At 72.9% G+C, this 57,671-nt stretch carries 34 protein-coding genes and 1 pseudogene (1 of these 35 running past the window's edge); 11 read left to right on the top strand and 24 right to left on the bottom strand.

The annotated features are described in order from the left end of the window. From ACZ6O2_RS26300 to ACZ6O2_RS26280, 5 genes are all read right to left on the bottom strand, one after another. Window positions 1-99: the beginning of a glycerophosphodiester phosphodiesterase gene (locus ACZ6O2_RS26300; RefSeq protein ID WP_466024705.1), read on the bottom strand. Its footprint begins 1,791 nt before the window's first position; the window shows 99 of its 1,890 coding nt (coding positions 1-99); its start codon is at window positions 97-99; its stop codon lies off the left edge, out of view. A 242-nt stretch (window positions 100-341) separates the two neighbouring features. Beyond that, on the bottom strand, window positions 342-2,489 hold the full coding sequence (locus ACZ6O2_RS26295) for a 2-oxo acid dehydrogenase subunit E2 (protein WP_466024704.1): 2,148 nt from the start codon (window positions 2,487-2,489) through the stop codon (window positions 342-344). A 14-nt stretch (window positions 2,490-2,503) separates the two neighbouring features. Beyond that, window positions 2,504-3,409 carry a thiamine pyrophosphate-dependent dehydrogenase E1 component subunit alpha gene (locus ACZ6O2_RS26290; RefSeq protein ID WP_466024703.1) on the bottom strand — a complete coding sequence of 302 codons (906 nt, stop codon included), beginning with the start codon at window positions 3,407-3,409 and terminating at the stop codon, window positions 2,504-2,506. Further along, complete coding sequence (locus tag ACZ6O2_RS26285) at window positions 3,406-3,639, bottom strand: acyl carrier protein (protein WP_350710113.1); 234 nt, start codon at window positions 3,637-3,639, stop codon at window positions 3,406-3,408. Before ACZ6O2_RS26285 ends, ACZ6O2_RS26290 begins: the two co-directional genes overlap by 4 nt. A 71-nt stretch (window positions 3,640-3,710) precedes the next feature. Beyond that, window positions 3,711-4,736 (bottom strand): 3-oxoacyl-ACP synthase III family protein, encoded by a 1,026-nt coding sequence (locus ACZ6O2_RS26280; protein ID WP_466024702.1) that lies wholly within the window; start codon window positions 4,734-4,736, stop codon window positions 3,711-3,713. Window positions 4,737-4,859: 123 nt separating this feature from the next. Between ACZ6O2_RS26280 and ACZ6O2_RS26275 the strand changes: the two genes are divergently transcribed. Continuing rightward, window positions 4,860-7,094, top strand: coding sequence for a lantibiotic dehydratase (locus tag ACZ6O2_RS26275; RefSeq protein WP_466024711.1), 2,235 nt, complete (start codon window positions 4,860-4,862; stop codon window positions 7,092-7,094). Here ACZ6O2_RS26275 and ACZ6O2_RS26270 read toward each other — a convergent pair. From ACZ6O2_RS26270 to ACZ6O2_RS26205, 14 genes are all read right to left on the bottom strand, one after another. Further along, on the bottom strand, window positions 7,056-12,392 hold the full coding sequence (locus tag ACZ6O2_RS26270) for a non-ribosomal peptide synthetase/MFS transporter (protein WP_466024701.1): 5,337 nt from the start codon (window positions 12,390-12,392) through the stop codon (window positions 7,056-7,058). The genes ACZ6O2_RS26275 and ACZ6O2_RS26270 overlap by 39 nt on opposite strands. Then, window positions 12,389-16,753, bottom strand: a complete 4,365-nt coding sequence (locus tag ACZ6O2_RS26265; protein WP_466024700.1) for a type I polyketide synthase — start codon at window positions 16,751-16,753, stop codon at window positions 12,389-12,391. The genes ACZ6O2_RS26270 and ACZ6O2_RS26265 overlap by 4 nt, the downstream gene beginning before the upstream one ends. Next, complete coding sequence (locus tag ACZ6O2_RS26260) at window positions 16,750-19,065, bottom strand: lantibiotic dehydratase (protein ID WP_466024699.1); 2,316 nt, start codon at window positions 19,063-19,065, stop codon at window positions 16,750-16,752. The genes ACZ6O2_RS26265 and ACZ6O2_RS26260 overlap by 4 nt, the downstream gene beginning before the upstream one ends. Beyond that, window positions 19,062-22,565 (bottom strand): amino acid adenylation domain-containing protein, encoded by a 3,504-nt coding sequence (locus ACZ6O2_RS26255; protein ID WP_466024698.1) that lies wholly within the window; start codon window positions 22,563-22,565, stop codon window positions 19,062-19,064. Before ACZ6O2_RS26255 ends, ACZ6O2_RS26260 begins: the two co-directional genes overlap by 4 nt. Beyond that, entirely contained in the window at window positions 22,562-24,238 is a 1,677-nt protein-coding gene (locus ACZ6O2_RS26250) for a beta-ketoacyl synthase N-terminal-like domain-containing protein (RefSeq protein ID WP_466024697.1), read from the bottom strand. The genes ACZ6O2_RS26255 and ACZ6O2_RS26250 overlap by 4 nt, the downstream gene beginning before the upstream one ends. Beyond that, window positions 24,235-26,610: a non-ribosomal peptide synthetase gene (locus tag ACZ6O2_RS26245; RefSeq protein ID WP_466024696.1), complete on the bottom strand. Its 2,376-nt coding sequence runs from the start codon at window positions 26,608-26,610 to the stop codon at window positions 24,235-24,237. Before ACZ6O2_RS26245 ends, ACZ6O2_RS26250 begins: the two co-directional genes overlap by 4 nt. Continuing rightward, a complete protein-coding gene (locus ACZ6O2_RS26240) occupies window positions 26,607-27,965 on the bottom strand; it encodes a DUF6002 family protein (protein WP_466024695.1) in 1,359 nt (452 codons plus the stop codon). Before ACZ6O2_RS26240 ends, ACZ6O2_RS26245 begins: the two co-directional genes overlap by 4 nt. After that, a complete protein-coding gene (locus ACZ6O2_RS26235; protein WP_466024694.1) occupies window positions 27,956-29,125 on the bottom strand; it encodes a potassium transporter TrkA in 1,170 nt (389 codons plus the stop codon). Before ACZ6O2_RS26235 ends, ACZ6O2_RS26240 begins: the two co-directional genes overlap by 10 nt. After that, window positions 29,106-31,739 (bottom strand): amino acid adenylation domain-containing protein, encoded by a 2,634-nt coding sequence (locus ACZ6O2_RS26230; RefSeq protein ID WP_466024693.1) that lies wholly within the window; start codon window positions 31,737-31,739, stop codon window positions 29,106-29,108. Before ACZ6O2_RS26230 ends, ACZ6O2_RS26235 begins: the two co-directional genes overlap by 20 nt. After that, complete coding sequence (locus ACZ6O2_RS26225; RefSeq protein WP_466024692.1) at window positions 31,736-32,743, bottom strand: class I SAM-dependent methyltransferase; 1,008 nt, start codon at window positions 32,741-32,743, stop codon at window positions 31,736-31,738. Before ACZ6O2_RS26225 ends, ACZ6O2_RS26230 begins: the two co-directional genes overlap by 4 nt. A 144-nt stretch (window positions 32,744-32,887) precedes the next feature. Continuing rightward, window positions 32,888-33,679 (bottom strand): thioesterase II family protein, encoded by a 792-nt coding sequence (locus tag ACZ6O2_RS26220; protein WP_466024691.1) that lies wholly within the window; start codon window positions 33,677-33,679, stop codon window positions 32,888-32,890. Between the two features lie 75 nt (window positions 33,680-33,754). Further along, window positions 33,755-33,988 carry a hypothetical protein gene (locus ACZ6O2_RS26215; RefSeq protein WP_466024690.1) on the bottom strand — a complete coding sequence of 78 codons (234 nt, stop codon included), beginning with the start codon at window positions 33,986-33,988 and terminating at the stop codon, window positions 33,755-33,757. Between the two features lie 318 nt (window positions 33,989-34,306). Further along, the gene (locus ACZ6O2_RS26210) at window positions 34,307-35,443 is read right to left on the bottom strand and encodes a hypothetical protein (RefSeq protein ID WP_466024689.1); all 1,137 of its coding nucleotides are present in this window, start codon (window positions 35,441-35,443) and stop codon (window positions 34,307-34,309) included. Between the two features lie 24 nt (window positions 35,444-35,467). After that, window positions 35,468-35,779 carry a hypothetical protein gene (locus tag ACZ6O2_RS26205; protein WP_466024688.1) on the bottom strand — a complete coding sequence of 104 codons (312 nt, stop codon included), beginning with the start codon at window positions 35,777-35,779 and terminating at the stop codon, window positions 35,468-35,470. Window positions 35,780-36,081: 302 nt separating this feature from the next. On the opposite strand from ACZ6O2_RS26205, the gene ACZ6O2_RS26200 reads away from it, so the two are divergent. Then, window positions 36,082-36,576, top strand: coding sequence for a DUF6933 domain-containing protein (locus ACZ6O2_RS26200; RefSeq protein ID WP_466024687.1), 495 nt, complete (start codon window positions 36,082-36,084; stop codon window positions 36,574-36,576). 337 nt (window positions 36,577-36,913) lie between these two features. Here ACZ6O2_RS26200 and ACZ6O2_RS26195 read toward each other — a convergent pair whose 3' ends face one another. The 4 genes and pseudogenes from ACZ6O2_RS26195 to ACZ6O2_RS26180 all read right to left on the bottom strand — a co-directional run bounded on the left by ACZ6O2_RS26195 (window position 36,914) and on the right by ACZ6O2_RS26180 (window position 39,541). Then, window positions 36,914-38,602 carry a SulP family inorganic anion transporter gene (locus tag ACZ6O2_RS26195; RefSeq protein WP_350710079.1) on the bottom strand — a complete coding sequence of 563 codons (1,689 nt, stop codon included), beginning with the start codon at window positions 38,600-38,602 and terminating at the stop codon, window positions 36,914-36,916. After that, the gene (locus ACZ6O2_RS26190) at window positions 38,599-38,937 is read right to left on the bottom strand and encodes an ArsR/SmtB family transcription factor (RefSeq protein ID WP_350710077.1); all 339 of its coding nucleotides are present in this window, start codon (window positions 38,935-38,937) and stop codon (window positions 38,599-38,601) included. Before ACZ6O2_RS26190 ends, ACZ6O2_RS26195 begins: the two co-directional genes overlap by 4 nt. 166 nt (window positions 38,938-39,103) lie before the next feature. Continuing rightward, window positions 39,104-39,385: pseudogene (locus ACZ6O2_RS26185) on the bottom strand (IS110 family transposase); the annotation flags it as partial. Between the two features lie 12 nt (window positions 39,386-39,397). Then, window positions 39,398-39,541, bottom strand: coding sequence for a hypothetical protein (locus ACZ6O2_RS26180; protein WP_466024686.1), 144 nt, complete (start codon window positions 39,539-39,541; stop codon window positions 39,398-39,400). Between the two features lie 136 nt (window positions 39,542-39,677). Between ACZ6O2_RS26180 and ACZ6O2_RS26175 the strand changes: the two genes are divergently transcribed. The 9 genes from ACZ6O2_RS26175 (at window position 39,678) to ACZ6O2_RS26135 (ending at window position 55,549) form a co-directional block, all read left to right on the top strand. Next, window positions 39,678-39,986 carry a transposase gene (locus ACZ6O2_RS26175; RefSeq protein WP_466024685.1) on the top strand — a complete coding sequence of 103 codons (309 nt, stop codon included), beginning with the start codon at window positions 39,678-39,680 and terminating at the stop codon, window positions 39,984-39,986. A gap of 298 nt (window positions 39,987-40,284) precedes the next feature. Then, the gene (locus tag ACZ6O2_RS26170; protein WP_466024684.1) at window positions 40,285-40,713 is read left to right on the top strand and encodes a DDE-type integrase/transposase/recombinase; all 429 of its coding nucleotides are present in this window, start codon (window positions 40,285-40,287) and stop codon (window positions 40,711-40,713) included. Between the two features lie 800 nt (window positions 40,714-41,513). After that, a complete protein-coding gene (locus tag ACZ6O2_RS26165; RefSeq protein ID WP_466024683.1) occupies window positions 41,514-42,845 on the top strand; it encodes an SWIM zinc finger family protein in 1,332 nt (443 codons plus the stop codon). A gap of 6 nt (window positions 42,846-42,851) precedes the next feature. Then, entirely contained in the window at window positions 42,852-45,539 is a 2,688-nt protein-coding gene (locus ACZ6O2_RS26160) for a DUF6493 family protein (RefSeq protein WP_466024682.1), read from the top strand. A 755-nt stretch (window positions 45,540-46,294) separates the two neighbouring features. After that, window positions 46,295-47,098 carry a hypothetical protein gene (locus ACZ6O2_RS26155; RefSeq protein ID WP_466024681.1) on the top strand — a complete coding sequence of 268 codons (804 nt, stop codon included), beginning with the start codon at window positions 46,295-46,297 and terminating at the stop codon, window positions 47,096-47,098. A gap of 204 nt (window positions 47,099-47,302) precedes the next feature. Continuing rightward, window positions 47,303-48,907 carry a TIGR02677 family protein gene (locus tag ACZ6O2_RS26150; protein WP_466024680.1) on the top strand — a complete coding sequence of 535 codons (1,605 nt, stop codon included), beginning with the start codon at window positions 47,303-47,305 and terminating at the stop codon, window positions 48,905-48,907. Further along, entirely contained in the window at window positions 48,904-50,151 is a 1,248-nt protein-coding gene (locus ACZ6O2_RS26145; protein WP_466024679.1) for a TIGR02678 family protein, read from the top strand. The genes ACZ6O2_RS26150 and ACZ6O2_RS26145 overlap by 4 nt, the downstream gene beginning before the upstream one ends. Then, window positions 50,148-54,284 carry a TIGR02680 family protein gene (locus ACZ6O2_RS26140; protein ID WP_466024678.1) on the top strand — a complete coding sequence of 1,379 codons (4,137 nt, stop codon included), beginning with the start codon at window positions 50,148-50,150 and terminating at the stop codon, window positions 54,282-54,284. Before ACZ6O2_RS26145 ends, ACZ6O2_RS26140 begins: the two co-directional genes overlap by 4 nt. Further along, a complete protein-coding gene (locus ACZ6O2_RS26135; protein ID WP_466024677.1) occupies window positions 54,281-55,549 on the top strand; it encodes a TIGR02679 family protein in 1,269 nt (422 codons plus the stop codon). The genes ACZ6O2_RS26140 and ACZ6O2_RS26135 overlap by 4 nt, the downstream gene beginning before the upstream one ends. Before the next feature lie 446 nt (window positions 55,550-55,995). Here ACZ6O2_RS26135 and ACZ6O2_RS26130 read toward each other — a convergent pair whose 3' ends face one another. Further along, the gene (locus ACZ6O2_RS26130; RefSeq protein ID WP_466024676.1) at window positions 55,996-57,270 is read right to left on the bottom strand and encodes an SdrD B-like domain-containing protein; all 1,275 of its coding nucleotides are present in this window, start codon (window positions 57,268-57,270) and stop codon (window positions 55,996-55,998) included. Window positions 57,271-57,671 lie beyond the last annotated feature (401 nt).

Raw genomic sequence — 57,671 nt, 5'->3', positions numbered from 1 at the left:
CAGCACGGCGAGCACGCCGGTCGACAGCGTCAGGACGGCGAGCGCGGCGACCGTGCGGCTCGGGTTCCCGGGTGGGAGGTGGGCAGGGCGAGGTGTCATGACCCGGACCGTAGGAACGCCACCGGAACGCCCGACCAACCCGGCGTGGCGGCAGCGCCAACGTCACCTCTCCAACGTGCGACGTATGACGGGCTCCTCCCTGACTTGGTCGACCTCTGATTCGAACGGCGGGGACTTGCACGTCGCGTCGGGCGAGATCGCCGGCGCATGGCGCGCACCTGCGGGAGCCCGTCGCCGGACAGCCGCGTATCCGGTGATGATGCTCGTGTGGGGCTCCACGGTCACCGTTGCAGGGCGACGCTCAGCGCGGCCAGGTACGCCCCGGCCTGCGCCCCGTTGACCAGCCGGTGGTCGTAGGCCAGCCCGAGGTCCGCCATCATCCGCTCGCGCACCTCACCTCCGACGTCCAGCACGACCTCGCGGTGCACGTCGGGCACCGACAGGGCACAGGTGACACCGGGCGGGATGATCGGCTGGGCGTAGATCACGCCGGGGGTGTTGTTGAGCGCGACGAGGAAGTTCATCCCGGCCATGTCGTCCTCGCGTAGCCGGTTGCGCAGCGCCTTCATCCGCAGCTCGACCACGGCGTCGGCGAGGTCGCCCAGGTCCAGCTTCGCCGCGTCGCGGATCACCGGCAGGAACAGCCCGGTGCCGACGTCCACGGTGAGCCCGACCGACGGCTGTGCCGCGTCGATGACCCGGCCGTTCCCGGTGAGCTGGGCGTAGAGGGCCGGGAACTGCTCGTGCAACCTGGCCACGGCAGCGATGACGATCTCGGTCAGGCTGACATCGGCGCCGGTCTCGTCGGCGGCCCGGCGCGCGTACGCGAGGGCGGCGGTCACGTCGACCCGCACGGCGGTGAAGGCAACCGGGATCTCCCGGTGTGAGGTCGCCACCACGTCGGCGATGCGGCGTTGCGGCGGTGGCAGCGGCCGCCCCGGCAGCGCCGGTTGCGTCACCACGGACGGCTCGGCGACCGGGGGCGTCGCAGCAGGGACGGCACCGGCGGACAGGATGTAGCCGATGGTCGAGCCCGGGACGCAGTCGGCCCCGGCGGCGAGGTCCTGGCGCAGCACGCCCGCGTGCGTCGCTGCCAGCTCCTCGACCGCCTTGGAGGTTTCGACCGCGGCGATCGACTGTCCGGTCTCGACAGTGGCGCCGGCCGGGACCAGCCACTCCAGCAGCACATAGCTGTCGTCGTTGTTGTTGAGCTTGGGTACGCTCACCGCGACGCCCTGCTCCGCCGCCCGCGCCTGGCGCAGCCTGGTCAGCGGCGAACCGCTGCGGGGAGCCGGAGCTGCACCAGCGCGTGGCGGCTCCGCGGCCGCCTCGTCAGCGAGCACGACAGCCGGCGCCACCTGCGCCACCACCGTGCCGGGCGTTTCCCAGGGCGACGCAGCCCGATCGCGACTCGCCGCTCCCGACGCGGCAGACTCGCCAGTGGAGTGGTGCATGATCCGTTCCAGGATCGTGTCCGCGCTGAGCAGGACCGCCCGTTCCAGGTGCGGTGCCGACGGGATGATGCTGGCGGCCGAGCTGACAAGCTCGATCGGCCGACGCAGCAGCGGCCACGCGGCGGCGTAGAGCCGGGTGGCGACCTCGCTCCCCCAGGTGCCGCCAGCCGTGCTCTCCTCGGCGATGATCACGCCGTCCGCACCGTCGAGCCGGCCGAGCACGCCGTCGACATCGAAGGGGTAGAGCCGGGCTGGGACCAGCACCTCGACGTTGCGCCCCTGCTCCCACGCCTTCCGGGCGGCGGCGATCGCCCGGTTGGCGACCCCGCCGGGGGCGATGACCAGCGTCGGCGCGGCGGCGGCAGCCGGGTCGTAGACGCGGGCCCAGTTGCGGTCCGCGCCCAGCAGCTCGAAGGCGAGGCGGTCGTCGACGCGGTTGTCCACGTACCTCGGCTGGGTGTAAAGGATCTTGTCCTCGAACAGCATGGACGGTTCGCCGCGGCGCAGCGCGGCGGCGAGCACGTCGGCCGCGTCGTGCAGCGGCGACAGCTCGAAGAGCGCGAGGTGTGGGATGCCGATGAAGTGCTTCTGCACGCTCTGGCTGTGCGTCGGGCCGTAGCCACGCCCACCGCCGACGGGGCAGCGGATCACGACCCGCATCGGGGTGTGCTCGCCGTACATGGCGACGGATTTCGTGAGGAAGTTGATGATCTGGTCGAAGGCGAGGCCGACGAAGTCGGCGAACATGATCTCGACGATGACCGTGTCACCGCAGAGCGCCAGGCCACCCGCCACACCGGTGATGCCGTTCTCGCTCAGCGGTGTCGACAGCACCCGGTCCGGGTAGGCCGTCGACAGGCCCTGGGTGACCTTGAAGGCGCCGCCGTAAGGGTCGACGACATCCTCGCCCAGCAGCCAGGCCCGTTCGTCGGCGGCGAACAGCTCGTGCAGGGCACGGTTGAGGTTCTGACTCATTCGTTCGGCGCGCGTCACCCCACGCCTCCGCCCACCAGGGGCCGGGCCAGCGCCGCGGCCGAGATCTCCGCGACCCGCTGCCGGGCCTGCGCGTCGGCGGCCGAAAACTGCGGCGGGTACGCGGCCGCGTACCGCTTCAGCCAGTCGAGGTGGCGCAGCCGGCGAATCTCGTCGGCCGGGCGGGAGTCGTCGCCCTTGCTGTGCGGGCCGAGCCGGACCGTGTGCTGCACCAGCACGTGCGGCTGCCGGGTGGCGCGGACCCGCTCGATGTGCGGCGCGGCGGCGGCACGTACCTCGTTGAGGTCCAGCGAATCCGACTCGCTGAAGGTGATTCCGAACCCGGCGACCCGGCCGCCGATGGTCCCGGCCAGCTGCTCGGTGGTCGGGGTGGACTGGGCGATCCGGTTGTGCTCGACCACGACCAGCAGCGGCACCCGCCACAGCTGCGCCATGTTGAGCGCCTCGTAGACCGCGCCTTCGCCCCAGGTGCCGTCACCGATGTAGGTCACCACGATCGCGTCCTGCCCGGTGCGGTTGAGGTGCAGCCCCACGCCGACGGCGGCGGGCAGGCTCTCCCCCTGCACGCCGGTGGACAGGAACCGTTCCCGGCGTAGGTGCTGGCTGCCACCGCGTCCATGGCACACCCCGCCCTCCCGGCCGAGCAGTTCCGCCAGCAGGCCGTCCGGGTCAGCGCAGTGGGCCAGGTAGTGCCCGTGCCCCCGGTGGTTGCTGAACACGAAGTCCCGGGTCAGCAGCGGGGCCAGCGCGACCGGGATGTATTCCTGGCCGAGGCAGGTGTGCGTGGTGCCGCTGAGGTGGCCGTCCGCGTACAGGCGGAGCAGTTCCTCCTCGAAGTGGCGGATGAACAGCCCGGTGCCGAGGTCGGCGTCGCTGAGCGGAGACGGCGCGGCGGACGTCATTCGTCGACGCCCCGCTGCGCGAGCAGTTCGCGCAGGTCCGCCACCGACCGAACGGCCCGGATCTCCCGTGGCGTGATGGCGATGCCGTACGCGTCCTCGACCGCTGCGACGATTTGGAGGTGGCGCAGGCTCACCCAGGCCGCTGTGGTCGCGGGACCGGTCTGCGCGTCGACCTGCTCGACCGGCAACGCCAGCACGTCGGCGACGACCCGCACCAGGCGACTGGACATCCAGTGTCCCTCCAGAGTGGATACCAGGCGGCAGCGGTGGCGCGCTGTCAGACCGATCGGGCGATCGATGCTTATACCTCGACGATGGTACAGGCCCAGTGCATGCCCCGGCCCAGCGAAGTCAGCGCGACCCGGTCGCCCTCGCGGAGTTCGCCGGCGGCGAGCAGGCGGCTCAGCCCGAACAACTGGTCCGCCGCACCGAGATGCCCGTGCTCGGCCGCCAGTTCCCGGTTGGTACGCGCCAGCGGGACCCCGTGCGCCTGCGCCAGAGACGCCATGGACCGCTCGTTGTCGCTGACGAGGATCAGGCGCGCCAGGTCGGCGACCTTGACGTCCGCCCGCTCGCAGGCCCGCTCGGTGACCCGCACGGCCCGCTCGTCGAGGTCCCGGGCGAACTGCTCGAACTGCTCGGCGTCGTAGTCGAAGAACTCCATCACGTTCCACACGTCGCGTACTGCGGGCGGCTCGGCACCAGGGCCGAAGGGTGCCGCCGCGCCGCCCACGTCGAGCCGGTGGAACGCGGCGTAGCGGCCGTCGGTGGCGGCCTCCGTGGCGAGCCAGCGCAGCCGGGAATGCCCGCGCCGGGCCACCGTGGCGACGGCGCCGTCGGAGAAGACCATCGGCTGCGTGTCCATCCGGTTCCAGTACGCCTCACAGGTCCGGTTCGCGGCCACCACCAGGGCGTTGGCGTACTGCGGGTGGGTGGCGAACTTGCCCGCGACGGTGTCGAAGCTGAGCACTCCCGTCGTGCACGCCTGAGTGAGCAGTACCGCTTCGGCGTTGACCGCGCCGAGCCGGTGCGCCAGGTCGGCGGCGGCGTCCCAGTAGAGGTATTCGGTGAGGTCGGTGATGGCCAGCACCAGCAGGTCCACCTGCACGGCGGGGAGCGTGGCGGCGTCGAGGGCCTGACGGGCGGCCTGCTCGGCGAGGTCGGTCAGGCCAACCTCCGGCGCGCTGCGGTGCACCTGGCGGTAGCCGTACCCGAGGACCCGGTTCACGTCGTCGGTGTACTGCCCCACCACATCCGCCACCGGTACCGGATCGCCGAGCGCCTCGCCAAACGACACCAGCCCGAAGCTCATCATTGCCCGTCCCACCGCAGGTCCATGGATGCATACCATTGCCGGATGCCCCAGGAGCATCTCACGCCCCTCGCCGGAACCCCATGGCACGTATGGCGTTCAGCGCTGCTACGGTCGGCCGGATTCCCCGTGGCCGGGATGCAGCGGTTCGCCGCGCCCGCGCTCGCGGCGGCCGCCGACAGCTATCTCACCGGCACCTCCGACGTGGCCGCCTTCGAGGCCGCGTTCGACGCCGCCGCAACGGATCTCGGCCGGGCCGTCCACGACATCGCCTGCGACGAAACGTTCCGCACCGCGTTGGTCTGGCAGAATCCGGCCGTCCTGCTCGCGGTCGACGCGATCCGGCGCGACGGCCCGCACGCCCCGCGCAACCTGCGCCGACGGCACCGCGAGGAGGTCATCGCGAAATACTGGCAGCGTTACTGCCTCAAGAACGACACCGTCGGTTTCTTCGGGCCCATTTGCTGGACAGAACTGGGCGGCCCCGGTCCCGTCGCCACGGTGCGCCCGGGTGCGGCTCTGACGCGTACCCGCCGGGTCTTTCTGGAGCGGTGGGCGCTGGACGCGCTCGGCGAGGCCTTCGCCCGCGCGGAGGACGTGCGGGACTGGCTGCCGGTGCGGCTGGCACCCCAGCTGACGCTGCGGGACGGGGTGCTGCTGCATCCGCACCGCGCGCCGCAGGCGCTGCCGGCGGCGACGGCCGCGCTGCTCACTCTGGCGCAGCGGCGATCGCGCGTCGCGGACCTCGCCGCCGCGCTGGTCGCGGACCCGGCGAGCGGGTTCCGCCGCGCCGCCGACGTGTACGCGCAGCTCGACGAACTCGCCGAGCGTGGCGTGCTACGGATCGGGTTCGACCTGCCGATCGACCTCACCGCGGAGGATGTGCTGCGCGAACAGCTCGCCGCGATCGGCGACGACCTGGTCCGCGACCGGGTGCTCGGTGAGCTGGCCACCGTCAGCGCGCTGCGCGACGCGGTGGCCGCCGCCGACGGCGCGGACGCCCTGGCCGCAGCCATGTCCGCACTGGAGCGTAAGTTCGTCGAGCTGACCGGTCAGGCCGCGCAGCAACGCCCCGGCGAGGTGTACGCCGGGCGCACTCTGTGCCACCTGGAAACCGTACGCGACCTGGACATCAGCTTCGGTGACACGCTGCTGGAGCGGCTTGCTCCGCTGGAGCCGCTGCTGCTGTCGGCCCGGTGGCTGACGGCGGCGATCGGCGCCGCGTACGCCGAGGCGTTGGCCGCCCTCTACCGTGATCTGTCGGCCGATTCGGCCAGTGCGAACGTCCCGCTGCCCGACCTGTGGTTCCTGGCTCAGGCGGTCGTGTTCGGGGAAAACCCGCCCAGCGCCGCCGTCACCGCCGATTTCCTGGCCCGGTGGGCGAAGGTGCTCGGCCTGGCCGATGCCGATGCCGATGCCGACGTCCGGGAGCTGCGGTTCGGCGCCGCCGAGCTGACCGAGCGGGTCGCCGCGGCGTTCGGAGCCACCGCGCCCGGCTGGGCCGCCGCCCGGATTCACAGCCCCGACCTGCATCTGTGCGCCCCGGACGAGGCGGCCCTGCTGCGGGGAGACTTCACCGTCGTGCTCGGCGAACTGCACGTGGCCCTGGCCGCGTTCGACACGCACTTTTTCGCGTACGGGCACCCGGAGCCGCAGCGGTTGCGGGACGGCATGCGGGCCGACCTGCCCGAGGGCCGGGTGCGGCTGCTGGCCCCGGTGGACTGGCCCCGGCACACGGCCCGCATCGCGGAATGGCTGCACGGGCCCGCCGACGTGCAGCTCGGCTTCGTCAGCGCCCCCGGCGCCGACCCGGACCGCGTCGTGCCGATCACCGGCCTCACCGTGCGACCCGAAGCCGACGGCAGCCTGCGGGTGCACGCGGGCGACGGACGGCAGTGGCCGCTGCTGGAGGTGTTCGCGCAGCTCTTCGACTACCAGGTGTTCGACACGTGGAAGCTGGCCGGCAACGTCGGGCACACCCCGCGTATCACCGTCGACGACCTCGTGCTGGTTCGCGAGACCTGGCGCACCACGGTCGGCGACACCGGGCTGCACAAGGTGAAGGGCGAGCGGGAACGCTACCTCGCGGTGCGGCGCTGGAGGCTCGCCCTCGGCCTGCCCGAGCAGATCTTCGTCCGGGTCGACACCGAGCTCAAACCGAGCTTCGTCGACCTGACCAGCGGCGTCTACACCCGGTTGCTGTGCACCCTGCTGCGCGGCGCGCACTCCAAGGGCGGCGACGGGGTCGGGCTGACCATCACCGAGTTGCTGCCCGGCCCGGGCGACGCCTGGCTGACCGATGCGGACGGCCAGGCGTACGCCTCGGAACTGCGGCTACAGATCGTCGACCCGGCGGCGGCGCTGGCGCGGTAGCCACTCGGTCGCGTCCGCCGGAGCGTCGGGGGTCTCGGTGTCGAACAGGCGCAACCGGCGCTGGCCGTAGGCGACCAGCGACACCGCGGCCAGGGCCAGCCCGGACACGACGAACGCGAACCCGAGCCCTCGGCCAGGGCCGGTCCCGATCAGGGCACCGACGCTGTCGGCCAGGGCGCCGCCCGGAGCGAACATCGGCTCCAGCACCGATCCGCTCAGCGGCACCAGTACGGCGAAGCCCAGCGGCAGCGTCGCCCAGGTCAGTGTCTGGATGATCGCCAGCACCCGGCCGTGGAAGCGCTGCGGCACCTTCACCTGGATGATCGACAGGTAGATGCCGTTGTGCAGGCCCAGGCCCAGGCCCACGCCGAAGCTGCCGAGCGCGACCAGCACAAGGTTCGGGCGTACGCCGCTGAGCACCAGGCTGATCGCGACCCCGAACGCGATCGCGATCAGGGCGGGCATCCGGCGCCTGGTCGGGCCGCCCCATGCCGCGATCACGAGTCCGCCCAGGACAGCGCCCAGCGCCTCGGCGAACGCGACCGTGCCGACCTGGCCCATCGTGCCGAACGCGAGCACCATCGGCGGCACCAGCATCAGGCTGGCCAGGCAGAGGTTGTAGAGCGAGAAGAAGCCCAGCATGGCCCGGAACCCCGGCTCCGCCCACGTCATCCGCGCGCCGCCGATCAGCTCGGCCAGGAACGGCTCCTTGCGGCGGCGGCCGAGCAGCTTGGGAAACTTCACCACCGCGAGGACGCTCATCGCGACCGCGTAGCTCACGATGTCGATCAGCAGGATGCCGGTCAGGTCGATCGCCGCGAGCAGGCCCGCCGCCAGCAGCGGCACCGCCAGCGAGCTGAGCCCCACGGCCAGCTGGGCGATGCCGTTGGCGTGCCCCAGGTAGCGCTTCGGCATGACCTGCGGGATCGCGGCCAGGTAGGTGATGCGTTGGAACACCGACGCGGCGCCGAGCACACAGACCAGGGTGTAGACGGCGGCCAGCCCCAGCTGATCGGTCCACAGCAGCGTGGCCAGCAGCGCCGCCGCCGTCACCGCGGTCGCGCACGCGGCGAGCAGCACCTTGCGCCGGTCGAAGCGGTCCGCGACGGCACCCGCGACCGGCAGCGCCAGCAGTGCGGGGAGGTAGGCGATCACCCCGGACAGGCCGAACCACAGCATCGACCCGGTGGTCAGGTAGACCCAGACGGGTACGGCCCACTGGGTCAGCGCCGAGCCGGTGGCCGAGATCAGCTGGCTGGCGGTGAGCGCCAGGAACCGGCCTACGCCGGGCTGCACGCCGGCGCCGGCGGTGACGGGGTCGGCGCTGGTGGCGGCTAGTTCCCAGGCGTCACCGGCGAGCCGGTCCGCGGTGGCCTGCGCGGCGGAGGGCTCGGCGAGCCGGAGATGGGTCTGGGTGACCACCTCGGCGAGCGCCTTGGCCCGCTGCTTGACGAAGTAGTGTCCGGCCTGGTCGAGGACCACCAGCGCGGTGGTTTCGCCGAGGAAGCTCCACTCGCGGTAGCGCTCCTCGTAGTACTCGGTGAGCATGTCGTGGGTGCCCACGACGGAGATCACCGGCGCGGCCACCTGGACCGGCTCGGCCTCCAGCCACTCGGTGAACTTCTCCTGCGCCTCGGCGGCCTCCCGCCGCACGTGGTGGACGAACCGGTCGACCTGCGCCTGGTCCAGGTCGGCCAGTTCGGCACCGATCGAGCGGAGGAACGTCTCGTAACGCCGGTCCGCGCCACGGGAGTCGACCCAGTCGACCAGGCGGCCGAGCATGTTGTCCGGCCGGGCCGTCGGGAAGACGCCGCCCGCGTAGATCGCTTCGATCGGGCGGCCCTGCTCGTGCAGCCGCCGGGCGATACCGGTCAGCAGGGCGCCGCCGACGCAGTGGCCGTACAGGACCAGCGGGCCGTCCACCCGGTCCTGGATCTCGGCCACGCACCGGTCGACCAGCTCATCGAAGGGCAGCTCCGTGTCGCTGACCCCGACGTCATGTCCGGGGACCGCCACTGAGAACAGCGTGTGTCCGGGCGGCAGTTCGTCCGCGAGCGGCTGGTAGATGCTGGCGAGTCCGCCGCCGTAGGGTACGCACACGTAGGTCCGCACCCGCTGTCCCGCCGGGACCGGCTTGGTCAGTTCGTAGAGCAGCGGTCGCCGGCGTTCCTGGTCCGCGGGGCCGTCGATCAGCGCGGCCAGCCCCTGCACGGTGGAGTGCTGGAACACGTCCATCACGCCGACGTCGATGTGCCCGTACGCGTCGCGCAGCGTGGCCAGCATCCGGATCGCCAGCAGCGAATGCCCGCCCAGTTCGAAGAAGTCGTCGTCGAGCCCGACGTCGGTGACCCCCAGCACGTCCTGCCAGGCGGTGGCGATGGCCTGCTCGACCGGGGTGACCGGTGGCCGGCGCCCGGCAGCGGGGCTGCCGTCGTGCGCGGGCGCGGGCAGCGCGGCGGTGTCCAGCTTTCCGTTGGGTGACAGGGGCAGCGCGTCCAGCGGCACGAACGCCGACGGCACCATGTATTCCGGCAGGCGCCGCTTCAGCGCCTCCCGCAGCGCTGCGTGGTCCAGGGCCTCGGTTCCCGCTGCCAGCGTCACGTACGCCACCAGGCGCTGTTCGGCGGGCGTGGCACCGCGTACGGTGACGGCGGCGGAGCTGATGCCCGGCTGCTCGCGCAGCACGGCGGCGATCTCCCCCAGTTCGATCCGCAGGCCACGCAGTTTCACCTGGTCGTCGATGCGGCCGAGGAACTCCAGCGTGCCGTCGGTCCGCCAGCGGGCCAGGTCACCCGTGGCGTAGAGCCGCCCGCCGGTGTCGTCGAACGGGTCGGGGACGAACGTGCGGGCGGTGAGTTCGGGGCGGTGCAGGTAGCCCCGGGCCACCTGCACCCCGCCGAGGTGGAGTTGCCCGGCGATGCCGACCGGTACCGGCTGCAGAGCCTGGTCGAGCACATAGGTGCGGACGTTGCGGATGGGCCCGCCGATCGGCACCCGGGTGGCCCCGGCCAGCGCGATGGGCGTCACCGCCCAGGCAGTGACGTCGATCGCGGCCTCGGTGGGCCCGTAGAGGTTGTGCAGCGCGGCGGCCGGGAGAGCGGCCACGGTCCGGCGGGCGAGTTCGAGCGGCAGCTCCTCGCCGCTGCACACGATCCGCCGCAGCGACCCGCACCGGGCGAGGTCGGCGGGACCGGCCGTGGCCAGGAAGGCGTCCAGCATCGACGGGACGAAGTGGACGGTGGTGACCCGCTCCCGCTCGATCAGATCCCGCAGGTACGTCGGGTCGCGGTGTCCGCCCGGCTGGGCCAGCACCAGCCGCGCGCCCACGATGAGCGGCCAGAACACCTCCCACACCGACACGTCGAAACCGATCGGTGTCTTGTGCAGCACGGCGTCGTCCGGTCCGAGCCCGAAGGTGTCCTGCATCCAGTCGAGCCGGTTGACGATGCCGGCGTGCTCGTTGATCACGCCCTTCGGTCGCCCGGTGGATCCTGACGTGTAGATCAGGTACGCCGCGTTGCCCGGCCCGGCGGCGGTGCCCGCGGCGGTCTCGGGCTGGTCCGGGCCGGTCAGCGGCAGCACCACGCCCGGTACCGCCAGCCCTTCCGGCACCTCGTCGGCCAGCAGCACCTCGGCGCCGGCGTCCGCGAGCATGTAGGCCAGCCGCTGCGCCGGATAGTCCGGGTCCAACGGCAGGTACGCCGCACCGGCCCGGTGAATGCCGAGCAGTCCGACGACCAGGCGGCTGGAGCGGGGCTCGTGGATGGCGACGATCGACTCGGGCCCCACGCCCTGCGCGGTCAGCCGCCGTGCCACCTGCTCGGCGGCGGCGGACAACTCGGCGTAGGTCAGCCGGGTGCCGCCGTCGACCAGCGCGACCGCGTCCGGCGTACGCCGGGCCTGGGCGTCGAACAGCTCCGCCAGGGTGGTCTGGCGCACCGGGGCATCGGTGGCGTTCCAGCCGGTCACGACCTGGGCACGCTCGGCGTCCGACATGATCGGCAGCGCGCCCACCCTGGTCCGCGGCGCTGCGGCAGCGGTCGCGAGCAGCAGCAGGTAGCGGTCCGCGAACGCCTCCATGGTGGAGGTGGTGAACAGTGCGGTGTTGTATTCCAGCCGCAGTTCGTCGCCGGCGATCTCCAGCGACAGGTCGTCCATGGCGCCGCCGAACGCCTCACCGCGGCCGGTCGGCAGGTGGTGGAACGTGACCTGGTACAGCGGCGGTACGCCGGGGTCGCGCCGCACCGCCAGGTCCTCGACGAGCTTCTGGAACGGCATGTCCTGGTGGTCCCACGCGTCGAGCACGACGCGGCGCACCCGGCGGAGCAGGGTCAGGAACGGCGGATCACCAGAGACGTCGACCCGCAGCACCAGCATGTTCATGAACATGCCCAGCAGCGGCTCCAACTCGGTGCGGTCGCGGCCCACCACCGGCATGCCGACCACGATGTCGTCGCTGCCCGACAGCCGGTGCAGCAGCGCGACGTAGGCCGCCAGCTGCACCATGAACGGGGTCGCGGCGGCCTGCTGGGACAACTCGGGTAGCGCCTGCGCCACACTGTCGGGCAGGGTGCGGCGTACGTCGCTGCCGCTGAACGTGCGAGTCGACGGGCGCGGATGGTCGGTGGTCAGCGCGTGCACGGCGGGCAGGCCGGTCAGCGTCTCCCGCCAGAAGTCGCGCAGCTGACCCCACCGGGGGCCGTCGAGGCGATCGCGTTCCCAGGCGGCGTAGTCGGCGTACTGGATGGGCAGGTCGGGCAGGTCCGGCGCCCGACCCGCGACGGCGGCGGCGCACAGCTCGGTCAGCTCGGCGCGCAGGTTGAGCAGTGAGGTGCCGTCAAGGATGACGTGGTGCCCGGCGAACAGCAGCCACCAGGTGTCCGCGCCGAGCCGCAGCAGCCGCGCCCGCCACAGCGGTGCGCTGTCCATCGGCAGGTCGAGGCGGGCGTACTCGGCGACGATCTCCGCGCGGGCGCGTTCCCGGTCCGGCTCGGTCAGCCCGGACAGGTCGGTCACCGGCAGCTCGATCGGCACAGTGGGGTGGATGTCCTGGTGGAGCTCGCCGTCGGTCAGGCGCAGGGTGGTGCGCATGGCCTCGTGCCGTTCGGTGACGGCCCGCAGCGCGGCGAGCGCCTGCTCCGGCCCCGCGCCCGGTGGCAGGGTGACCGCATCGGTCATCGTGAACAGCGGCTGCCCGGGGCTGAGCTGGGCGGTGAACCAGACCCGTTCCTGGGCGTAGGAGGCGGGGACGGTGTAGACGTCGCCCACCGCCGTGAGGTCCTGCCGCGACTCGGTCATGTTGGTTGTCCCGGTCTGCGGAGGCGCGGGATGGGTGCCTCCGCGTGGGCGGCCGGTGGGGCGCCGCGCAGCGACTCGATCCGGGCGGCCATCGCGGCGACGGTCGGCGCGTCGAACAGCACCCGCATGGACAGCCGGGCGCCGACAGCCTGGCGGATGCGCAGCACCAGCTGCGCCGCCACCAGCGATGTGCCGCCCAGCCGGAAGAAGTTGTCGTGCGGGCTGACCTCGGCGACACCGAGGACGTCGCCCCAAATCCGGGCGATGGTGGCGGTCAGGTCGCCGTCGGCGGCGGCCACGGTGGAGGTAACCGTGGCGGCGGCCGAGCCGAGTCGCCGCTCGTGGCCCGCGACCGCGGCCACCGTGTAGGCGCCGATCGCCACCGTGCCGGTGCGGCCCTCGGCGAGGACCCGCTGCCCCGCGGCGACCGCCGCCGCGGGGGGCAGCCCGTCGTGTTCGGGCACGCCCTCCTCCTGCCACGCGCCCCAGGCCAGCGACACGAGGCGGGCCGGCCAGCCGTGCGGGCTGCGCGCGTACGCGTCGAGGAATGCGTTGGCGGCCGTGTCGTCGGCGCGGCCCAGGCCACCTGCGAGCGCGGTCACCGACGAGGTCAGCGCCACGAAGTCGAGCGGCAGGTCACCGAAGACCTCGCGCAGCACCAGCGTGCCGGTGACTTTCGGCCGCAGTTCCGCCGCCGCCTCGGTCAGCCGCGACCCGGCGGACAGGCCGGTGTCGGGCAGCTTCGCGGCGTGGATGATGCCGTCGAGGCCGCCGAGGTCACGCAGGACTTCGGCGCGTACCGCCCGCATGGCGTCCGCGTCGGCCACGTCGGCGGTGAGGTGACGCACCCGGGCGCCCGCCTGCTCCAGGGCCTCGATCGTGGCCGGCGGCGGCTGCGCGGTGCGGCTCACGAGCACCAGCTGCGCGCCGCGCCGGGCCAGTTCGGCGGCGAACGCGCTGCCGACGCGGCCCAGGCCGCCCGTGATCAGGTAGCGGCCGCCGTCGCGGATGCCCCATCCGGAGGAGGTACGCCCACCCGGTCGGACCGGAACGAATTCGCGGGTCCAGCGGCGCCCGCCCAGCCGCAGCGCGACCGTCTCGGCCCGCTCGGTGCCGAGCAGTTCGTCCGCCACCGCGTCCACGCCGAGGTCGCCCGGGTCGGCGTCGATCCAGTGGCAGCGCACCTGCGGGCGTTCCAGCGGCAGCGAGCGCACCACCCCGGCCGCCGTGGCGTGCTCCGGGCGTACCAGGTCGGCCCCGGTCACGTCGGCCACTCCGGCGGTGACCACGTCCAGCTCCACGTCGGCGGCCGGCAGCGCGTCCAGCAGCGTCAGCAGCGCGTAGTACCCGTGCTCCTGGGCCGCCGCCACGGCATCCACGTCGTTGCCGGCCGGGTCGCCGTCCAGCGCCCAGGCGTGCACGATCCGGGCGGCCCGACCGTCGTCGGCGCACTCGTCGAGCAGCCGCTGGTAGTCGGCGGCGTTGGTAGCGCGCAGCTGGTAGCCGCCGGGGCGGACGGCGAAGGCAGCCCCGGGGCGGACCACGGTGACGTCGGTGCCGCGCTCACGCAGGCGGGCCGCGAGGGCCGTGCCACGCTCACCGGCCGCGAAGAGCAGCAGCTGACCGGGTGCCTCGGCGGGTGCCGTGGCGGGCAGTTGGTGCCAGACCGGTACCTCGACGACCCCGTCGTCGTAGCGGCGGTCGGCGGCCGGTTCGGCAGGTGCGGCCACCGGCGCCGGGTCGATCCAGTGCCTGGTCCGCTGGTACGGGTAACCGGGCAGGGGCACCAGGCGTGGCTTGTCGGGCGTGGGCAGGCGTACGGGGACCCCGGCCGTCCACAACCGGCCCGCCGCCTCGTAGGCGGTCTGCCGGTCGGTCAGCTTCTCCCCGGGCGCGGGCAGCGTACGCAGCGGCGCCCTGGCTCCCTGCGGCAGGCTGAGCCGGGCGAGCCCGGCGAGCTGGCGGCCGGGACCACACTCCAGCAGCAGCCACTCGTCGGCGGCACCGGTCGCGGCGAGCCCTGCCACCGTGGTCCCGAACCGCACCGGGCGGCACAGCTGTTCCCCCCAGTACGCCGGGTCGGTGACCTGCTCGTCGGTGAACGGTGCGGCGGTCGCGGCCGACCACACCGGCAGGTTCGGCGCCCGGCGCGGCACCGCCGCCACCAGCGCTGCGAACTCGTCGCGCACCGGGTCCAGCAGCGGCACGTGCATCGCGTACGGCGAGCGCAGCAGCGTGCAGTTGACGCCGCGTTCGCGCAGGGTGTCGGCGAAGGCGGTCACCGGCTCTGGTGCGCCGGCCAGCACGCAGGTGTTGGGCGCGTTGCTGATCGCCACCGCTACGCCGGCGGGCAGCAGGGGCGAGATCTCGTCGGCGCCGCGCTGCACGGCGAGCATGCGGCCCTGCGGCGCGGCCTGGACCAGGCGGCCCCGGGCGGCCGCGAGCCGCAGCGCGTCGGGCAGGTCGAAGACCCCGGCCACGGTCGCCGCCACCAGTTCACCGATGGAGTGGCCGATCATCGCGGCGGGCGTGACGCCCCAGTGCCGCCACAGCATCGCGGTGGCGTATTCGACGGTGAACAGGGCGGGTTGCAGCACCGCGGGTTCGGCCAGCCGCTCGTCAGCGCCGGGCTGCGTGCTGAAGATCAGCTCGTGGGGGTCCCAGCCGAGGATCCGGGCGCATTCGTCGACGGTGGCCGCGAACAGCGGCTCGGTCGCGGCGAGGTGCGCGCCCATGCCGGGGTGCTGCGAGCCTTGGCCGGAGAAGAGCAGGCCCACGCGGGGCACCGTCGCGGCGTCCCCGCTGGCCCGGCGCTTCGGGTCGGTCAGCGCTGCGGCCGCCTGGGTCCGGTCCACCGCGACGACGGCGGCCCGGTGCTGATAGACCGGACGTCCCTCCCGCAACGTGTGCGCCACATCGTGCAGTGCCAGCTCGGGCCGGTCGGTGAGCCGGGTGGCCACCTGGGCGCACGCCGCCGCCAGCGCGGCCGGGGTCGCGGCGGACACTTGGATCAGCTCGCCACCGCCGTGACCCGGCGTTGCAGCGGGTGCGGGAGGCGGTGTTTCCTGGAGCAGCAGGTGGGCGTTGGTGCCGCCGAGGCCGAGGGAGCTCACCCCGGCTCGCAGCGGCCGCTGCTCCTCGGGCTCCCACTTGGTCAGCGTCGACACCACGTAGAACGGGCTCGCCTCGAAGTCGATCTCCGGGTGCGGCCGGTCGTAGTTGATGCTGGGCGGGATGAGCCGGTGCTGCATCGACAGGACGGTCTTGATCAGGCCGATCACGCCACCGGCCGCACTGAGGTGGCCGATGTTGGCTTTGGTCGAGCCGACCCCACACCAGCCCCGCTCGGTGGCGCGCCGCCCGTAGGCCGCCGTCAGCGCCGCGATCTCGATCGAGTCGCCGAGGACCGTGCCGGTGCCGTGGGCCTCCACGTAGCTGACCGAGCGGGGGGCGACGCCGGCGACCGCGAGGGCCTGGACGACGACCTCCAGTTGCCCGCTGACGCTGGGCGCGGTGAAGCTCGCCTTGGTCGTGCCGTCGTTGTTGACCGCGTTGCCGATGATCAGCGCCCGGATGTCGTCTCCGTCGGCCAGCGCGTCGGCGAGCCGTTTGAGCACGACGACCCCGACGCCGCTGCCGTAGACGGTGCCGTTGGCCTGCGCGTCGAACGGGCGGCAGTGCCCGTCGGCGGATGTGTAGCCGTCGTCGGCGACGTACCCGACGGCGTGCGGCAGCTCCACGCACACACCGCCCGCGAGCGCCGTGTCGCACTCGCCGTTGCGCAGCGCCTCGCTGGCCAGGTGTACCGCAACCAGCGACGACGAGCAGGCGGTCTGCACGGTCATCGCGGGGCCGCGCAGGTTGAGCCGGAACGACACGGTGCTGGCCAGGTAGTCGGGCTTGTTGCCCAGCGACACCCGCAGCTCGCCCGCGCCCGCCAGCGCCTGCGGGTTGCGCCGGACGTTGAGCCACTGGTAGAGGTCGGCGTTGCTGCCCGCGTAGACGCCGATCTCGCCGTCGTAGCGGGTCGGGTCGCAGCCCGCGTCGATCAGGGCGGCGTGCGCGTGTTCCAGGAACAGCCGCTGCTGCGGGTCGGCCAGCTCCGCGTCGCGCGGGCTCATTCCGAACAGGCCCGCGTCGAAGTGGTCGAACTGGTCGAGCACGGCGGCCACCGGCACGTACGCCGGATCGTCGAGTTCGTCCTCGCTGACGCCGCGCGCCAGCAGCTCGGCCCGGCTGAACCGGGTGAACGACTCGGTGCCGTCGACCAGGTTGCGCCAGAACTCGTCCGCCGACGACGCCCCTGGTACGCGCAGGCTGAGCCCGACGATGGCGATCGGCTCCACTGTCTCGCTCGTCACGGCATTCCCTTCGGATCGGCCGGATCGCTGATGTGCAGGCGCAGCTCGCTGACGTAGTGGCGGCCCTGGCCGTCGGGCAGCCACGCCTGCGGCGACCCGGGCAGCAGCTCCGACACCGTCACCGGCACGTCGTCGCCGCCCGCGTGGTGTGCCGCCCGCAGCAGCAGGCAGAGCCGGTTGGCGTAGAGCGGGCTGGTCAGGTCGGCGTACGTGGGTTTGAGTTCGGTGGCCACCCGGATGAAGACCCGCTCCGGCAGGCCCAGCGCGGCCCGCCACCGGCGTACCGCGAGGTAGCGCTGTGCCTGGTCGATGGCGCTGGTCAGGCCGGTCTGCCCGACCGTGGTGCGCCATGTCTCCCGGGCCAGCACCAGTGTGTCCACGGTGATCCGGGGGCTGTGCGGGCGCTCGGTCATCAGCTTGAACGCGTCGGCGGCGTGCACCGCGATCAGGTCGGAGAACACGTCGACCAGCGGCCAGCGGGTGCCGTCGGGCCCGGTCGCCACCATGGTGCCGTCCGCTTCGGACACCAGGGCGGCGTTGGCCGGCACGAGCCGGTCCCGCCGGGCGCCCGGCGCGTCGGCGAACGCGAGCTGGTAGTCGTCGGGCCCGGACAGCGACGCCGACAACCGGCCGCCGACCCGGGGGAAGTCGACCGGGTAGATCGGGCGCAGCCGTCCCGAGCCCAGGTCCGCCGCGTACGCGCGCCGCAGTCGGTCCAGGTCGGGATGGCAGTGCGTGAACAGCTCGGCGTTGAACGTCGCGTAGGCCGCGTGTAGCTCACCGAGCACTGCTGCGAACTTGCCGTCGGCCAGCGCCTGCGGCGATTCCGCGAAGATTTGCAGGTCCGGGCTGTGCACCCGGCCCGCGCTCCAGCCGGGACGGGTCGCCGGGAACTGCGCGGCCACCCGGGGCGCCAGCTCGGCCGAGCTGACCTCCAGCCGTGCGGCGTCGGCGGGCAGGTCGGCGAGGCCGAGCACCCGTTCCCAGCGGGAGGCGAATTCGTGTGCGACCCGGTCGACGGGCCGGTCGCCGGGCCCGAACAGCGGTCCCTGGGCGAGGAACCACAGGTCGCCGAGCCGGACCGGTCCGTCGCCGCTCAACTCGGCGTACAGGTCGCGCAGCGCGTCGCCGTACGCCGTGGCCAGTTCGGCGGTGAGCCAGCGCGCCGCCTGCAACGCACACGCCAGTGCCGGGGCCAGGGCGTCGAGCAGGCCGGTGCCGACCGTGAACTCCACGTCGCGGGCGGTCTCCTCGTGGCACAGCGCCCGTCCGGCGTAGTTCTGCCCGGCCCGGCGGCGCGGCGGCAGCCCCGTCAGTTCGGTGAACTCGGTGTCCAGCGCGGACAGCGCGTCGGCCAGTGCGGTGGGGTCGCCGGCGGCGTCGGCGACCCGGGTCCGGGCTTCGGCGAGCCGGTTCAGCCCGGCCAGGGTGTTTTCTCGCAGGGCCGGGTCGCCGATGGCGGCGATTCGCTCGCGCAGGCGCGCCTCCGCGGCGAAGCCCTGCGGCAGGTCGAAGTCCCAGCGCAGCAGGCCCCGTTCGGCCAGGTGCGCCAGCAGCAGGAAGCCTTCCTCGGCCCGGCGTACGCCGGTCTGCTCGTCGCGGACCAGGTCGTCGACGATCTGCCGCGCGGGGCGGCTGCCGTCGCACCATGCCAGCGCGATCGACTCGGTCAGCGACACCGGCGTCGGGCGCTGGGCGGGCCGGTGCACGACCCGCCCGTCCAGGTGGGCGTGCGGCGCCAGGGTCGGGGCCAGCCAGGCCCGCACCAGCGGGTCTGCCGCCAGTGTGTCCGCGTACGCGGACAGGGCCCAGTATTCGAGGTGGACGGTGCGCTGGCGGAGCATGCCGGGGCCGGGCTTGGTGGTGATGGTGGCCGGGCCGGGTTCGACGGTGCCCCAGCACACCGGCCCGAAGAAGCCGATGGTTTCGCACTTGGCGACGTAGCGTTGCCAGTATCCGGCGACGACGTTTTCCCGGCCCCGGCGGCGGACGTTGCGTGGCCCGTCGGGGCCGTCCTTGACCAGCCCGTCGAGCGCCACCAGGATGTCCGGGTTCTGCCAGGTCACGGCCTCACGGAACAGCGGGTCGGCGGCGAGCTCGCACACCGCCGCCGAGGACGCCCGGGTGGCGTCGGCGTACGCGGCCGTGAATGCCGGCGCGTCGAGGTCACCGGCGAGGTGACGGTCGGCGGCGTCGGCGCAGTCCGGTGCGGCGAAGCGGTCCAGGCCGTCGGCGGGGAACCCGGCGCTGCGCAGCAGCGCGTCACGCCAGACCGACCAGCCGGTGTCGCCGAGTGGGACCAGGTGCGTCACGTCGGATCACCCTCCACGGCGGGCTCGCCGGCCGGACGGTGCCGGGTGCGCTGGAGGCGGAGGGCACCGCGGCGCGCGGCCCGTTCCACCGCCGCGTCCTCCGCGTTCTCACCGGGCGATTGCGTGGACGCGCGGATGTCGTCCAGGTGCGTGGCGAGCGTGCGGACGGTCGGATGGCGGAATAGGTCCACCAGCCGCAGGTTCGTGCCGAGCAGCCGGTTGAGCTGCCGCTGCACGACGGCGACGGCCAGGGAGCCACCGCCGACGTCGAAGAAGCTGTCCGTCGCCGCCACCTCTGGTACGCCGAGCACGTTGCACCAGACCGACGCGATCTGGCGTTCGGTGGCGGTGGCCGGGCGTGTGGTGATCGCGCCCGACCGGCCCACGGTCCGCTTGACCCGGGCGGCCCGGGTCACGTCGCCCGGTTTCCCGGCCGGGATGGCCGTCCAGCCGGGCAGCTGTGACACGGGTTGCCGCGGATCGGCGGCTCCGGCCCGCAGCATCTGCTCGACCTCGCCGAGCACGGCCGCCATCAGGCCGGCGCCGTAGACGTCCGGGTTGAAGACGATCTCGACTCGCAGTTGCCCGTCGCGGGTCACGCCGTAGAGGGTGAGGTCGAACGGCGACCCGGGCGCGGCCACCGGCACCGGCTCGCTGCCGAGCCCGGCCAGGTCCAGCGTCGGCTCGTCGAAGGTGTACATGTTGAACAGCACCTGCACCAGCGGGCTGCGGTCCAGCTGGCCGCCGAGGCCGAGCCCGCCGACGATGCGTTCCACCGGCGCTTCCGGGTGCGCGAGCGCGGCGAGGAGTTCCTCCCACGCGGCGCGCACATGCTCGGCGAAGCCCGTGTCGGGGGTCTGACGCAGCCGCAGTGGTGCGATCTCGATGAAGAACCCGATCATGTGCTCGAATTCTGCGGCTCGCCGGTCCACGGTGGGTGTGCCGATGACCAGGTCGGGGTGGCCGGTGCGTCGGGCCAGTACCAGCGCGAACGCGGCCAGCACGGCGGCGGCCGGGGTCGCGCCGAGTCCGGCGGCGAGGTCGGTGAGGGCGGCCGTCGTGGCCCGGTCCAGCCGGGTGGTCACGGTCGCGCTGGTGAAGGTCTGTTCGGTGGGCCGGTCCCGTCCCCCGGGCAGCTCGAGCACGACGGGTACGCCGGTGAGGTGCTCCAGCCACCAGTTCAGGTCCTGCTCGGCGCGTCGCCGGGCGCGGTCGGCGCGCCACGCGACATAGTCGCCGTAGGTGGCGGGCAGGGCCGGCAGCGGCGTCCCGTCGCCGAGCGCCGCGCGGTAGGCGGTGGCGAGGTCGGCGTAGAACAGTGACTGGGACCAGCCGTCGAACACGGCGTGGTGGGCGTAGACGGCCAGCACGTGCTCGTCGGCCCCGGTCCGGATCAGTTCGGCCCGCCACAGCGTGTCGGTGGCCAGCGTGAACGGTGCCGCCGCAGCCGCCGCGAGGTGGGTGGCGAGGTCCGTGCCCGGGGCCAGTTCGCGCACGGGCAACGGCACCGGCGCGGACGGGTCGGCGACGGCGTACGGGACGCCGTCGGTGTCCGGGATGCGCCAGCGCAGGATCTGCTGGCGGTCGGCGACGGCGGTGAGCGCCGTGGCCAGGGCCGCGATGTCGAGGGGGCCGGTGAGCCGTTCGGCGAAGGCGACGTTGTAGGCCGACGCGGCGGCGAGGAAGTAGCGGTCGAGGAACCACAGCCGCTGCTGCGCCGGGGACAGGGCCGGTGGTCGACCCCGGGTGGCGGTGGCGGGGCTGGCCTTGGCGGCGGCGTCGGCGCGGGCGGCGATGCCGCGCAGCGTTCGCCCGAGCAGCACGTCCTCGATCGCGATGTCGCGGGCCAGCCGTTCCCGCAGGTCGGCGACCAGCCGCATCGCGGTGATCGAGTGTCCGCCGTGGTTGTAGAAGTCGGCGTCGCGGCCGACGGCCGGCTCGTCCAGCAGCGCCGCCCAGGCCTGCGCGATCAGGCGCTCGGTGTCGGTGGCCGGTGCCTCGCTCTGGGGTGCCGGGGCGGGTTCGGCGGCGGTGAGTGCGGCCAGCCGCTCGGTGTCGATCTTGCCGTTGATGGTGATGGGCAGCGCGGCCATGGTGAACATCCGCGCCGGGACGGCCGCGGGCGGCAGCAGCCGCGCGCAGTAGGCGCGCAGGTCCGCCACGGCCAGGCCGGTCGCCACGTACGCGACGAGTTCTTGGCCGCCGGGGCCGCCGCGCGCCTGGACGCTGGCGTTGCCGACCTCGGGGTGGCGGCGCAGCACCGCCTCCACCTCGCCGAGCTCGATCCGCTGTCCCCGGATCTTGACCTGCCGGTCGGCTCGGCCGAGGAATTCCAGGCTCCCGTCCGGCAGCCAGCGGGCCAGGTCACCGGTGCGGTAGAGCCGCTGCCCGGGCTGCTCGGTGAACGGATCCGGGATGAACCGCTCCGCCGTGAGCGCGGGGTCGAACAGGTATCCGCGGCCGAGTCCCGGCCCGCCGGCGAGCACCTCGCCGATCTCACCGGGACCGACCTCGCGCAGGCTGTCGTCGACGAGGTGGATGCGGTGGTTGGCGGCGGGCTTGCCGATCGGGATGGGGCGGGTCCAGATGCCGCTGCCCTCGAACCAGGTCACCAGCACGGTCGCCTCGGTCGGGCCGTAGACGCTGATGAACCGGCGGCCTCCCTCGGTCCACCGGCCGACCTGCTCCGGGCCGGTGGCTTCCCCGCCGGTCATCACCAGTCGTACGCCGGGCAGCCGGGCCGGGTCCAGCAGCGGCAGGATCGGCGGCGGCAGCACCACGACGTCGACGCCCTGCTCGGCGCACACCTGGTAGAGCTGGGTCGGGCCGGCCCGCTCGGTGTCGCCGGCCAGCACGACCGTGCCTCCGGCGGCGAGCGGGGCGAGCAGGTCGGCCACCGACGCGTCGAACCCGATCGAGGCGAAGGCCAGGCACCGGGTCGCCTCGCCGTAGTCGGCGAAGTCCGCGATGTTGACGACCTTCTCGGTCAGCGCCCGGTGCTCGATCACCGCGCCCTTGGGCTGCCCGGTCGACCCGGACGTGAACATCGCGTACGCCGTGGTGGACAGCGTCGCCGGTGTCGGCTGCCAGGGCGCCGTTTCGGCTGGTACGCCCAGCACGGTCAGGTCGCCGAAGGCTTCGGGTGCGGCGGTGGGCGCACCCACGATGACGTGGAGGCGGGCCTCGGCGGACAGTTCGCGCAACCGCTGCGGCGGCAGCGCCGGGTCGAGCGGGACATACCCCGCGCCCGCCGCCTGCACGCCGAGCAGGGCAACCACCAGGTCCGGACGACGGTCCACGCAGACACCGACGAGGTCGTCCGGGGCGATGCCGTGAGCGCGCAGCGACGCGGCGAGGGCGCTGGCCCGGCCGACGAGGTCGCCGTAGCTCAGTGTCAGGTCACCCTGCACGACGGCGGGCGCGTGGGGACGCCGCTGGGCGTGCCCGGCGACCAGGTCGGGCAGGCACAGCTCGGGATAGGGCAGGTGGGGGCCGTTCATCGCATTGCCTCGATCCAGTGTCTGGTCCGCTGGAACGGATAGCCGGGCAGCGGAACCCGTCGGCCCGGCGCCACGGGCAGGTCGTCACCGTCGAGCCAGGAGCGCGCGGCGGCGTCGTCGGCCACCGGTGCGCCCTGCGCGAGCGCGGTCAGCTGCCCAACGGCCTCTTCGGCGTCGGCACACGCGACCGCACCCCGGTGTGCCAGCCGCCGCCGTCCGACCGCCAGCGTGTGCGCCACGTCCGCCACGGCGAGGTCACCGACGGCCAGCCGCTCGGCCAGCCGCCGGGCCAGCTCGCGCAGCGCCGCCGGGCTTCCCGCCGACAGCCCCAGCACCACCCGGCCATGACCTTGTCCGAGCTCGCCGCCGGAGCTGTCCGACTCGTCATGGTCGTTCGCATCGGGTGCCTGCTCCACCAGCACGTGCGCGTTGGTGCCGCCGAGGCCGAACGAGCTGACCCCGGCCCGCCGCTGCCCGGCCCACGGCCGGGTCTGCGCGCTGACCTCGGCACCCGCCGCGGCCAGGTCGACGTCGCGGTGCGCGCCGGTGAAGTGCGCCGTCCCCGGCGCCTGTCCGGTGTGGACGGCGTACACGGCCTTGATCAGGGAAATCACGCCGGCGGCGGCGTCCAGGTTGCCGAGGTTGCCCTTCACCGAGCCGAGCAGCAGTGGGCTGCGGCTGCCCCGGCGTACCCGGGTCAGGGCGTCGACCTCGATCGCGTCCCCCACCGAGGTGCCGGTGCCGTGACCCTCCAGAAAGCCCACGTCGGCCGGGTCCCAGCCCACCGACGCCAGCGCCTCCGCCAGCACCGCCGCCTGCCCCGCCACGCCCGGTACGGTGAAGCCGGGCCGGTCGGCGCCGTCGTTGTTCACGGCCCAGCCCGGGAGGACGGCGTAGACGTTGTCGCCGTCGGCACGCGCGTCGGCGAGGCGCTTGAGCACCACCGCACCGGCACCGTTGCCGAACACCTGCCCGGTCGCGGCCGCGTCGTAGGGGCGGCACACCCCGTCCGTGGCCAGCAGGCCGCCCGGCCGCAGGCGGTAACCGGCCTGCCGGGTCGAGACCACCGCCGAGCCACCCGCGATCGCCACGTCGCAGCGGTAGTCCAGCAGGCTCTGCGCCGCCTGGCACACCGCGACCAGCGATGTCGAGCAGGCGGTCTGGATCGCCACGGCCGGTCCCGCCAGCCCCAGCGCGTACGCGGTGCGCGTCGGCAGGTAGTCGCAGCCCGAGCCGGTCAGCGCGTCGTCCCAGTCCTCTGCCAGGCCACCGAAGCCGGGCTTCAGAGCGGGGTTGCCCAGCAGGTGATGGTGCAGGTAGCGGTTGAGGCCGCACCCGGCGAACACGCCGACCTGGGCCGGGTCGCGGTCGGGATCGATTCCGGCGTCCTCCAAGGCGCGCCAGGCGACCTCGAGGAACAGCCGGTGCTGCGGATCGAGCAGCGCCGCCAGCTCGGCGGGATATCCGAACAGGTCTGCGTCGAAACCGTCGAGGTCGTCGAGCCGCCCGAACGCCGGCACCCAGTCGGGGTCGGTGGGCGCACCCTCGGCAGCGGTCAACCGACGCACCGAGTCGACCCCGGACAGCAGGTTCCGCCACATGGCGGGTGCGTCGTCCGCGCCGGGCACCCGGCAGGACAGGCCCACCACCGCGATCTGGTCGTCCTCGCTCACGTCCCACCCTCCCCGCTGCCACCGCGCCGCGCGGCTCTGCGCCGCGCCATCCGGTGCCCGACTGCCGCCAAACGACCATCCGCCGGTACGCCGTCAGCGCCCGCCGCCGCCCCCAGGTGTGCCGCCAGCGCCGCCACCGTCGGGAACTCCACCAGCCGGGCCAGCGGCACCCGCCGGTCGAGGCGTTCCTCCAGGTGCCGCTGCAGCAGGGCGAGCTGGAGCGAATGCCCGCCCAACTCGAAGAAGCTCACCTGACGGTCCACGGCGGGCAGTCCCAGCACCGCGCACCAGCCCGCCGCGATCAGCTCCTCGACCGGCCCCGACGGCAGCCCGCCAGCCCCCGCGACGGTTCGTACGGCCTCGGCATCCGGATCGGGCAGGGCGGCCTGGTCGAGCTTGCCGGTCGGGCCCATCGGCAGTTGCGCCACCGCCATTACGGCCCGGGGCACCATGAAGTCCGGCAGCACCGCCGTCAACTGCTCCCGCAGCCGTCCCGGCTCGATGCTCGCCCCCATGGCCGGGACCGCGTACGCGATGATCTCGTGCTCGCCGGTGCCGGAGGCGGCCGCGCTGCGCCGGGCCACCACGGCCGCCTGGCCCACCCCGGGCAACCCGGCCAGGTGGGCTTCGATCTCGCCCAGCTCCACCCGGTAGCCGCGGATCTTCACCATCCGGTCGCTGCGACTCAGGTAGACCAGCATCCCGTCGGGCAGCCGCCGCGCGATGTCGCCGGTCCGGTACGCCCGCACCCCGTCGTGCTCGATGAACCGGGCCGCCGTGAGTTCCGGCAGGCCCAGGTACCCCAGCGCGACGTGCGGGGTACGCACGATCACCTCGCCGGTCAGGCAGGTCGGGCGCCCGGCCGGGTCGGCCAGGACCACCTCGATGCCCGGCAGCGGGTGCCCGATCGGCACGACGGCCTGCTCCGGCTCCGCGCCGGGCGGCAGGTGGTGCTGCGCGGCGAAGCTGATCTCGGTGGTGCCGTACCCGTTGACGAACACCACGCCGGGCGCGAACGACCGCCGGGCCAGCGCCACGTCGTGCCTGGTCACCTCCTCGCCGCCGAGCACGACGGCGCGGATCGACGGCAGCCGCCCGCCCTCGCCCAGGCTCGCCACCAGGTATCGGTAGACGGTCGGGGTGGAGTGGTAGATCGTGACGCTCCGGTCGGCGAGGGCGCTGGTCAGGTGGCCGAGGCCGTGTGCGCGAACGTCGACGGGGACGGCGGCGGCGCCGGACAGCAGGGCGCTGAAGGTGTCGGTGACCGCCATGTCGTAGCCGAACGAGGTGAGCACGCTGGTGCGGTCGTCCGGCCGGATGGCGAAGTTACGCACGTGGTTGCGTACGCCGAACAGCACGTTGCGGTGGCTCTGCACCACGCCCTTCGGCGTTCCGGTCGACCCGGAGGTGTAGAGCACGTACGCCGGGTCGTCCGGCCGTGCGGGCCCCGGCAGCACCGACAGGTCGGCGCGGGATGTGCCCGGCTGGAGGTGCACGATCGGCAGCTCCGGCCGCCCGGCTTCGGCGGCCAGCGTGGCGGCGAGCCGCGCGTGCTCGGGGTCCGTGACGATGGCCCGCACCCCGGCGTCGCGCAGCATCCCGGCCAGCCGGGCCGCCGGGAACACGGTGTCCAGCGGCACGTACGCGGACCCCGACGCCAGCACCGCCAGGATGCCGGTGACCGTGGCGACGCCGTGGCGGCACAGCACCCCGACCGGCGCGGGCGGCGCTGCGACGTTGCTCGGATCGGCCAGGGCCACGGCGGTCGCGGCTACGGCGGCGCCGAGCTCGCGATAGGTCACGGTCGCGTCGTCGGCCAGCACCGCCGTCCGCTGCGGGTACGTGGCGACGACCGATGCGAACGCGGCCGGGATCGTGTCACCGCGTACGCCGTCGGCTTCGGTGCCGTCGCCACCGTGCAGCCGGGCCAGTTGTGGTGCCGGGCGCTGCTCGTAGCGGGCCGACGGCAACACGTCGGCCGACGACGCGGCCGGGTCGAGAGCGGACAGGAACTCGGTCAGGTCGGCGCACAGGTCGTCGGCGTAGTCACTGGGCAGCCCCGACAGGACGCCATCGCCCAGGTCAGGGCCCAACTGGATGCTGGCGTCGGGGGCGGCACCCGGCGGTGCCGGGCGCACCGACCGCCACAGCTCGCGGATCGGGGCGTCGGCGGTCAGGTCCAGCGCCACCAGGTCGTCGCCGTGCCGCAGCGTCACGACCTGGGCGCCGGTGTACCGGCGTACCAGCAGGGCGGTCGCGGTGAGGACCACCGCGGCCGGGGTGACCCCGGCGGCGTGGGCCTGCGCGGCAAGCCAGGTAGCCCGCTCGGGTGACAGGCCGAGCGGGCGGTCGGAGTACGTCAGGCTCATCATGTGTTCAGGACGGCGGCCGCGACGTCGGCGACCGTGGACACCTGGGCGTCCGCGTCGGCGACGGCGAAGTCGTTGGAGTAGCTCCCGGTGCCGTGCACCACGATGTCGTGCCCGGCCGGTACCAGGCCGCGGTCGATGGCGTTGCAGACACCGGTCAGCGCCATCATGATCGACCACTCCCGCAGCTGCTCGGGGTCGGCGGGCAGCGTGAGCCCGGCGTTGGCCAGCCAGTCCCGGGCCACCGGGTAGCGCTGGGCGCATTCGCGCCGCGACACGACGATGCCGTCGCCGCCGTGCCGCTCGATCAACGCGTTCATCGCCGGGGAGGTCACCGGGCGGTGGGTGTAGAAGGTGGGGTCGAGCACCTCGGCCGGGTCATCGGTGACGGCCGGGAAGTGCGCGTCCTTGTCCTGCGTCCAGGCGCCCACGCCCTCGTCCAGGGTGTAGGCCGGGCAGTTGTTCCGGTCGAACGAACCGTGGCGCAGGCTGAGCACCATGTCGGGCGTACCGAGGTGCTGCACGAGCAGGAAGCCGGGGCGGTCGGCGGGGCTGGCCTTGCCCGCCGCTTCGAGCACGTCGCGGCCGAGGTTGTAGCCGAGCAGGCCGAAAGCGCTGGAGACGGCGTGCGCGTGCCAGCGCGGGCGGGCAGCGCTGGCCGGGGCCACGTCAGCCTCGAAGGCGGCCCGGGCGGCGTCCGCGACCAGGTAGTTCTTCAGGTCCAGGCTGTACCACAGCGTGACGCCGTGCGTGTCGTACATCGTGGCGGCGTACTCGTCGACGAACGCGCGGCCGAGCGCCTTCACACCCTCCGGGTCGCTGCCGGTGTACCGCAGCAGCGGGTTGACCTGGCGCGACTGCGGGTCGGCGGCCAGCGCGTCGTGGCGGAACTTGTGCCGGGTCGACTGCGGTGCCAGCACCACGATGGACAGCTGCTCCGGCGTCGCCAGCCCGGCCGCGTAGGCGCGGGCCACCGCGTCGCGCAGCGCCACACCCTTGTTGCCGGAGGTCGGCGTGAAGATGCACAGCCGGTTCCCGGTGCGCCGGACGTGTTCCACCGCGCGGGCGACGATCACCATCGACGCGAACGTCTTGGTGGTCTGGGTGCCCGGGTTCGCTGTCAGGTCGAGCAGCTGGAGGTTGTGCCCGCCGTATTCGCCCAGCCGGGACCAGCTCGCGGTGGCGGCGGCGTAGAACTCGCGCACCGCCGGGGTCAGCTCGGGCAGGTCGAAGCCGGGCGCGAAGCCGGGCGTCCCGGCAGGGCCGCCGGGGACGGCGCCGCACTGATCCACCGCCGAGGCGATGACGTCGTAGTAGTCGGTGATCAGGTTGCGTGTGGTCGGGGCGGTCACGGGCATCGGGATTCCTCCAACACACGGGGCGCCGGCGCCGGTGGCACCGTTCGCAGATGGTCGCGCAGGGCGATGAACCGAGCGAAGACCTCAGGCAGGTCGGTCACGCGCCAGCCTTCGGCCAGTTCCGGCTGGTACGCCGACAGCGCCGCCCGGGCACGCTCCGGATAGCGCACGTGGCCGTCGCTGACCTCGACGCCGTCACGGTGCCCGGCGGCGGTGTTCCAGGCGACGGCCTGCGCCGCGCTGACCTCGGGCGGCAGCCGCAGCTCGGCCCGGCCACCGTTGAGCCGGACCGGATAGCCGCCCGGCAGGCCCAGCGGCCCGGGCAGGCTCGCCACGACCTCACCCGCGTCGGCGGCGAGCCCCGCCACCAGGGCGGCGGCGGCATGCCCGGCCAGCGCGTTCAGCTCCGGCCGGGGCAGGGCACGGTAGTCGGCCAGCAGCCCGGTGACGTCCGGGACGGGCAGGCCGTCCAGCCAGGCGCGTACCTCGGCGGTGTCGTTCCCGGTGTTGTCCGGGCCGGGCGCGGCGAGGTGGGCATGGTGGCCGAGCACGGCCAGCCGCCCCGGCCCGGGACGGCCCAACGCGGCGTCCAGACACGCGGCCAGGGTCGCCACGTTGCCGATGCCGCACAGCACGGGCAGATTCAGCGCTGCCAGCAGCGGGTTGACCGCGTCCGGGAAACAGCCGTTGACCAGCACCGCGTCCGGTGCGCCGCCGGCCAGCGCGGCGGCCAGCCGGGACACCAGCTCGGCCTGCAACGCCAGCGTCACCCCGAAGCCGGCCGTGGCGACCAGCTCCGTCCAGGCCGACGGTGTGTGCACCCGCTCGTACGGCGACTGGGTCGACGCGGCGCAGACCAGCACGTCGGGGCGCAGCCGGGCCATCGACGCGGCGTCGGCGGCGTACCCGTCGCCGGGGTCGGTGGACGGTTCGGCGGTGAACGGCTGGGCGGTGAAGTCGACCCGGGTCCCGGCGACGGTGGCGCGCACCTGCGCGCCCCGGGCCACGCGGACTGCGGCGGTCAGGTCGCGGGCCAGCACGGTCACGCGTATCCGCTGGGGGGTGTGCGTCGAGGCCAGGGAATCGCACAGCGAGCGGGCGAGCTGGCCGCTGCCCACCACGACGACGTGCCGCGGCGCGTTACCGAGGGGGGCTGACATCGCGTCCCGCGTCCGTGACCCGGGCCAGCCAGTCGGCGAAGGACCCGGCGCGCAGGCAGCTCGCCGGGGACACCTCCAGGTCGGCCATCTCGCGCACCCGGTGCGCCACCCGCAGCGCGGTCAGCGAGTGTCCGCCGAGGGCGAGGAAGTTGTCGTCGTCCTGGACGGCATCGACGCCGAGCGTGACCCGCCACGCCTCGCGCAGCCGGTCGGCGAGGGCGCTGCCCTGATCCGGGGCCGCTTCCGTGTGCCGCCGGGGTGGCGGCGGCAGCTCCAGCCGGGCCACCTTGCCGTTGGGCAGGCGGGGCAGGCTGTCGACGAAGACGAGCTGGTCCGGGTGCATCGCGGGCGGCAGCACCGACGCCAGGTATCCCTGGAGCAGCCCGGTTGTCAGCAGCTGGTCGGCGGGCTCGTCCCAGGGCGAGGCCGCCTGCGGCTGATCGTGCGGCCGCATCGCGTAGATGTAGCTGACGTCGGCGTCCGCGCCGACGTTCCAGTCACCGATCTCGTGCACCTCGAACCCGGCCGCCGACAGCAGCTCGCGCACCTGCGGCGCGGTCACGCTGCTGCGCTCGACCTCCAGGCACACCTGGCCGATGCGGGGCCAGTGCTCCGGGCGCAGGCCGCGCAGCACACTCAGCTCGGCGCCCTCGGTGTTGACCTTCAGCAGGTCGACCCGGTCCAGCCCGAACCGGTCCAGCAGCTCGGACAGGGTCACCGTCGGCACCGCGTGCGCCACCGGGGTCAGGCGCCGGTGCGCGTCGGCCAGCAGCGCGGCCTGCTCGGCCTCGTCGGCGTCGCCGCCACCCTGCCGGTAATGCGAGCGGACCAGGTCCGACGCGGCTTCGGGCCGGTCGGCGCCCAGGCCGGACAGGTAGCTCAGCTCGGGAAACGAGATCAGCGTGGCCGTGCCCGCCGTATCGGTCACCGCGGCCTCGACGATGGATGCGGACTCGGCGTAGAGGCTGAGGTTGGCCCGGAGGTACGGCAGCGTGTCCGGGTTCGGCTCGACCGCGATCAGGTGCACGTCGCGCGCCTGCCGGGTCGTCCACAGGGAGAAGAGGCCGATGTTGGCGCCGACATCGACAACGACCGCACCGTCACCGAGGCGTACGCCGAACCGCGAATACTCCGTGTGGTCGAAGATCTGCCGGTAGAGGAAGACCGCTTCGTCCGGCGACGCCGCCGTCACCGCCATGCCGTTGGGCAGCCGGAACCGGGCCAGCCCGCCGATCGTCGGGGCCCGCCGTGGCTGCGGCACCACGTACCCGACCAGGCGCGGCCCGGAATCCTCGTCCGGGACGGCCACGACCACCGCGTCGTGCACGGCGGGATGCTTGCGCAGCACCGCGGCGACCTCGCCCGGCTCCACCCGGATGCCCCGGATCTTGACCTGGTCGTCGACCCGGCCCTGGAACTCCAGGAAACCCTGCGGCGCGACCCGTACCAGGTCACCGGTGCGGTAGAGCCGGGCACCCGGCTGTGCCGGATCGGGCCGGAAGCGTTGCGCTGTCCGCTCGTCGTCGTGCAGGTAGCCCAGGCCGACCGCGACCCCGCCGATCCACAGCTCTCCGGTCTCGCCGTCGGCGACTGGCCGGAACTCCTCGTCCAGCACCCGCGCCGACACCCCGCCGATGATCCGGCCGACCGGGGCGATGCTGCCCGTGTACGCCTCCGAGCAGTCCCAGTAGGACACGTTGATCGAGGTTTCGCTCGGGCCGTACCCGTTGAACAGCCCGCACGGCAGCGCCGCACGAAACCGCCGGACCAGCTGCATGTCCAGCGCCTCACCGCCGCACAGCACCCGCCGCAACGTGACGCATCCGGCGAGTTCCGGCTCGTCGAGCACGTGCCGCAGCATGGTCGGCACGAAATGCGCGGTGGTGACGGCTTCCCGCTGGATCAGCCGGACCAGGCCGAGACTGTCGAACTGCAGGCCCGGCCCCGCGATGACCACGGTGCCACCGGCGATGAGCGGGGAGAAGATCTCGTGCACCGACGCGTCGAACCCGATCGACGCCTTGTGCAGCACCCGGTCGTCGGCGGCGAAACCGAACCAGTCGTGGCCCCAGGCCAGCCGGTTGACCAGCCCGGCGTGGTGCAGCACGACACCCTTCGGCTGGCCGGTGGAACCCGAGGTGAACAACACCAGCGCGGCCTGCTCCCCCGGCGGCAGCCAGCCCGCGCGATCCGGCAGGTCGGTCCCCGCCACCACCGTGGCGGTACGCACATCGCGCCAGCCCGTGCCCGCCGGCGCGGCGACGGTGGCGGGCCGGTCCGCGTACAGGACGAGCCGGGGTGCGGCCATGGCGAGCATCTGCTCGGCCCGGCCGGAGGGTAGCTCGGGATCGACCGGCACCGCGACCGCGCCCACCGTGAGCGTCGCCAGCAGCGACGTCACGTAGTCGGCGGACCGGTGCAGGTAGAGGCCGACCAGGTCCCCGGGCCTGATCCCGGCCCGGCGCAGCAGTTCGGCCGTCGCGCCTATCCGCTCCCACAGCTGTGCGTAGCTCAGCTCCCCGTCGGGGGCGACGATCGCGGGCCGGTCGGCGTCGGCGCCCGAGGGCCGGTGTACCAGATCGAGCAGGTAGCGCGGGCTGGACATGGGGGTCATGCCGTCCTTGTCGCGACCGCGACGATCGCCATCCGGGGCACCTCGGCGACGAACTGCCCGTCGGCCGGGTAGACGACCGGCCGCGCCGGGATGCCGTCACGGCCACCGAGCGCGGCCAGGTAGCCGGTGTGGTCGAAGTGGTGCGTCAGCAACCGCCACACCTCGTCATCGCTCAGCGTCGCGAAGAACTCCCGTACCCCGTACATGTCGCCGACATAGTCGCGAATCCGCGCGTACGCGGACTGTGCGGTGTCGGCGCGCACGATCAGCGGGTCATAGAGGTCGACGATGCGCACCGGCAGGTCGGCCTGGGCGAACAGGCTGGTCAGTTCCGCCCGGCTGAAATGCTGGTAGTCGTGGCCACCGGAGGCGTGCGAGTGCACCACGTCACCGAAGAAGCCGGCCATCGGGCTCGACTCGTCGAAGTCGTGCAGCACGATCCGGCCACCGGGGCGGACCACCCGGGCCGCCTCCGCCACCGCCAGCGGCCGCTGGTGTGCCGGGATGTGGTGCGTTCCGTAGGCGAGCAGCACCGCGTCCAGGCTGGCGTCGCGCAGAAACAGGAAGTGCGCGGCCTGGCGTACGGCGGGCAGGCCGTGCGCGAGCGCCTTGTCGATCATGTGGCCGGACAGGTCACCGGTAATGAACTCCAGCTTGGACTCGAAACAGGCGGACTGGCTGCTCGCCGCGCGCGCCACGGTGCCGTCACCGCCGAGCACGTCCAGGATGAGGGTGACCGGCTCGGATCCGGCCGGCGTGGTCAGCTCCAGCAGTTGCCGCATTCCGGTCCAGCGCACCAGGGTGTCGCGCTGGGCCCGGCGATATGAGTCGCCCCGGCCGGTGGAGTCGGTGTCGAACTCGCTCACGGTGGCGGCCAGTTCCGCCAGCGCCGCAGCCGCACCCGGGCGCTCGAAATCAAGCACCTCGCGCAGTTGGGGGTGGACGGTCGCCACCGTGTGCAGGTACTCCCGCAGAATCAAAGACGGCAAGTACGACGAGCTCATGAGCACCTCGGCGCACGCAACGGTTTTGCCGCCTCGTCAGCGACGTCCCTTCGATGAACGGATGGCGAACTGTAACACCGCGTTCCGCCGGCCCGCCAGGTCGAACACCCGACACAATGGAAGTCCTGGTGTGGGCAGAAGTCCTTACCGATCCTTTGTCGATGATTGCGCCACAGCGGTGTGATCGGCGACGATGCGGCGCATAAGGTCCAAGATTTCCGACTGGTGGTCAGTCAGGAAGAAATGCCCGCCGGCGAACACGTGTCGCTGTGGCGGGGCCGCGCATTCCAGCGCCCACCCGGCCGCCCGGTCCAGGTCCACGTGCTCGTCCCCGTCGCCGAGCAGCACGTGCACCGGCAGCTCCAGCGGCGGCTCGGCACGGTAGGCGTACCGCTCGGACAGGGCGAAGTCCGCCCGGATACCCGGCAGGATGAGCTCCATCATCTCCCGGTCCGCCAGCAATCCGGCCGGGGTGGCCCCGAAGTCGCGCAGCGCCTCGATCAGGCAGGTGTCGTCGAGTTCGTGATAGCGCTGCCTGATCAGCCGGGTCTGCGGCGCCTCGGCCCCGCTGACCAGCAGCGCCAGCGGATCGGGCGCGCCCCGGCGGCGCAGCTCCCGGGTCACCTCGAATGCCACCAGCGCACCCAGGCTGTGCCCGAACAGCAGGAACGGCCCCGACGCCCGCTCGATGACCGCCGTCGTCAGCTGATCCACCAGCTCCGTAACGTCGTCGATGGGCGGCTCGTTCATCCGGACTCCCCTGGCCGGCATCAGCGCGACCTGCAACGACAGCTCCGGCTCAGCCATCGCCTGCCACTCCATGAACGACGCGGCGATGCCACCGGCGTACGGGAAGACGAAGACCTGCGCATCGCCGGTGGACCGCGCCACTGACCCGAACCAGCGGCTCCCGCCGCCCGCACTCACCAGGGACATGACCGCGAGCATAGGTCAACCAAGGAGCGGAGCCGCCCAGGCCGAAACTCCCGGCGGCTCCGCAATGGACGACGGTCAGACGGCCAGCATGCTTTCCGAGCCGGTCAGCGGTACGCGCGCCCCGGACAGCCGCACGCCGTGCACAGGCTGGTCTGATTGGAGCTGATCACGGGCAGCCTGGGATCCCTTGCACCGCGGATGCCCCTCCAGCGGCGCAATCGCCTGGATGGCGCCGAACCCGCTGCCGGCCACGATCACACCGTCGATGCCGGGTGGCACGTGCCGGCGTACCTGCCGGTAAACGGTCATCGGGGCGGATCTGGAACTGGCCACCCGCGTCCCGCGCCTCCCAAGGGTTGCAGGTCCCGCAGACCAGGCCGGGGCATTCTCATCGTGATCATGAGGGTCGCGGCGGCGCCCGGAGATCGATGATGGTGAGGCTCTCGGGGCATCGGACCGCCTTGGTCAGCTGCTTGAGCAGACCGTCCGGGCCCGTCAGCGCTCCTTGGCCGCGTCGACGAACACGTCGGCGTGCTCGCTGCCATGTGGCGCAAGCGATCCGCTCCTACACCCAACTCGGCTTCACCATGGCCGAAAGCAGCGGCGGTTAATGGAAAACTGTGCCAGTCAGTCGAGCCCGGCCCGGTCGAGGCGGTCCAGCAGGCTTGGCTTACGGGCGTGCCGTTCCCGCAGCTGTCGCACGCGCCGGTGAAACGCCTCGGTGTCGCCGTCCCGTTCGGCCAGCGCCTTCAGGTCGGATAGCAGCGCGACGGCAGCGTCGTACTCCTTCGGCTTCTTTGTCTCGATCATCGCGGCTACCCGCTGCCACGCCTGTTCCTGCCGCCCGGCGACTGCGTTCAGGTGTTGCTCGCGAGCGACAGCAGCAGCCCGCTCTCGACGCTCCCGCTCGGCCGCCTCGCGTTCGCGGGCGAGCCGTTGCCGTCGCAACCTGCGCTCCCTTGCGGCAGCCAACAGATCCGTGACGGTGCGGCGACCGCCGGTGCTCTCCTTCGGAATCGGGCCGTGGAAGCGAGCCAGCAGTTCCGACCGCAGGTGAGCGTCGTCACCGCGAAGCAGTCGTAGGACAACGTCGTCCTTCTCCGACTCGGGCAGCGCCTTCACCCAGCGGGACAGCACCGCCGTCGACGGCGTCGCCTCCTTTTGCGGCATGCTCGTCTCGGCTGCCACGGCGAGCAGATCCGGGTCCAGCCGCAGGAAGTCGACCAGGGCACGCAGCGGCCCGGACAGGTCCCCCAGACCCGGCGGCACGGGCGGCTCCGGCTCGTCGTCGTCCAGCTCGCGGCTCTGCACGCACAGCAGCCACGCCAGGTACAGCAACCGCCGATCGCCAGCGGCCAACTCGGCCCGCGCGGGAAGGATCGCGGCGAGGTAACCGCCGCCCTCGTACACCTCGTCGCCGTCCTCGTCCTCACTCTGCAGATCAAGGATCACGTGTGTACGGGTCGCCCACGAGCAGGCCGACTCCCCTACGCAGTATTCCGCGGCCGTGCCCGGGTCCAGCGCCGCGATCGGTAGCCGCAGCGCGATCCGGTGCGTCCCCCAGTTCGCCAGGTACAGGAACGCGTCGAAGTACCGCTGCATCCACTCCCGCGGGTCGCCCTTCAGGTCACCCCACTGGTAGTCGTTGACGAAACTCGACGACGTGATGCGTGCCCGCGTCGACAACGCCCGTAGCTCCCGCTGCTGCGTCACCGTCAACGGCCGGTCGACCGCCACGAACTCGTAGTACTGGTACTCGCTCACCGCCGAAACCCTCCGCCATGATGATCATCCGCCAGCCCAGTGCCGGTACGCCTCGATCCACTCCGCGCCGGGCGGCGACGGCTCCGGCAATGGAAGATCCAGAATCCCGATCACCTGACGAAATCGACCGCGATGGCAGATCGCGACCACTGCTCCGTGGCGCAGGTCAACCCGCCGCACCGTCACCTCGACACCCAGAACCTGCGTCGTGAACGGCACCGCCAGGTTGCCCTCGATCATCGTGTAGAGGCCGGTCAGCTGCTCATCATCGTCGTATGCGTCGACCGTCGCCTCGCCGACCAACGCGCCCAACTCGGCCCGGCTGAGTGAACCCACCGCAGCACCCTATGACAGCCCCACACGTCGTCCCGAGCCACCATCTCCACTGAGCTGATCGCTACCCCGCCTCGCTGTCGAGCAGGCGCGGGGTGAGCGCAAGCGGCCAGCCGAAGGGCTGCTCCCCCGACATGCTGCTTATCAGCACAGGCCGTCCGGCCAACACCACGCTGGCGCGGATCGCCGCCCGCACTCCCCAACCTGCATGTTCAGATCGAAGATGCCTGGTACCGACTCACGCTGACACTGCTGCAGACAGGCGCGGCACCGGGACGCGTACGCGCAGGCGGCAGGATGGACGCATGTTCCTCCTGCGCGCGACCGCGAAGCTGCGCCAACGCATCGGCCCGTCCGCCCCGCATGGCGGCGAGCGGTCCACGACGTTGCTCGGCGACTGGTACGCCACCCTGCTTCCGTGGCGACCGCAGGTCGCGCTGCTTGTCAACGAGCGCACATTGCTGCCGGCGCTCATGCCCCTCGCGCCGGCCACTACCATGCCGGCCCGGGTCGCCGACCAGGTCGGCGAGGTGCTCGCCGCCCACAGCGTGCCCGACCCGGTGATCCGAGTCGAGTTCGACCGGATGCGCCAGTGGCGGATCGCGCCAACGGCCAGCCGCAGCATCGTCGGCACCATGAACGAGTTCGCCTTCCTCGCCGACACCTGGCGCAACACCGCCAAGCCGAACCTCGTCGACCTCGCTATGCGGCTGGCCGCAACACCGTGTAGCCCGCTCTACCAGCGCCATGTCAGTCCCGATCGGGAGCTCGCGGCCACCGTGCAGCAGATCAGCTCATGAGAGCATCATGGGCATGCCAGTAACTGTCACGAACTACCGCGACCTGTTCGCAACGTGACGCGACGCCCGCATATGTACCTGATCCGAGACGACTTCTCCACCGTGTTTCCTCTCGTCTCGGAGGCCGGGCCGCAGCCAGCTTGCGCGGGGAGCCCTTCGGCGGGGTGGTGCCGACCGCGCAGGAGGTGTCGCAGTTGCGTACAGCTCGGTGGTCAGCGTCGCCGGTCCGGTCACTGAACCAGCGGGCACCTCGGCCTCGCCACGAATCAGCAAAGGGCACCAGCCGGCATTTCCGATTTCCGCCACCACGAGCGCGGTGAGGCGTGCGCCGTCAGCCTTACCCCGCTGCGGCGGGCTGGTCCGCTGTGGCTCCGGGCAGGACGACGGTGCGGGCGTGCCGGATGGCGGCCGGGGTGTCGGGAAAGACCAGTCCGTCGCGGCGCAGCTGGCCGGCGATGCCGAGAGTGGCCAGCACCTGGTCGTGGCCGGGGGCGATGCCGGAGAGCAGCACGGTGATGCCGCGCTCCTGGAGCCGGAGGATGGCGTCGCCGAGCACCTGCGCGCCGGTGGCGTCGAGGGTGGTCACCCGGGACATCCGCAGGATGACCACGCGCACGTCGGCGACGTCGGAGAGCTGGAGCAGGAAGCTGTGCGCGGCGGCGAAGAAGAGCGGGCCGTCCAGCCGGTAGGCCACGATGTGGTCGGCGAGCAGGGCGTGTTCCTCGGCGCTGTGCTCGCCGGAATCGAGGGGAACCTGTTCCACGCGCGCCGTGCGAGCCACCGCGCGCAGGGCGATCACGATCGCCACGCCCACCCCGACTGCCACGGCGGTGACGAGGTCCAGCGCCACCGTGGCCGCGAAGGTAAGCAGCAGCACGAGGGCGTCGCCCCGGGTGGCGCGGGCCAGCGCCCAGAGCGACCCGGCCTCGACCATCCGGACGGTGGTGGCCAGCAGGACGCCGGCCAGCGCGGTGAGCGGAATCCGGCCGACCAGCGGCGCGGCGGCCAACACGATCCCGGCGAGGGCGACGGCGTGGGTGAGCGCGGCCAGCTTCGAGCTCGCGCCGGCGCGCACGTTCACCGCTGTACGGGCGATGGCGGCGGTGGCCGGGATCCCGCCGAACGCCGGGGCTGCGAGGTTGGCCAGCCCCTGGCCAAACAGCTCACGGTCGGGGTCGTGGCGCTGACCGACGGTCATCCCGTCGGCCACGGTGGCGGAGAGCAGGCTCTCCAGCGCAGCCAGCGCCGCGACCGCAAGCGCGGAGGGCAGCAGGACCCCGACGGCGTCGAGATCGAGGAAGCCCAGCGAGGGCGCCGGCAGGCCGGCGGGCAGAGCGCCGATGCGGGCCAGCTCGACTGGAGCGGCCTCGGCCAGGACAGTCGCGGCGGCCACGCCGAGCAGGGAGAATGGCCAGCCGGGACGCCACCGGGCGCCGAGCAGCATCACCGCGGCGACGCCGAGGGCCACCGCGACCGGGACCGGCCGCGGGTCCGCGACGAACCGGGTGACCGCGTCGGCGGCCACGGCCCAGACGCGGTCGCCGTGCGCGTCGGCGACCCCGAGCGCGGCTGGTACCTGTTGCAGGGCGATGACCACCGCGATGCCGGCGGTGAATCCCTCGATCACCGGAACGGGCAGGTAGTGGACGTACCGGCCGAGGCGGGCGAGGGCCAGCGCGATCAGCACCAGCCCGGCCAGCGCCCCGACCATCAGCACCCCGGCGGCACCGAACTGCTGGACCACCGGCACCAGCACCACGGTCATCGCGCCGGTCGGCCCGGAGACCTGGAGGTGGGAGCCGCCGAAGACGGCGGCGACCGCGCCAGCCACCACCGCCGTCACCAGGCCGGCCTGGGCGCCGAGCCCGGAGGTGACGCCGAAGGCCAGGGCCAGCGGCAGCGCCACCACCGCCACGGTCAGCCCGGCGAGCAGGTCGCGTCGGGGCGAGCGGCGCACCGCCAGCCAGTCAGCCCGCTGCGGCAGCAGCCCGACGAACCGGTCGCGCGGCGACAGCGTCCGGCTCACCGGTCCCGCCTGTCGGCCCGTAGCTCCCCTAGCAGCGCGTCGCGGTCGGTGAGGACGGTGCCGAGGATGCGGCGGCCGGCAGCCAGCAGATCGGCCACATCCGGGGTGCTGAGCGCGTAGACCACCAGGGCGCCGTCGCGGCTGGAGGTGACCATGCCGGCCCGGCGCAGCACCGCGAGCTGCTGGGAGAGGTTGGACGCCTCGACGTCGATCACCGCCAGCAGGTCGCGGACGGGCTTCGGCCCGTCCTGGAGCAGCTCCAGCACCCGGATCCGCACCGGGTGACCGAGGGTGCGGAACAGCTCCGCCTTCGCCTGGTAGAGCGGTACCGACACGTCAGCCTCCGTCACGCGACGCCACATTCGGTTGCCGACTTTAGCACTTGCGAAAGTCTTCAACTACACACGCGGCGTGTGGCCCTGTCTCTCAGGTCGTGCAGAGGCAGGGCCCGCCGTCAGTTGGCGACGATGTCGTTGACGCAGCGCAGCACGGGCCGGGCGGTCAGCGCCGCCAGGTCCAGTGGCACGTCCGCGCGGACTTCATGTCGTGGCCGCTCGCGGAGCTCTGCACCCGCCTGGCGGCTTCGACGTCGATCGCGTCCGTCTTGCCGCGTCGGCGACGCGTGGCTCGATCGGGCTGGTTGACCTCGATGACGTTGATGCCGTGGTCGTGGAGGTGCCGGGTCAACGCGGCACCATACGAGCTGGTGCACTCGACGCCGGCACGCTGCACCGTGCCGTGAGTCCGGGCCCAGGTAAGCAGTTGTTTGTAGCCGGCCGCGGTCGCCGGGAATGTTCAGGTGCCCAGGAGTACGCCCATGGTGCTGACCGTTGCGGCGACGTGGACATCCTTGTGCGTGTCGATGCCAAGGACGACTTCGCTGTCCGAGCCAGATGAGACGGCACGGGTGTGGATTGGCGTCTTGAGCAGGTCGGTCATGCGGCGGGCTCCTCAGGAGTTGGCGGCGTTGCTCGTCGCCGGGCCCGCTGGAGTGGCCAGGACTGTGACGGCGCCTTGTGCGGCAAGGCCCCAATCGGGACACACCCCGCCGGCCCGGCGGCGGACAGCAGCGCCGTTGGCCGCAGTCGACAGATCGGACGCAAGGCAAGAAGCCAATCGAAGTACGGGTCAGACCACGGCCAACGACGATGCCTCACCAGTTTCACAATCGAAGTACACGGAAGAGTTCCAGCGTGACGCGGTTGACCTGGTCGGGCGGCCGATCAACCAGGTCGCCCGTGAACTGGGGATGAGTCACGAGACGCTGCGGAACTGGGTCCGTAAGCAGGAGCGGCAGACCGGGACGGGCCGGGCCTCGGGTGGGGACGGGCTGTCGGTGGCGGACAAGGACGCCGATCGCCCGGCTGCGTCGCGAGGTGGCTGAGCTGCGGCAGGAGAAGGAGATCCTGCGGAAGGCAGCCGCGTATTTCGCGAGGGAGATGGATCGGTGACCAGCCGCTTCCGGTTCATCTCCACCCACCGCGCCACCTGGGGCGTCAAGCGGCTGTGCCGGATCCTGGTCGTTTCTCGCTCCGGGTTCTACCACTGGTCGGCCAGCCAAGGCGACCGGTTGGCGCGGGTGGCCGCCGAGGACGCACTCGCCGAGCAGATCAAGAGCATCCACGCCGACTCCGGCGGGTCCTACGGCTCACCCCGGGGACCGTCGAGCTGCGCGATCGGGTGTGCGGGTCAACCGCAAACGGGTCGAGCGGATCATGCGGCAGTGGGACGTCGTGGGCCGGCACCTGCGCCGCCGCAAGCGCACCACCATCCCGGATCCGGCCGCCTCGCCGGCGCCGGACCTGATCGGCCGGAACTTCACCGCTACCGCACCCGACCAGCGGTGGTGCGGTGACATCACCTACCTACGCGTCGGCGACGGCTGGATCTACCTGGCCACGGTCATCGACATCGCTACCCGCCGCCTGATCGGCTGGTCGATCACCACTCACATGCGCACTGAACTGGCCATCGACGTCTCGACGGCTGTCCAGTCGCCGTCGCCGCCGTCGTACTGGTCGAGGGCGTCGCGGAGCTGCTGGCGGATCGCGTTGAGGGACTGCTTGCGCCCATGCAAGTCAAGGCGAAGGGTCCGAGGCCGATCTGCTTGAGGCGGCTGTCCTCGTCACCTGCGTGAACGGTGAGGCGGTAGTCGACCGGGAACGCCTCGTCGGTGCGGTAGAGCAACGCACGGTCCGGGGTGACGTCACGGAAGTCGTCCCAGCTGGTGCTCGCGCCGGGCCACAGCGGCGCGGTGACGGTACGCGTCCACGGCTCGGTGAGCGCGCCGTCCGGCCTCGCAGGTCGAGGGTGAGCTTCACGTCCGACAAAGGCTCGGCGCCCCGGTTGACCAAGGTGAGATGGCGGATCAGCGGCACCCGGTTGTGCACCGGGCGGCATTGATCGCCGGCTGCACGAGCAACGCGACGGTCAGCTGGTCGTCGTCGGCGGTGAACTGCGCGAAGACGCTGTCGGGCATGGGCGTTTCTCCAGGTGGCACGGCCAGGAAAGGGCCAGCCTAACGGTCATCCGACCGGTGGACCGTCCCTCGCCCCGGCACCGCGAATCCCTGCTCGCATGCCTCGGCGGCCGGTGGCGTCGGTGACCCGCCGACCTCGGCTCGTCGCCCGCTCCACTCGGCCCACGGCGCCGATCGCCGGCCGCCGGCCAGGGTCCGGTCAGCGGCGCAATCGGCGGGAGCACTCACCATCGTCGCCGGGGAGGGCGGCGGGCAGTGGCGGTCGCCGAGGAAGTGTCGTACGGGTCGGGTTAGCTGCCGCGTATCGCTCACCGTCGGGAGCGGGGGTCACCGTCGATCCGTTCCGGACCGACGCCGAGGACAGCGCGGTCTGCGCGGCGCGTGGCACCATTCCCGGACACCGCGCAGCGGGACCTCAGAAAGGATCGAGCATTGAGTGCGAGCCCGTCCGTGGTGGACACCAGGATCTATCGGCACGCGTCGGGCGTGGTCGGCGACACGGTGGCCCTTGCCACGTCGGCGCCGGACCGGGTTGACGAGCAGACCTTCTTTGCCGGTTTCGTGCGTACGCCCCGGGTGGTGGCTGGCGGGCTGCTGGCACTGGCCGATATCGCGGCTGCCGACTTCCGGCCGGAGCGTAGTCCGGGAGGACGAGATCCGGTGGTCACCGGCGACGGCGAACGGCTGCGGCTAGAGGCGCTGTCGGCCTGCGGCGGCGTGTACGGGCGCCTGGACCTGGCCGCCGATGAACTGGACGGCGCACCGGTGGGTCAGGGTGTGACCAACGTGGATATCAACCCCGAGTTGTACACCGCGCTGACCCGCGTCGGGGCCGGGGACCCGTTGCGTCTGGCGGTCGGCGAGGACGAGCTCGCCGTGTCGACGCTCGACGGGCGCGTCGTCGAGAAGCGGGTGCCCCTGCCAGAACGGTGGCTGCGCGGGTTGGCCGAGGTGTCGGCACACGCGCTGCCGATGGACCCGCGGTTGGAGCTCCGTCCGGGACGCGCGGTCGCGCTGCTGGCCGAGGTGTCGGCGCGCACCGGCCGGCGGACGCGTTGGTTGATGCCGGCCGCGACCGGCTGGCGCTCCACGAGCCGGCCGGATCGCGGCGCGATCTGCGTGGCGGACGGATACCGCCTGTCGGTACTACGTTCGCTGCTTCCCCTCGCGCGCACCGTCACCCTCTACGCGCCGCCGGTCAGCGGCGCGCCGGCCCAGGTGAGCGGCTGGGTGCTCGACTTCGGCACGGCCCGGTTCACGCTGCTGCTGTCGACCGCCGTGCACCACGGCTTCGCCGGGGACGGTCAACTGCTGGCCGACCTCGGAGCCGGGTCCGCCGACACCGACGCCGAAGCGTTGAACGCCCTGCTGGTCACCGACCCGGTCGTCGACCGGTCGTCGGTCGCCGAGCGGATGGGCTGGGACGGTACGCGGGCCACATCCGCCCTCGCCGCGCTCGCTACGGCGGGCCAGGTGGGCTACGACATCGCGGCGGCGGCGTCGTTCCACCGTCCGCTGCCCTACCGGGCCGATCTCGTGGCCGCGCTGCATCCACGGCTGGCGGCGGCGCGGGCGCTGGGGGCGGCGGGCGGGTTGGTGCCGAGCGCCGCAGGCGTGGAGGTCACCTCTGGCGGTTCGACCTATCTCGTGCACCGACGCGGCGCCGGGTACGCCTGCACCTGCGCCTGGTGGGCCGAGCATCAGGGCTTGCGCGGGCCGTGCAAGCACGTCGTGGCAGCGATGTTCAGCGAGGAGACGGGGTGACGTGCAGTGAGTGACGTATGGCGCGAGGTGTGCGCGCGGATCGACGTGGCCGACTTCGACGCGCTCGGGGAGACGCTCGCCGGTCTGGACGCCGGGGAGCGGGCCACCCTGCTGCCGGCGCTGGAGGCGCACACGCCGACCCGTGCCGAGCCGAAGCCGGTCGTGCTGCCTCCGCCCGAGCCCGAGCCGGAGCCGGAGCTGCCCACGTCGGGCACCTTCGGTTTCGTGTTCATGACCGCTCCCGGGGAGGAGATTCCCCGCGACCTGGCCGGGATCCGGGCGCTCATGGCGCGCCAGCGGTCGCAGAAGCAGGAACGCCAGCGCGGCTTCGAGAAGCAGCGACTGGAGTGGCGGGCCATGCACGAGGCCAGAGAGCTGAACGAGCGCCGCCAGGCAGTCCTCGCCATGGCCACGCTTGCGTGCGCTCCCACCATCGCTGACGCGGTCAAGCGGTTGTACCGGCCGTGGTCCGCGGGCCCGTCGCTGCGGGTGTCACCCGAGATGGTGCCCGGCCTGCTCCGGGCGCGCGGCGTCGATTGGGGTGCCAGCCTGACCCGGCACCTGCTGCGCCGATCCGGCTCGCGTATCCGGGGGGCCACTCACTGGTCGTTCACCGAGGCGCTGATGCGGGCCGTGGGTGCCGGGCCGCCAGACACGCCCGCGGCCGTGGCGCAGTACGTGGCGATGCGGCGTGGCAACTCCTCGCTAGCCGCTGTCCTGGCCAGCGACCCGTGGCTCGACCACGTGGTGCCGTACCTCTTCGACGACGACCGGGTGGCCGCCGCCTTCGTAACCGGCGTGGCCGGCCGGGACTGGCCTCCGGCCCTGCTCGAGCTGGCCGCCAGCGGCCGGATCGACCGGCGGGTGCTCATCGCGGGGTGCCTGCGCCGGTTGCGGGCCGGTGGGCGGAAGGGGTTGCTCCAGCCGTACCTCGAATTGCTCAGGCAGCTGGCACCGACCCTCGACGAGTTGGCCGGGCACCGGCAGGAGCTGATTGGCCTGCTGACCGCACCGATGTCGACGGTCGCGAACCTCGCGTACACCGGGCTGCGCGACCTGCACCGGGTGTCCGCGCTGCATCCGGCTGCCCTCCTGGAGATCACCCAGAGCATGCTGGCCCGCCAGGAGAAGACGCTGGTGCGGGCACATTTGAAGTGGCTACGGACGCTTCCGGTCGAGCAGATGCTGGACGGGCTGGTGGTCGGACTGTTCCATCCGGTGCCCGACCTCGCCGAGGGCACACTCGACCTGATCGAGAGAGGGCTGCCGGCGCTGTCGGAGGACTCCCGGAAGCGGCTGTGGGACGAGCTGCCGGCGCTTGACGGCGTGGTCGCGCATCGGCTGGCCGGGCTGCTCGGCGCCGCGCCCCCCGCTCCCGTTGGAGTTCCCACGCGCGTCGCGGAGCCGCCGGCGGAGATGCCGCCGCCGTTGGATCTCGGCGCGCTTGCGGGCGAGTTGGCGATCGTGTTCCGCAAGGGCAACGATGATCCCGTCCGGCACGAGCTGCTGCTCGACGGGCTGGTGCGGGCGGCGCGGGGCGACCGCGCCGCTGCCGAGCGGGTGCTGAGGCCGATGATCCCGCAGTGGACCGGACCGTGGCCGGCCGTGGTCGCCGCCGCCACTGGCAGCTACGTGTCGGATGAGACGCCGTACCGGGTGGTGCAGCCGCATCCGGTGACGCGCTTTCTGGAACGCCGGGTCACCGAACTCGCCGAACGGCTACTCAAGGAGCCGCCACGGGCGCTGTTGGCCACGCCGGCCACCGTCGCCGGGCACGTCGATCCCGATCGAGTGCTCAACCTGCTGCGCGAGGCCGAACACGACGGCTGGCAGCCGGGCGAGGCCGACCTGACGCAGGCCATCCTGCGGCTGCCGCGCGAGGTGGACGAGGTCGTCCAAGCCGGCGCGAGGCGTCTTGTCTCTCCCGGAGGGCGCCAGTTCGCCGCAGCGCTGGCCGCCCGGGTCGAGCCGCGCACCTGGGTGGAGGAGGTCGGCCACCAGCCGTACCGGTCCGGCCGGCGGATCGCGATGGTGGACCCGGCCGGCCTGCCGGTCGAACTCGCCGACCCGCTCGACGTCGTCCAGCGGATCAACTACATCCGGTGGACTGGGGACCTGGCGCTGTGGCCGATGATCGCGCCGTCGCACCGGGAGGTCATGGCCGCGCACCTCCAGCCGTTCGTGGCCGCGGCGGTGGAGCGGGGCACCATCGGCACCGGGATCCTCACCGGTCTCGCAACCGCCGACGGCCCGCCCGGCCCGGCGATGTGGTCGACCCTGGCTTACGCGCTCGCCAACCACCGGCAACCCGTACGGCTGGCGGCCGGAGACGCGCTCATCGCCCTCGCCGCCCGGCCGGACTGGGACAGCGCCGGCATCGGGGCAGAGATCAGTGCCCTCGCCGCCACCGGTCGGATCGTGCTGCAGCGGGTCGTCCAGCCGCTGACCGAGGTGCTCAGGGCCGGTGCCCGCGAGGCGGTCTGGCAGGTGACGTCGGCGGCGCTGCCGATGCTGGTGCCCGCCGGAGCCCGGCCTGGCCTGGCCGACCTGGTGACCCTCGCTGCCGACGCCGCACCCGGTGACCGCCCGGTCGACCTGCCGGGCGTAGCCGCGCTCGCCGCCGATCCTCGGCGAAACCGCCTCACCGAGGCCGCCCGACGGTTCACCGCCCGCACCGTCAGCGCCAGCGCTTGACTGGTGCCGCGAGATCCGGGCGGGGCGTAGTTCCAGCCTGTGGCCACGAGGTCTCCGGTTTCAGGTTCTGCTTGGTCGCTGAACCATCTACCGGAGACCTCGCCCATTTTCGATCTCCCACCCGCGAAGATCCTCAAGTCAAACCCATTGCCCCGGAGCGACGGACAGCCGCGCAGAGACGGCAATCTTGGGGCCAGTCCGGACGCTGGTCACGGCGGTCCTGGTTGGCCGGCCTACCCCGGTTGGTCCCCCGCTTGTAGCCCGGCACCGGCACAGGATGCCCTGTTCGAACCGGAGCTGCCGTGGACGTCGAGCACCGCCCAGACGCTGCCGCTGCGCGCTGGCCTGCGCGCCGAGGGCGCCCGCACCTCGCGCCGCTGCCCGGCGGCCGGACGCTGGAGGTGTTCCGGGGCGTGGAGAGCGAGCTGTACCGGCATCTCGCGGAGGGCCGGATCGGCCAGTACCTGCGGACGGCACCGCGAATCTTCGACAGGTGGTCGGCGTCGCGCCGACAGGGGGAGACCTCTCCCTGGGCCGCGACGGCACCATCCTCGTCGTCCGCGCCGCCGACAAACAGCGTTGACACTTGTACCAAGCTGCCCGGCGCTGTCAACCATTCGTTGCCCGAGTGCGACGAATGGCCCTATCGGACCGAGTCGACTGCCACCTAACATCGAGTTTCCTGCATACCGCGTTAAACCCTCGCCGGGTCGTTTCGCGGTTGATTCCTTGCGCCGACGGCAGCGGAGGGCAGCGTGGTAATCAAGCGCACCGTCAACGACTGGTACGCCAACGCGGAGGGGCGAGGTTCGAGCGATTTCCGGCGCGACTGGGAGAACGACGACCTGCCCGACCGGACGCCCGATGTCTGGCTCGACCGACTTCAGTCCAAGGGTCGCGCCGCCATCACCAGCCCGGCGCGTCAACGCGCGCCCAGGTCCGCCTCGGCCAGCCCGAATCATCGAAGCAGACCCAGGCAGCAGAACCTGGCGGACGCCGCCCGCGCGCTGAAGGCGCGAATGCGCGGTATCAAGGACACGACAATCGCCCGGCACCTTGCGCAGAGCGGCTGGCCCGGGGTCTCCGCCGACCAGGTCCGAGAGGCGCTGCGTGCCTACCCCGCACAGGACGGGAAACTGCCGGCACCGAAAGGTCCCTCGGCGCCCCGAAGAATCGAACCCGCCAAGAAGAAGCAGCAGTCGTATGGCACCATCACCGTAATCAGTCCACCCACCGCGACCCGGAAGCCAGCGGGCAACGATACGGCCGTCCGTGTGCCACAGGCGCTCGCCAAGGTGGCTCACGCCGCCCAGGCCAGGCACCCGAAGCTCGGTATCAAGCGGCTGACCAAGGAGGTACGCAAACGCGGCTGGCCGATGGTCACCCAGGAGCAGGTACAGGCAGCTCTTCTCGCGCACCCCCTTCCGCCGCAAACCGGCCCCTCGCTTCGCAGCCTGCCGGCTCCGGTGTCGCGTCCGGTCGAGCGTGCACCTCATCCGGATGCCTGCTTCGCGTGCGGGGTGGTCCCGTCACTTCTGGGAATGTGCCGCTGCTCCTGAACCAGCGCCTCATACTCAACGTACTTGATCTTCGGGCTGGCGCCGTGAGCGAATCGTTCATCTGCGTGCGGCCGGCCGCGACCTGCGGCCGTCGTAGGTCAGGCGGCTCGTTGGCGGGCTCCGCCGCCTACTTTTTGTTCGCTGGTCGTGAGGAGGCACGCACGGTGAGTCCCAGCGCCGAAGATCACGTTCGACGATGCGAGGATGAACGCCATGCCCCTCGGGACCGGATCACCGGCGCAACCGTTCGCCCACCTCCAGGCGCAGAACTCGGCGCTGTATCGGCAGATCCTGGACGCGTTCGTTGCGGCGAAGCAGCGCTTCACCGTGCACCTGCGGCCCGAGGACGTCCTGATCGACATCGGGGCGGGGGCGTCGCTGGAAACCGTTCGCGCCGCCCTGGATCAGCTCGCCGAGTGGGGAAATCTGCGCGCCGACCCCGACACCGGCCGGGTGACAACGGTTGAGGACTTCCATCGGGCCCGCTACCTCTACCAGCTCACCCGGGAGGGGCACGCGGCGGAGGAGGCGATCGCCAAGTACGAGGAGGCGATCGGGCGGCGGGGCGCCCTGCAGTCGGTGGCCCTGTCCGACATCGCGGAACAGCTGCGCGGGCTGCTGGCCGTCGCCGAAGCGGCAGCAGCTGGCGAGCCGCCGGACGCGGCGAAGACGCACCTGCTGTTGCTGAGCCTCGTCGACCGGTTCACCGGCCTGGCCGACAACGCGCAGGCCTTCATGGCGTCACTGCGCCGGACGATCGACTTCTCCGACGCCGACGTCGCGGCGTTCCTGGCGTACAAGGAGCAGCTGATCGCCTACCTGGAGCGGTTCATCGCCGACCTGGCTAACCGGGGCGCCGAGATCGCGGCGCTCACCCGCCAGATCGAGGCGGTCGGCGTGACGCCGCTGCTGGAGGTGGCGGCGCGCCGCGAGGCCGCCGATACCGCTCCCACCGAGGAGCACGGCGGCGCGGACGCGCGGGACGGCCTGGACACCGACGCCTGGGGCGGGCACGACGCCGCCATGCGGCAGGCTCTGGACACCTGGCGCCTGCGCTGGGCGGGGCTCCGTGACTGGTTCGTCAGCGGCGACAGCAGCCGCCCTGCCCAGGCGCGGCTGCTGCGGACGGCGGCGATCGGCGGAATCCGGCAGTTGCTGAGCACGGTCGCCGCGATCAACGAGCGGCGGGCCGGGCGGTCGGACCGCTCGGCGGACTTCCGCCGGCTCGCCCTCTGGTTCGCCGAAGCGCCGGACGACGAGGCGGCGCACCGGCTCTGGCACACCGCGTTCGGGCTCTCCCCCGCCCGGCACCTCACCACCACCGCCGAGACCCTCGCCGCCACCGAGGAGCGGCCCGTGCCAGCGGCCACGCCGTGGGCGCGCGCGCCCCGTCTGGAGATCAGCCCTCGGCTGCGCCGCACCGGCTCCTACGAGCGGCGGGGCGCGCCGAACCGGGTGATCGACCGGTCGGATCAGCGTCGCGTGCTCGCCGAGCGGGTGCGCCGGGAGACGGAACAGACCGCCCGTGCCCGGGCCGCGCTGGCCACCCCGGGCCCGATCCGTCTGTCCGAGCTGGTGGAGCTGGACTCCGCCGAGTTCCGGCTCTTCCTTAAGCTGCTCGGTGACGCCCTGGCGACCCGCCGGCCGGGCCAGTCGGAGGTGACCACCACGACGTCGGACGGCACGATGGTGGTTCGGCTGCGGCGGGTCGACGCGGCCCCACCGGTGCGGGTCGTCACCGAGGACGGGGTGCTGACCGGGCCGGAGCATCTCATCGAGATCATCGACCTTGTCGGGGCGGCCCGGTGAGGGGGCGTGCCATCGCCGACGATGTGCCGGAGGTGCGGCGGCGCAGGGCCGCGCGGCTGCTGCTGGCCCGCCCGCTGCTGGTGGCTGGGCTCACCGACGCGGAGACCTACCGGCTGGTCCGGGCGTACGCGGCGGAGCTGCGGGAGTGGTTCGACCGGGAGACCGGCTGGCAGGTGGTGGCCGACGCCCACACGGTACGGCTGGTGAAGCTGACCGCCGACCCTCACGACGGCACGCATCCGGCGCGGGATCCGCGGTCGCGGACCCCGTTCTCCCGGCAGCGGTACGTGCTGACCTGCCTGGCGGTGGCGGCCCTGGAGCGCGCCGACGGGCAGATCACGCTGGGCCGCCTGGCCGAGGAGGTGGTGACGGGGGCCGCCGAGCCGACGCTGGCGGCGGCCGGGTTCTCGTTCGCGCTGGACCGGCGGGAGCGGCGGGCCGACATGGTGGCCGTGGTCCGGTTGCTGCTGCACTGGGGAGTGCTGCGCCGGGTGGCCGGGGACGAGGAGGCGTACCTGGGTGCCGGCGGAGACGTCCTGTACGACGTGGACCGGCACGTGCTCGCCGGCCTGCTCGCCGCGTCCCGGGGGCCGTCGATGATCGACGAGTCGACCGGGCCGGGCCGGCTCGCGGCGTTGACGCTGGAGGTCGTACCGGATGTGGACGACGCCCGGAACCGGGCGCTGCGGCACCGGCTGACCCGGCTGCTGCTGGAGCAGCCGGTGGTCTACCACGACGAGCTCTCCGAGGCCGAGCGCGCCTACCTGACCAGTCAGCGGCACGCGCTGCTGACCCGGATCACCCAGTTCACCGGCTTGGTCGCCGAGGTGCGCGCGGAGGGGATCGCGATGGTCGATCCCGAGGACGAGCTCACCGACGTGCGGATGCCGGCCGAGGGGATGCAGAGTCACCTGACCCTGCTGTTGGCGGAGCACATCGCCGCAGGTGACGGCGGGGTACGGGTCAGCGAGCTGCACCGGCGCACCCGGGAGCTGGCCGTCGAGCACCGGTCGTACTGGCGTAAGCACGCCACCGACCCGGGTGCCGAGGTGGACCTCGTCGCCACGGCGCTGGAGGCGCTGCGCGCGCTGAAGCTGATCCGGGTCGAGCCGGGCGCAGACCCGCTCGTGCTGCCCCGGCCGGCGATCGCCCGGTATGCCCTGGCCGCGCCGACGATCCGCGAGCCGGCCGCCCGACGGGTGGGCACCGACAAGTCCGAACGATCGAGGGAATCTGCGCGATGACCGTACCGCTGGCCGACCAGCTGCCGCTCCCGGCGAAGGAGCGCTGGCAGCCGTTGCGCGCCGGGCTGGTCGACATCTTCTACTACGACCAGGAGGAGTTCCACTTCCACGGCGGGCGCCTGCTGCTGCGGGGCAACAACGGCACCGGCAAGTCGAAGGTGCTGGCGCTGATGCTGCCGTTCCTGCTCGACGGGGACCTGGCGCCGTACCGGGTGGAGCCCGACGGTGACCCGCACAAGCGGATGGAGTGGAACCTGCTGCTCGGCGGCAGGTACCCGCATCCGGAGCGGCTCGGCTACACCTGGTTGGAGTTCGGCCGCCGCGACCGCGACGGGGACCGCTTTCTCACCATCGGGTGCGGGCTGAAGGCGGTCGCCGGGCGGGGCATCGCCCGGCACTGGTTCTTCGTCACCAGCCAGCGGGTCGGCGTCGACCTGACACTGGTGGGTGCCACCGGCACGACGTTGACCCGGGAGCGGCTGCGCGACGCGGTCGGGCCCGCCGGAATGGTCTACGACCGGGCGGCGGACTACCGGCGGGCCGTGGACGAGGCGCTGTTCGGGCTCGGCAGCCGATACGACGCGTTGGTCTCTCTGCTGATCCGGCTGCGCCAACCGCAGCTGTCGAAGCGGCCGGACGAGAAGAGCCTGTCCCGGGCGCTCACCGACGCGCTGCCGCCGCTGGACGAGAACCTGATCACCCAGGTCGCGGAGGCTTTCCGCAGCCTGGACGACGAGCGGATGACGCTGCGGGAGCTGGCCGAGACGAAACGGGCCGCCGACGACTTCCTCACCCGCTACCGGCAGTACGCGCGGGTCGCGACGCGCCGCCGGGCCGGGCTGCTGCGCCAGCAGCACAGCCGCTACGAACAGCTCGGCAGGGAACTGACCGAGGCGCAGCGGGCCTACGAGCAGGCCGACGCCGACCTGACCCGGGCGTTGGCGCGCATCGACGGGCTGACGGAGCAGTCCCGGGAGCTGACCACCCGGCTGCAGGCGCTGCGGGACAGCCCGGAGGCGCGTACCGCCGAGCATCTGCGCCGGCTGCAGGGCATCGCCGACGAACGCCACCAGTTCGCCGCACGGCAGGAGGGGCGGCTGCGCGACCTGGAGGCCGATGTGGCCCGCGCCGGCCGGTCCGCGGAGGACGCGGCCCGGGAGCTGCAGCAGGCACAGGACGCCGAGGACGCGGCGCGCGCGCAGGTCGAGCGGGACGCAACGGCGGCGCGACTGGCCGACCGGCACGCGGCGCGGGTGGTGGCCGCGCTACCGGTCGGGCTGGCCGAGGCGACCCGCGCCGCGGACGAACTGGTCGCCTCGCGGTCGAGTTCGCTGCGGACGCTGGACCGGCTCCGCGACGCCGCCGACGCGGCCCGGGGTCGGGCGGACCGGGCCCGCGACGAGGTGGACCGGCTCGACGTCGAGATGGCCGCCGCGGACCTGCGGATCGCGGAGGCCGAGTCGGCCGCGACCGAGGCGGGTGAGCTGCTGCTCCGGCGGACCCGGGAGCACCTTCGCGGCGTGGTCGAACTGCCGGTCAGTGACCTCGACGGCATCCTCGCGGAACTGGAGCAGTGGGTCGGCACGCTGGCCGGAGAAAACCCGGCGGCGCGGGAGACGACGCGCGCCGCCACGGCCGCGACGGAGGCCCTCGCCCGCGCCGACGCCGCGTTGGAGGCCGAGGAACGCGAGGTCCGCGACGGTCTACAACGGGCCGAGGCGGAGCTGCGCCGGCTGGAGGCGGGAACGCATCAGCCGCCGCCCGCACCGCACACGCGCGCCGACGAGGCACGCCGGGACCGGCCGGGCGCGCCGCTGTGGCGGGTGGTGGACTTCGCCCCGCAGGTGCCGGCGTCGCAGCGGGCCGGCATCGAGGCGGCCCTGGAGGCGGCCGGCATTCTCGACGCGTGGCTCGACCCCGACGGGGCGCTGCGCGACCCGGTCAGCGGGGACACCGTGCTGCGGCCCGGCGGGGCGGTGACATCGAACCTGGCGCAGCTGCTCCGCCCGGCGGTCGACCGGGCGGACCCGGCCTGCGCGGCGCTGTCGGACGAAGCCGTCACCGGTGTGCTCGCCGCGATCGGCCTAGGCGCCGGCTCGGCGGTGACCTGGGTCGACGCGACCGGCACGTTCGGCAACGGGGTCCTCGCCGGACGGTGGGCCAAGCCGGCGGCGGAGCACATCGGCGACAGCGCCCGGGAGGCGTCCCGCCGGGCGCGGATCACCCAGCTGCAGCGGGAAGCCGAGGAGCTGTCGGCGCGGCTCGCGGCCGTCGCGGGCCAGCGCGGCGAGCTGCGCCAGCGGCGGGAGCGGGTCGCCGCTGAGGCGCGGGCGCTGCCGTCGGACCAGCCGCTGCGGGAGGCCCACACCCGGGTACGCGGCGCGTACGAGACGCGCCGCGGCATCGTCGGCCGGCGGGACGAGGCAGGTGCGGTGCTGAGCCGGCGGCTCGCCGAGGCGGCGACCGCGTTGGCTGAGGCGACCGAGTTCGCCGACGACGTCGACCTGCCGTACGACGTCGAGGAGCTGGCCGGGGTCCGGGACGGGCTGCAGTCGTACCGGGTGGCCCTGGCCGCCTGGTGGCCGACCGTGAGGGGCGTGCGTGCGGCGCACGCCCGCCGGGATGAGGCGGCCCAGCTACACGAGGAACGGCTGGAGCGGCTGGCGCCAGCGGCGGTCGAGGCGGCCGAGGCGCGGGACGCGGCACGGGCGGCCCGGGTGGAGTTTGAGACGCTGAACGCCACCGCCGGCGCGTCCGTGGCGGACCTGCAGCGCCGCATCGCGGAGACGACCGGCCTGCTGAGGGACTGCGAACGCGACCGTGAGGACGCCCGGGGGCAGGAGGCGGCGGCCCGGGACGCCCGGGGTGACGCCGGCGGGCGACGCAGCCGGCTGCAACAGGAGCTGCACGCGGCGACCGGGGACCGGGACGCCGCCGTCGAGGGGCTGCGCGCCTTCGCCGGCACCGGCCTGGTCGACCTGGCCTGCCCCGACCTTGAGGTGCCGGATGTGGCGCAGTCGTGGGCGGCGACCCCAGCGGTGGCGCTGGCCCGGGCCGTCGAGCGGGAACTGGCCGACACCGACGACGACGACCGCCGTTGGGATCGGCTGCAGCAGCAGGTCAGTATGGATGTGAAGGCGCTGACCGACGGCCTGTTGCGGCAGGGTCACCAGGTGGTGGCGACCATCCGTGAGGAGACGATGGTCGTCGAGGTCAGCTTTCAGGGGCGTAGCCGCACCGTCGCCGACCTGGCCGCCGCGCTGGTTGACGAGATCGACGAGCGGCAGCGGATGCTTTCCGCGCACGAGCGGGAGGTGCTGGAGACGCACCTGGTCAACGAGGTCGCCGGGGCGCTCCAGGAGCTGATCGTCGGCGCCGAGCGTCAGGTCGCGGGGATGAACGAGGAGCTGGAGGTGCGGCCCACCTCGACCGGCATGCGGCTGCGGCTGCTGTGGCGGCCGACCCGCGACGCTCCGGCCGGGCTGGCCGAGCTGCGCGCCAAGCAGTTGCGGCAGAGCACGGACGTCTGGAACGACGAGGACCGCCGCGCCGTGGGCGCTTTCCTGCAGGAGCAGATCAACCGTGAACGGCTGCGCGACGACGCGGCGACCTGGTCGGAGCAGCTGACCCGCGCGCTGGACTACCGGGCGTGGCACGAGTTCACGATCCAGCGGCACCAGGACGGGCAGTGGCGTCCGGCGACCGGGCCCGCGTCCGGCGGTGAGCGGGTACTGGCGGCGAGCGTTCCGCTGTTCGCCGCCGCGTCGTCCTACTACGGCTCGGCCGGCAACCCGTACGCGCCGCGGCTGATCGCGTTGGACGAGGCCTTCGCGGGGGTGGACGACGACTCCCGGGCGAAGTGTCTCGGCCTGCTGGCCACTTTCGACCTCGACGTGGTGATGACCAGCGAGCGGGAGTGGGGCTGTTATCCGCAGGTGCCTGGCCTCGGGATCGCCCACCTTGCCCGGCACGACGGCATCGACGCGGTGTTGGTCACCCCGTGGCGCTGGGACGGCCGCGAGCGGCACCTGTTGTCCACGCCGGAGCGGCCGGCGCCGCGGCAGCGGAACCCACAGCCGGACGAGCATCATCCCGAGCCGGGGACGACCCCGGGCCTGTGGGATGCGCGGTGACCGACCTGGAACGGCTGCGCCGGCAGCTCGGCGGGGCGGAGACCGAACGGCTGTTCCAGCGGTTACGCCGCCGCATCGCCCGGGGACAGCCGCTGACCGGCACCCTGACCCTGGACGGGCCCAGCCCGGACGAACGGCGGGCGGTGGAACGGGTCCTGGGCCGCCCGCCCGGTCGCGGCAGCACCCTGACCATCAACCTCGAGGAGCTGGATCGGATCATCCGGCGCAGCGGAATGCACCCCGACGGCTTGGCCGGGGCGGTCGAGGCGCTGACCGGAGGCGTCGCGGTGCTCGCCGAGGTGCGGGCCGCCGAGGCCGCCGCCTGGCAGGCCTCCCTGGCACCGCTCGCCGCGCTCGGCGGCGTGCGCGCCGAGCTGGCCGAATGGTGCGCCGCCTCGGGCACGGCCGCGCTGCTGCGGCGGCTGGCCGGTACGCCGCCGGCGGCGGCGCGGCTCGTGGCCGACCTGGTTGCCGTCCTCGCCGCGCTGCCGGCGGACGGGGAACCGTTGGCCCGGATCGCGGCCCGCACCACCGGCGACGCGCACGCGCTCGACGCTGGCCGGGCATTGGAGACAGTGGCCCGTTCTGCCGTCCGGGCCACCTGGTGGGGGGACGCGCCACTGCCCGAGTCGGCGGCCGAGCAACGCCGGATGCTCTGGTACGCCGCCGGGGTGTTCCTCGACGATCTCTCCTCGACCGTGCTCGCCGTCAACCTGCCCACGGTCCCCGGATGCCGGCTGCACGACCTCGTCGCCCCCGCCGCCGCGCTCGGGGAGCCGGTCGTCGTGACCCTGCGCCAGCTCGCTCGCGGAGAGCCCCGGTTCGCTGCCCGGACCGTGTACGTCTGCGAGAACCCCACTGTGTTGGCGGCTGCGGCCGACCAGCTTGGTGCGGCGTGCCCGCCGCTGGTCTGCGTCGGCGGCCAGCCCAGCACCGCGGCGCTGCGGCTGCTGGCCAACCTGGTCCAGTCTGGCGCCCGCCTGCGGTATCACGGCGACTTCGACTGGGGTGGCCTGCGGATCGCCAACCTGCTACACGGCAGGGTGCCCTGGCAGCCGTGGCGCTACGGGACCGGCGACTACCTGGCCGGAGTCGCGGACCGCACCGACCGGCCGAGTACCGGAGGGTCGCTGAGTGGCACGCCGACCGACGCGGCCTGGGATCCGGGACTCGCTGCGGCGATGCTCGCGGCCGGGGTCCGGGTCGAGGAGGAACTGGTGCTCGACAAGCTGATCGCCGATTTGTCGGCGGCGACGGGACATTGAGATCGCCGCTGTCGGTCTGCGGGGCTTCTCGCCGCTGTCTACTCCAAGGCGCCAGCCAGCGCGGGTTTGAGCCCCAGGCGCAATGGCGGGCGGTGCCGGCTCGGCGGCCGACTCCTGCCCGACGGTGAGGCTGACCCAGGTCGTGGGGTCGGCCGACCCCGGCCGCTGCGACGTTCGTAATTCCCGGCGCGGCCGGGTGGCACCTGATCACCGAGCCGGGCAGGGGCTACCGCCCGTGATCCGGGTCGTGGTCGGCTCGTCGCGGTCGCGACTTTCGGGTGACGTCGGGTGCTCTTGGCAGCTGCCGCCGAAGGCCCTCCCTGTGACCGTCAAGTAGGCCGGTCGGCCGCGGACCGATCTGCATCGGGGTTCCTCCGGCCCCGCTGCGGATCGGTCTGCGGCCTCGGACGGTGGGCCGCCTCGACACGGACGGCCCACGGCTCGGCTCAGCCGACGGTCACCAGGCCGATGTCGAGGGTCGCCTCATCGCCCTCCGCGAGGTTCACCGGATCGCTCTGCGCCGTCACGTAGTCCCAGGAGTCGTAGGTGACATGTACGTCGGAGTCGGTGGCGTCGTCGCCGACGTTCGGGGTGGTGAACTGGTACGAGCCCGGCGCGAAACCGGCCTCGAGCAGGTACTGGCCGGCGTGCACCGGAATCCGGTACGTGCCGTCCGCGTTCACCGACACGCTGACGGAGGCACTGCCGTCCGCCGGCACGAGGGAGACGCTGAGCTGGTCCAGTACGGGCGTACCCTCCCCGGCGTCCCGCTGGCCGTCTCGATCGACGTCGAGCCAGACCCGCCCGCTGACGTATGCCGGAGTTCCGTATTCGAAGCCACCCTCGTGCACGCTGCCGGCCGGGTCCTCGCCGGGGGTGCTGGTCGAGAGCGTCACGGTCACCGGCAGCCGGTCGCCGGGCTGACCGCCCGCAGGTACCGGCCCGCTGAAGGAAAGCGTCGGCGTCACCGCGCCGACCGCGAGGGGACCGTTGACGCAGTCCCATTCCTGATCGACCACGATGGTGGTGCACTGCCAGGACGGGTCGGACTGGTTGCCCACGCCCCAGAACAGGCCCGGCGCGGCGACGACGTGGGCCCGCACGTCGGCGGCGGCGACGTTGCCGGCGTTGCCGAACCGCATCGGGTACTTGACCCAGTCGCCCTCGATCACCTGGTAGCTCGGGATCGGTACGGCGCTCTCGACGTGCAGGTCGGGGTAGACGATGCTCGCGTCATAGGTGACCGACTGACTGTCGAGGTTGTTCCCGGTGGACGACTCGCGGCTGGTCGTCGTGCCACTGGCGGTGATGGCCACCGACTGACCGTCGCCGCCCTCGCTGAGCCTGATCGGAAGGCTGAGCGGGGTGGCGCTCTGTCCGGCCGCCAGAGTGGGGTGGGTGCACCGGCTCGGCCGAGCCAGGGCGCACTGCCAGGGCGAATCCGTGGCGGGGCCCTCGCCGGCGATGTGGGCGGTGGCGGGAATCTCGATCGTCACCGCGATGCCGTCCGCGCTCGCGGCCCCCGCGTTCGCGACGTGGATGTCAGCGGTGACGAGCTTGCCGTTCACCGGGACCCGCGTGGGGCTGACGGCGAGATCGACGGAGAGATCTGCCCGATTCGGGGCGGCTGACGCGGGTACAGCAGTGGCCACCGCGCCGAAACTGGCGGACAGGGCGATCAGCGTGAGCAGGACGCCTGGACGTCGCCGAAGGATGGACATGCAACTCCCTGGTTGGAGGGGGGTGCCCGTACGTGCGACACCTCTCGGATCGGCCGATCCGATCGAAAGATCGACACCGGCTCTGCCCGAAATGGCGACACATCGATCAGATGCGTTACGTCGGTCGATCAACGGATATGGCCGACCAGGACAACGGCGGGTACCGATGGGGGCGTGTGCGCGGCCAGGACGGATGTGCCAAACGGCAACGATGCCCCGGCGCCCCTCCCCCAACCCTCCTGCCGGTTGCGAGGCTCTCCGGCTCGATGCCAGCGGTAGGGCACGGTCCCGTCAGAGCAGGGTGTCTGTCAAGCCCCGGGTTTGATGGAGAGTTGGTTAGCTGGTTTTCAGGGGTGCGGTGACCGGCTGGGTCATCGCGTGTAGCGCCTCGTACTCGGCGG

The sequence above is a fragment of the Micromonospora sp. NPDC048040 genome (assembly GCF_055587185.1).
This window is presented reverse-complemented; position numbering and strand designations above follow the sequence as displayed.

What these genes read in the sequence shown, in the direction of transcription:
- ACZ6O2_RS26230 (WP_466024693.1), bottom strand. Translation starts at nt 31,739, where the DNA reads ATGACCCCCATGTCCAGCCCGCGCTACCTGCTCGATCTGGTACACCGG.
- ACZ6O2_RS26240 (WP_466024695.1), bottom strand. Translation starts at nt 27,965, where the DNA reads ATGCCCGTGACCGCCCCGACCACACGCAACCTGATCACCGACTACTAC.
- ACZ6O2_RS26140 (WP_466024678.1), top strand. Translation starts at nt 50,148, where the DNA reads ATGACCGTACCGCTGGCCGACCAGCTGCCGCTCCCGGCGAAGGAGCGC.
- ACZ6O2_RS26235 (WP_466024694.1), bottom strand. Translation starts at nt 29,125, where the DNA reads ATGTCAGCCCCCCTCGGTAACGCGCCGCGGCACGTCGTCGTGGTGGGC.
- ACZ6O2_RS26215 (WP_466024690.1), bottom strand. Translation starts at nt 33,988, where the DNA reads ATGACCGTTTACCGGCAGGTACGCCGGCACGTGCCACCCGGCATCGAC.
- ACZ6O2_RS26220 (WP_466024691.1), bottom strand. Translation starts at nt 33,679, where the DNA reads ATGTCCCTGGTGAGTGCGGGCGGCGGGAGCCGCTGGTTCGGGTCAGTG.
- ACZ6O2_RS26255 (WP_466024698.1), bottom strand. Translation starts at nt 22,565, where the DNA reads ATGAACGGCCCCCACCTGCCCTATCCCGAGCTGTGCCTGCCCGACCTG.
- ACZ6O2_RS26130 (WP_466024676.1), bottom strand. Translation starts at nt 57,270, where the DNA reads ATGTCCATCCTTCGGCGACGTCCAGGCGTCCTGCTCACGCTGATCGCC.
- ACZ6O2_RS26275 (WP_466024711.1), top strand. Translation starts at nt 4,860, where the DNA reads ATGCAGCGGTTCGCCGCGCCCGCGCTCGCGGCGGCCGCCGACAGCTAT.
- ACZ6O2_RS26180 (WP_466024686.1), bottom strand. Translation starts at nt 39,541, where the DNA reads ATGACCGACCTGCTCAAGACGCCAATCCACACCCGTGCCGTCTCATCT.
- ACZ6O2_RS26285 (WP_350710113.1), bottom strand. Translation starts at nt 3,639, where the DNA reads ATGTCCAGTCGCCTGGTGCGGGTCGTCGCCGACGTGCTGGCGTTGCCG.
- ACZ6O2_RS26150 (WP_466024680.1), top strand. Translation starts at nt 47,303, where the DNA reads ATGAACGCCATGCCCCTCGGGACCGGATCACCGGCGCAACCGTTCGCC.
- ACZ6O2_RS26290 (WP_466024703.1), bottom strand. Translation starts at nt 3,409, where the DNA reads ATGACGTCCGCCGCGCCGTCTCCGCTCAGCGACGCCGACCTCGGCACC.
- ACZ6O2_RS26225 (WP_466024692.1), bottom strand. Translation starts at nt 32,743, where the DNA reads ATGAGCTCGTCGTACTTGCCGTCTTTGATTCTGCGGGAGTACCTGCAC.
- ACZ6O2_RS26200 (WP_466024687.1), top strand. Translation starts at nt 36,082, where the DNA reads ATGTTCCTCCTGCGCGCGACCGCGAAGCTGCGCCAACGCATCGGCCCG.
- ACZ6O2_RS26270 (WP_466024701.1), bottom strand. Translation starts at nt 12,392, where the DNA reads ATGACCGAGTCGCGGCAGGACCTCACGGCGGTGGGCGACGTCTACACC.
- ACZ6O2_RS26245 (WP_466024696.1), bottom strand. Translation starts at nt 26,610, where the DNA reads ATGATGAGCCTGACGTACTCCGACCGCCCGCTCGGCCTGTCACCCGAG.
- ACZ6O2_RS26295 (WP_466024704.1), bottom strand. Translation starts at nt 2,489, where the DNA reads ATGAGTCAGAACCTCAACCGTGCCCTGCACGAGCTGTTCGCCGCCGAC.